This window comes from Polynucleobacter sp. UB-Siik-W21, from assembly GCF_018687415.1.
GTDB lineage: Bacteria > Pseudomonadota > Gammaproteobacteria > Burkholderiales > Burkholderiaceae > Polynucleobacter.
The window spans coordinates 1,552,286-1,609,514 of sequence record NZ_CP061289.1; the positions used below are offsets into that span (position 1 = coordinate 1,552,286).

The 57,229-nt window shown below is 45.8% G+C and carries 60 protein-coding genes, 1 other RNA gene and 1 pseudogene (1 of these 62 only partly in view); 24 read left to right on the plus strand and 38 right to left on the minus strand.

Features of this window, described 5'->3' with window-relative positions; genetic code table 11:
• Window positions 1-154, minus strand: partial view of an Rrf2 family transcriptional regulator gene (locus C2756_RS08080; protein WP_215295361.1) — the beginning only. Its footprint begins 380 nt before the window's first position; the window shows 154 of its 534 coding nt (coding positions 1-154); it begins with the start codon at window positions 152-154; its stop codon lies beyond the left edge, outside the window.
• Window positions 155-336: 182 nt separating this feature from the next.
• Between C2756_RS08080 and C2756_RS08085 the strand changes: the two genes are divergently transcribed.
• The 4 genes from C2756_RS08085 (at window position 337) to C2756_RS08100 (ending at window position 3,941) form a co-directional block, all read left to right on the plus strand.
• Window positions 337-945 (plus strand): hypothetical protein, encoded by a 609-nt coding sequence (locus C2756_RS08085; RefSeq protein ID WP_215318486.1) that lies wholly within the window; start codon window positions 337-339, stop codon window positions 943-945.
• A 10-nt stretch (window positions 946-955) separates the two neighbouring features.
• Window positions 956-2,047 (plus strand): two-component regulator propeller domain-containing protein, encoded by a 1,092-nt coding sequence (locus C2756_RS08090; RefSeq protein WP_215318488.1) that lies wholly within the window; start codon window positions 956-958, stop codon window positions 2,045-2,047.
• A gap of 77 nt (window positions 2,048-2,124) precedes the next feature.
• Window positions 2,125-2,826 (plus strand): substrate-binding domain-containing protein, encoded by a 702-nt coding sequence (locus tag C2756_RS08095; RefSeq protein ID WP_215318490.1) that lies wholly within the window; start codon window positions 2,125-2,127, stop codon window positions 2,824-2,826.
• A 23-nt stretch (window positions 2,827-2,849) separates the two neighbouring features.
• Entirely contained in the window at window positions 2,850-3,941 is a 1,092-nt protein-coding gene (locus C2756_RS08100; protein ID WP_215318492.1) for an amidohydrolase family protein, read from the plus strand.
• Here the strand turns inward: C2756_RS08100 and C2756_RS08105 are convergent.
• The gene (locus tag C2756_RS08105; RefSeq protein WP_215318494.1) at window positions 3,938-4,627 is read right to left on the minus strand and encodes a nitroreductase; all 690 of its coding nucleotides are present in this window, start codon (window positions 4,625-4,627) and stop codon (window positions 3,938-3,940) included. The two genes, C2756_RS08100 and C2756_RS08105, sit on opposite strands and share 4 nt — an antisense overlap.
• A 248-nt stretch (window positions 4,628-4,875) precedes the next feature.
• Here C2756_RS08105 and C2756_RS08110 point away from each other — a divergent pair, with 248 nt between their 5' ends.
• Window positions 4,876-5,094 carry a hypothetical protein gene (locus C2756_RS08110; RefSeq protein ID WP_215318496.1) on the plus strand — a complete coding sequence of 73 codons (219 nt, stop codon included), beginning with the start codon at window positions 4,876-4,878 and terminating at the stop codon, window positions 5,092-5,094.
• A gap of 5 nt (window positions 5,095-5,099) precedes the next feature.
• Here the strand turns inward: C2756_RS08110 and C2756_RS08115 are convergent, their stop codons facing one another.
• Both C2756_RS08115 and C2756_RS08120 read right to left on the minus strand, forming a co-directional pair.
• A complete protein-coding gene (locus tag C2756_RS08115) occupies window positions 5,100-5,477 on the minus strand; it encodes a hypothetical protein (protein WP_215295373.1) in 378 nt (125 codons plus the stop codon).
• Window positions 5,478-5,705 (minus strand): hypothetical protein, encoded by a 228-nt coding sequence (locus C2756_RS08120; protein ID WP_215318498.1) that lies wholly within the window; start codon window positions 5,703-5,705, stop codon window positions 5,478-5,480. It abuts the gene before it with no gap.
• 140 nt (window positions 5,706-5,845) lie between these two features.
• Between C2756_RS08120 and C2756_RS08125 the strand changes: the two genes are divergently transcribed.
• Entirely contained in the window at window positions 5,846-6,517 is a 672-nt protein-coding gene (locus C2756_RS08125) for an alpha/beta hydrolase (protein WP_215318499.1), read from the plus strand.
• Here the strand turns inward: C2756_RS08125 and C2756_RS08130 are convergent.
• From C2756_RS08130 to pmbA, 4 genes are all read right to left on the minus strand, one after another.
• On the minus strand, window positions 6,514-7,299 hold the full coding sequence (locus C2756_RS08130) for a sulfite exporter TauE/SafE family protein (RefSeq protein ID WP_215318506.1): 786 nt from the start codon (window positions 7,297-7,299) through the stop codon (window positions 6,514-6,516). The genes C2756_RS08125 and C2756_RS08130 overlap by 4 nt on opposite strands.
• A 28-nt stretch (window positions 7,300-7,327) precedes the next feature.
• A complete protein-coding gene (locus C2756_RS08135) occupies window positions 7,328-8,614 on the minus strand; it encodes an NRAMP family divalent metal transporter (protein ID WP_215318508.1) in 1,287 nt (428 codons plus the stop codon).
• Between the two features lie 102 nt (window positions 8,615-8,716).
• On the minus strand, window positions 8,717-9,799 hold the full coding sequence (locus C2756_RS08140) for a TRAP transporter substrate-binding protein (RefSeq protein WP_215295378.1): 1,083 nt from the start codon (window positions 9,797-9,799) through the stop codon (window positions 8,717-8,719).
• Between the two features lie 65 nt (window positions 9,800-9,864).
• Window positions 9,865-11,211 (minus strand): metalloprotease PmbA, encoded by a 1,347-nt coding sequence (gene pmbA / locus C2756_RS08145; protein ID WP_215318510.1) that lies wholly within the window; start codon window positions 11,209-11,211, stop codon window positions 9,865-9,867.
• Between the two features lie 26 nt (window positions 11,212-11,237).
• Between pmbA and mog the strand changes: the two genes are divergently transcribed.
• On the plus strand, window positions 11,238-11,861 hold the full coding sequence (mog, locus tag C2756_RS08150; protein WP_215318512.1) for a molybdopterin adenylyltransferase: 624 nt from the start codon (window positions 11,238-11,240) through the stop codon (window positions 11,859-11,861).
• A gap of 5 nt (window positions 11,862-11,866) precedes the next feature.
• Here the strand turns inward: mog and orn are convergent, their stop codons facing one another.
• Window positions 11,867-12,451 carry an oligoribonuclease gene (gene orn / locus C2756_RS08155; protein ID WP_215318514.1) on the minus strand — a complete coding sequence of 195 codons (585 nt, stop codon included), beginning with the start codon at window positions 12,449-12,451 and terminating at the stop codon, window positions 11,867-11,869.
• Window positions 12,452-12,466: 15 nt separating this feature from the next.
• Between orn and C2756_RS08160 the strand changes: the two genes are divergently transcribed.
• Both C2756_RS08160 and rsgA read left to right on the plus strand, forming a co-directional pair.
• Window positions 12,467-13,717 carry a M48 family metallopeptidase gene (locus C2756_RS08160; RefSeq protein WP_215318516.1) on the plus strand — a complete coding sequence of 417 codons (1,251 nt, stop codon included), beginning with the start codon at window positions 12,467-12,469 and terminating at the stop codon, window positions 13,715-13,717.
• A gap of 14 nt (window positions 13,718-13,731) precedes the next feature.
• Window positions 13,732-14,745, plus strand: a complete 1,014-nt coding sequence (rsgA, locus tag C2756_RS08165) for a ribosome small subunit-dependent GTPase A (protein WP_215318518.1) — start codon at window positions 13,732-13,734, stop codon at window positions 14,743-14,745.
• On the opposite strand, the gene C2756_RS08170 is transcribed toward rsgA, so the two are convergent.
• The 6 genes from C2756_RS08170 to rpsP form a co-directional block, all read right to left on the minus strand.
• Window positions 14,690-15,646 carry a CobD/CbiB family protein gene (locus C2756_RS08170; protein WP_215295435.1) on the minus strand — a complete coding sequence of 319 codons (957 nt, stop codon included), beginning with the start codon at window positions 15,644-15,646 and terminating at the stop codon, window positions 14,690-14,692. The two genes, rsgA and C2756_RS08170, sit on opposite strands and share 56 nt — an antisense overlap.
• Window positions 15,643-16,380 (minus strand): CoA pyrophosphatase, encoded by a 738-nt coding sequence (locus C2756_RS08175; protein WP_215318520.1) that lies wholly within the window; start codon window positions 16,378-16,380, stop codon window positions 15,643-15,645. The genes C2756_RS08170 and C2756_RS08175 overlap by 4 nt, the downstream gene beginning before the upstream one ends.
• A gap of 65 nt (window positions 16,381-16,445) precedes the next feature.
• A complete protein-coding gene (gene rplS, locus C2756_RS08180) occupies window positions 16,446-16,841 on the minus strand; it encodes a 50S ribosomal protein L19 (RefSeq protein WP_215318522.1) in 396 nt (131 codons plus the stop codon).
• 136 nt (window positions 16,842-16,977) lie between these two features.
• A complete protein-coding gene (gene trmD, locus C2756_RS08185) occupies window positions 16,978-17,724 on the minus strand; it encodes a tRNA (guanosine(37)-N1)-methyltransferase TrmD (RefSeq protein ID WP_215318524.1) in 747 nt (248 codons plus the stop codon).
• A 27-nt stretch (window positions 17,725-17,751) separates the two neighbouring features.
• Window positions 17,752-18,318, minus strand: coding sequence for a ribosome maturation factor RimM (gene rimM / locus C2756_RS08190; RefSeq protein WP_215318526.1), 567 nt, complete (start codon window positions 18,316-18,318; stop codon window positions 17,752-17,754).
• A gap of 91 nt (window positions 18,319-18,409) precedes the next feature.
• Window positions 18,410-18,655: a 30S ribosomal protein S16 gene (rpsP, locus tag C2756_RS08195; RefSeq protein WP_068948964.1), complete on the minus strand. Its 246-nt coding sequence runs from the start codon at window positions 18,653-18,655 to the stop codon at window positions 18,410-18,412.
• 311 nt (window positions 18,656-18,966) lie between these two features.
• Between rpsP and C2756_RS08200 the strand changes: the two genes are divergently transcribed.
• The gene (locus C2756_RS08200; RefSeq protein ID WP_251372027.1) at window positions 18,967-19,410 is read left to right on the plus strand and encodes an META domain-containing protein; all 444 of its coding nucleotides are present in this window, start codon (window positions 18,967-18,969) and stop codon (window positions 19,408-19,410) included.
• 5 nt (window positions 19,411-19,415) lie between these two features.
• On the plus strand, window positions 19,416-19,880 hold the full coding sequence (locus tag C2756_RS08205; RefSeq protein WP_251372028.1) for a hypothetical protein: 465 nt from the start codon (window positions 19,416-19,418) through the stop codon (window positions 19,878-19,880).
• Window positions 19,881-19,918: 38 nt separating this feature from the next.
• Here C2756_RS08205 and C2756_RS08210 read toward each other — a convergent pair whose 3' ends face one another.
• From C2756_RS08210 to C2756_RS08230, 5 genes are all read right to left on the minus strand, one after another.
• Entirely contained in the window at window positions 19,919-21,706 is a 1,788-nt protein-coding gene (locus tag C2756_RS08210; protein ID WP_215318529.1) for an acyl-CoA dehydrogenase, read from the minus strand.
• A 40-nt stretch (window positions 21,707-21,746) separates the two neighbouring features.
• Window positions 21,747-22,682, minus strand: coding sequence for an electron transfer flavoprotein subunit alpha/FixB family protein (locus C2756_RS08215; protein WP_215318531.1), 936 nt, complete (start codon window positions 22,680-22,682; stop codon window positions 21,747-21,749).
• Window positions 22,683-23,432, minus strand: coding sequence for an electron transfer flavoprotein subunit beta/FixA family protein (locus C2756_RS08220; RefSeq protein WP_215318533.1), 750 nt, complete (start codon window positions 23,430-23,432; stop codon window positions 22,683-22,685).
• Between the two features lie 86 nt (window positions 23,433-23,518).
• Window positions 23,519-25,171 (minus strand): acyl-CoA synthetase, encoded by a 1,653-nt coding sequence (locus C2756_RS08225; protein ID WP_215318534.1) that lies wholly within the window; start codon window positions 25,169-25,171, stop codon window positions 23,519-23,521.
• Between the two features lie 43 nt (window positions 25,172-25,214).
• Complete coding sequence (locus tag C2756_RS08230; RefSeq protein WP_215318537.1) at window positions 25,215-26,135, minus strand: histone deacetylase family protein; 921 nt, start codon at window positions 26,133-26,135, stop codon at window positions 25,215-25,217.
• A 47-nt stretch (window positions 26,136-26,182) separates the two neighbouring features.
• On the opposite strand from C2756_RS08230, the gene C2756_RS08235 reads away from it, so the two are divergent.
• Complete coding sequence (locus tag C2756_RS08235; protein ID WP_251372029.1) at window positions 26,183-27,493, plus strand: lytic transglycosylase domain-containing protein; 1,311 nt, start codon at window positions 26,183-26,185, stop codon at window positions 27,491-27,493.
• On the opposite strand, the gene cysM is transcribed toward C2756_RS08235, so the two are convergent.
• From cysM to gyrA, 15 genes and pseudogenes are all read right to left on the minus strand, one after another.
• Window positions 27,490-28,401: a cysteine synthase CysM gene (gene cysM, locus C2756_RS08240; protein WP_215318539.1), complete on the minus strand. Its 912-nt coding sequence runs from the start codon at window positions 28,399-28,401 to the stop codon at window positions 27,490-27,492. The genes C2756_RS08235 and cysM overlap by 4 nt on opposite strands.
• Before the next feature lie 41 nt (window positions 28,402-28,442).
• Complete coding sequence (locus C2756_RS08245; RefSeq protein ID WP_251372030.1) at window positions 28,443-28,868, minus strand: helix-hairpin-helix domain-containing protein; 426 nt, start codon at window positions 28,866-28,868, stop codon at window positions 28,443-28,445.
• An 87-nt stretch (window positions 28,869-28,955) separates the two neighbouring features.
• Entirely contained in the window at window positions 28,956-29,975 is a 1,020-nt protein-coding gene (gene rfaD, locus C2756_RS08250; protein ID WP_215318541.1) for an ADP-glyceromanno-heptose 6-epimerase, read from the minus strand.
• On the minus strand, window positions 29,972-30,901 hold the full coding sequence (gene rfaE1, locus C2756_RS08255) for a D-glycero-beta-D-manno-heptose-7-phosphate kinase (protein WP_305848906.1): 930 nt from the start codon (window positions 30,899-30,901) through the stop codon (window positions 29,972-29,974). The genes rfaD and rfaE1 overlap by 4 nt, the downstream gene beginning before the upstream one ends.
• 28 nt (window positions 30,902-30,929) lie before the next feature.
• Window positions 30,930-32,294 (minus strand): UDP-glucose/GDP-mannose dehydrogenase family protein, encoded by a 1,365-nt coding sequence (locus C2756_RS08260; protein ID WP_215318543.1) that lies wholly within the window; start codon window positions 32,292-32,294, stop codon window positions 30,930-30,932.
• Between the two features lie 74 nt (window positions 32,295-32,368).
• A complete protein-coding gene (gene lapB / locus C2756_RS08265; RefSeq protein ID WP_215318545.1) occupies window positions 32,369-33,580 on the minus strand; it encodes a lipopolysaccharide assembly protein LapB in 1,212 nt (403 codons plus the stop codon).
• A gap of 66 nt (window positions 33,581-33,646) precedes the next feature.
• Window positions 33,647-33,985, minus strand: a pseudogene (locus C2756_RS08270) (integration host factor subunit beta); the annotation flags it as partial.
• A gap of 52 nt (window positions 33,986-34,037) precedes the next feature.
• Window positions 34,038-35,711, minus strand: a complete 1,674-nt coding sequence (gene rpsA / locus C2756_RS08275; RefSeq protein ID WP_215295463.1) for a 30S ribosomal protein S1 — start codon at window positions 35,709-35,711, stop codon at window positions 34,038-34,040.
• Window positions 35,712-35,857: 146 nt separating this feature from the next.
• Window positions 35,858-36,520, minus strand: a complete 663-nt coding sequence (gene cmk / locus C2756_RS08280; protein WP_215318550.1) for a (d)CMP kinase — start codon at window positions 36,518-36,520, stop codon at window positions 35,858-35,860.
• A 15-nt stretch (window positions 36,521-36,535) separates the two neighbouring features.
• Entirely contained in the window at window positions 36,536-37,855 is a 1,320-nt protein-coding gene (gene aroA / locus C2756_RS08285) for a 3-phosphoshikimate 1-carboxyvinyltransferase (RefSeq protein WP_215320917.1), read from the minus strand.
• A gap of 5 nt (window positions 37,856-37,860) precedes the next feature.
• Window positions 37,861-38,745: a prephenate dehydrogenase/arogenate dehydrogenase family protein gene (locus C2756_RS08290; protein WP_215318552.1), complete on the minus strand. Its 885-nt coding sequence runs from the start codon at window positions 38,743-38,745 to the stop codon at window positions 37,861-37,863.
• 28 nt (window positions 38,746-38,773) lie between these two features.
• Window positions 38,774-39,892: a histidinol-phosphate transaminase gene (gene hisC, locus C2756_RS08295; protein ID WP_215318554.1), complete on the minus strand. Its 1,119-nt coding sequence runs from the start codon at window positions 39,890-39,892 to the stop codon at window positions 38,774-38,776.
• Window positions 39,893-39,941: 49 nt separating this feature from the next.
• Window positions 39,942-41,021: a prephenate dehydratase gene (pheA, locus tag C2756_RS08300; RefSeq protein ID WP_215318556.1), complete on the minus strand. Its 1,080-nt coding sequence runs from the start codon at window positions 41,019-41,021 to the stop codon at window positions 39,942-39,944.
• Window positions 41,021-42,118 (minus strand): 3-phosphoserine/phosphohydroxythreonine transaminase, encoded by a 1,098-nt coding sequence (gene serC, locus C2756_RS08305; RefSeq protein ID WP_215318558.1) that lies wholly within the window; start codon window positions 42,116-42,118, stop codon window positions 41,021-41,023. Before serC ends, pheA begins: the two co-directional genes overlap by 1 nt.
• Window positions 42,119-42,144: 26 nt before the next feature.
• Complete coding sequence (gyrA, locus tag C2756_RS08310) at window positions 42,145-44,853, minus strand: DNA gyrase subunit A (RefSeq protein WP_215318559.1); 2,709 nt, start codon at window positions 44,851-44,853, stop codon at window positions 42,145-42,147.
• Window positions 44,854-45,013: 160 nt separating this feature from the next.
• On the opposite strand from gyrA, the gene ompA reads away from it, so the two are divergent.
• From ompA to C2756_RS08370, 12 genes are all read left to right on the plus strand, one after another.
• Window positions 45,014-45,589 carry an outer membrane protein OmpA gene (ompA, locus tag C2756_RS08315; RefSeq protein WP_215318562.1) on the plus strand — a complete coding sequence of 192 codons (576 nt, stop codon included), beginning with the start codon at window positions 45,014-45,016 and terminating at the stop codon, window positions 45,587-45,589.
• Window positions 45,590-45,686: 97 nt separating this feature from the next.
• On the plus strand, window positions 45,687-46,376 hold the full coding sequence (gene ubiG, locus C2756_RS08320) for a bifunctional 2-polyprenyl-6-hydroxyphenol methylase/3-demethylubiquinol 3-O-methyltransferase UbiG (protein WP_215318564.1): 690 nt from the start codon (window positions 45,687-45,689) through the stop codon (window positions 46,374-46,376).
• A gap of 8 nt (window positions 46,377-46,384) precedes the next feature.
• A complete protein-coding gene (locus C2756_RS08325) occupies window positions 46,385-47,065 on the plus strand; it encodes an HAD family hydrolase (protein ID WP_215318565.1) in 681 nt (226 codons plus the stop codon).
• A 64-nt stretch (window positions 47,066-47,129) separates the two neighbouring features.
• Window positions 47,130-47,488, plus strand: a transfer-messenger RNA (tmRNA) gene (gene ssrA / locus C2756_RS08330).
• Window positions 47,489-47,687: 199 nt separating this feature from the next.
• Complete coding sequence (locus C2756_RS08335; RefSeq protein ID WP_215295483.1) at window positions 47,688-48,146, plus strand: mobile mystery protein A; 459 nt, start codon at window positions 47,688-47,690, stop codon at window positions 48,144-48,146.
• A complete protein-coding gene (locus tag C2756_RS08340) occupies window positions 48,143-48,730 on the plus strand; it encodes a mobile mystery protein B (RefSeq protein WP_251372031.1) in 588 nt (195 codons plus the stop codon). Before C2756_RS08335 ends, C2756_RS08340 begins: the two co-directional genes overlap by 4 nt.
• Before the next feature lie 58 nt (window positions 48,731-48,788).
• On the plus strand, window positions 48,789-49,574 hold the full coding sequence (locus C2756_RS08345) for an enoyl-CoA hydratase/isomerase family protein (protein WP_371817083.1): 786 nt from the start codon (window positions 48,789-48,791) through the stop codon (window positions 49,572-49,574).
• Complete coding sequence (locus tag C2756_RS08350; RefSeq protein WP_215318569.1) at window positions 49,571-50,497, plus strand: hydroxymethylglutaryl-CoA lyase; 927 nt, start codon at window positions 49,571-49,573, stop codon at window positions 50,495-50,497. Before C2756_RS08345 ends, C2756_RS08350 begins: the two co-directional genes overlap by 4 nt.
• 1 nt (window position 50,498) lies before the next feature.
• The gene (locus C2756_RS08355) at window positions 50,499-51,464 is read left to right on the plus strand and encodes a tripartite tricarboxylate transporter substrate binding protein (protein ID WP_251369968.1); all 966 of its coding nucleotides are present in this window, start codon (window positions 50,499-50,501) and stop codon (window positions 51,462-51,464) included.
• Window positions 51,465-51,484: 20 nt separating this feature from the next.
• Entirely contained in the window at window positions 51,485-52,678 is a 1,194-nt protein-coding gene (locus C2756_RS08360; RefSeq protein WP_215318571.1) for a CaiB/BaiF CoA-transferase family protein, read from the plus strand.
• Window positions 52,675-53,838, plus strand: coding sequence for an acyl-CoA dehydrogenase family protein (locus C2756_RS08365; protein WP_215318572.1), 1,164 nt, complete (start codon window positions 52,675-52,677; stop codon window positions 53,836-53,838). Before C2756_RS08360 ends, C2756_RS08365 begins: the two co-directional genes overlap by 4 nt.
• Before the next feature lie 22 nt (window positions 53,839-53,860).
• Window positions 53,861-54,253: a cupin domain-containing protein gene (locus C2756_RS08370; RefSeq protein ID WP_215318574.1), complete on the plus strand. Its 393-nt coding sequence runs from the start codon at window positions 53,861-53,863 to the stop codon at window positions 54,251-54,253.
• A 39-nt stretch (window positions 54,254-54,292) separates the two neighbouring features.
• On the opposite strand, the gene C2756_RS08375 is transcribed toward C2756_RS08370, so the two are convergent.
• The 3 genes from C2756_RS08375 to C2756_RS08385 form a co-directional block, all read right to left on the minus strand.
• The gene (locus C2756_RS08375; protein WP_215318576.1) at window positions 54,293-56,371 is read right to left on the minus strand and encodes a TonB-dependent receptor domain-containing protein; all 2,079 of its coding nucleotides are present in this window, start codon (window positions 56,369-56,371) and stop codon (window positions 54,293-54,295) included.
• Window positions 56,372-56,451: 80 nt separating this feature from the next.
• Window positions 56,452-56,628 (minus strand): hemin uptake protein HemP, encoded by a 177-nt coding sequence (locus C2756_RS08380; RefSeq protein WP_323481956.1) that lies wholly within the window; start codon window positions 56,626-56,628, stop codon window positions 56,452-56,454.
• 5 nt (window positions 56,629-56,633) lie between these two features.
• Window positions 56,634-57,095: an energy transducer TonB gene (locus C2756_RS08385; RefSeq protein WP_215318578.1), complete on the minus strand. Its 462-nt coding sequence runs from the start codon at window positions 57,093-57,095 to the stop codon at window positions 56,634-56,636.
• Window positions 57,096-57,229 lie beyond the last annotated feature (134 nt).

The following is a 57,229-nucleotide window of genomic DNA, read 5'->3' on the forward strand; positions in this document are numbered from 1 at the left end:
CTCTCAGCTGACCAAAGATGACTTCTAGATAGGAGTGAGAAAGCTGATGCCTGCGACAAACTAAAGGCACAGAAATGGCACGACCTTGGGCTGTGTGAGCCGCAATGTCTAATAAGATATTAAATGCGATTTTGCTCTTGCTGAAAATTCTCATAGCTTTAATGTACAGCCAAAGATTCCGAAATGAAAGTACCCGCCCCTTTTTACATTAAAAAGGCGTTTTTTGAGCGGAATTATTGGCTTTGGGTCTAGGGAATAACCCATAGAACAGGCTTTATCTCAAGCGATCAAGAGTAAGCTCTTCATGGCAATAAAAGCTAAAAATATGGAGACAAAATGAAATTCCTATACGTTGCTACCGCATTTTTTACTTGCACCTCACTGGCAGCACAGCCAAAAGTGAACCCTACAGATCCTCAGCCAACTTGCTACATGTGTCCGGGCACCTTTATTCCCGTGGATGAGCTGAATGCCTATACTAAAAAAGCCATCCAAGAACGTCACATTGATCAACAGGTGCGTGATATTGATATTGGTAAAGCAAGGGTGGGAATTGGCATGGTTTATCGCGGCAAGCTTGATGCCCCAAATCCAGACTCAGTAGCAGAGCATGATCAGATTAGCGAGGTCTATCACATCATCTCTGGCTCCGGAACATTAGTTCTTGGACCAGACATCACCAATCGTCAACGTAGGCCAGCCACCCAAAAAACAGTGGTTGAATTTAACGGCCCAGGAAATAATGGCAGCGAAATTCTGAATGGCATCTCACGCAACCTCCAGCCGGGAGATGTGGTGGTGATACCCGCAGGAACAGGGCATTGGTTTACAGAAATTCCAGACCATATCAATTACCTGATGATCCGATTCGATCCAGATAAGGTAACACCGCTAAAAAGCGAAGCTCAGTCACTCAATTACCTCTCAAAACCAGCAAGCCGTTAAGGAGATTACTATGAAAAAAATGATTCGTTGCGGACTTGTCATCGCGTTAGTAGCTGTAAGTTACAGCACATTGTCACAAGGCCAATCATCTGCGAAGGCCCCAGAATATAAAGTGGATGCATCCTGGCCAAAAACATTACCCAATAATTGGATATTGGGTCAAGTAGCTGGCGTAGCTACTGATAAAAATGATCATGTATGGATTATTCATCGCCCATTAACCATTACGGATGATGAAAAAGGTGCGACGCTCACTCCTAAAAGATCAAAATGTTGTATCCCAGCCCCACCCGTTCTTGAGTTTGATAAAAAAGGTAATTTATTACAAGCCTGGGGTGGTCCTGGCAATGGCTACAACTGGCCAAAAAATGAACATGGAATTTATATCGACCCAAATGGAAATGTTTGGGTTGGTGGCAATGATCAAGCTGACCATATGATCTTAAAATTCACCCAACAAGGGAAATTTCTTCTGCAGATTGGGTCACCTGGTGCAAGTCTTGGTAGTAACGACACAACTCAGCTTGGTCGTCCTGCACACATGAATGTAGATCCGATTGCAAATGAAGTCTATATTGCTGATGGCTACTTAAACAAACGAGTGATTGTGTTTGATTCCAATACTGGCAACTATAAGCGTCATTGGGGTGCTTATGGCAACATGCCCAGTGATGAAAAGATCCCAAACTTTAATCCGACATCAACGCAATTTGCTAATCCAGTTCATTGCGTTCGCCTCATGAAGGACAACACCCTATTTGTTTGTGATAGAGCAAATAATCGCATTCAAGTTTTTGAGAAAAGTGGAAAATTTATTCGAGAAATGGCGTTTGAGACTGACACTAAAGGATCTGGCTCTGTATGGGACCTCATCCCTGCAGATAGTAATCAAAAGTACATCTTAATTGCTGATGGCACCAACAATGAAATCACAGTGATTGAGCGCGAGACTGGCCGCAAGCTCAGTTCATTTGGAAGAAGCGGTAGAAATGCCGGTGAATTTCATTGGGTGCATAACATTGCCGTTGACTCCGAGGGTAGCGTCTATACCACTGAGGTAGATACTGGAAAACGTGCCCAAAAATTTATGAGAACTCAATAAATTTGAGACCTCGCTTGAGACCTTACTTGAAACTTCTCTTGGTATGCGCACTTTCTTTCCTACTGAGCACTCCCGCAATGGCCCAGCTTGAGGTTTTAATTTCGGGAGGCTTTCAAGGTCCTTACAGCCAAATGCTGCCCTCTTTTGAAAAGATGACTGGCATTACAGTCATCACTAAATCAGGCGCCTCACAAGGCTCCGGCCCAAAGACGATCAAAGCACAACTAGCCACTGGTGTTACCGCAGATGTGGTCATATTGTCACGCGAGGGTTTAGCCGAACTCATTGCAGAAAATAAAATCGTGCCAAATTCAGATGTTGATTTAGCACAAGCCCCGCTGGGCTTGGCTGTACCTACAGGCAATGCTAAGCCTGACATCTCTAGCACCAAAGCGTTTGCAGATGCCTTAGTCAAGGCTAAAAAAATTGTTGTTCCCGGAAGTACCAGTGGCATTTATTTAAGTAAGGAACTCTTTCCTAAGCTTGGCATTAGTGAGCAAATCTCAGTACAGATTACCGAGCGAGGTTCTCAGGCCACCGCCGCCTTAGCTGCGCGCGAAGCCAATATTGCCGTCCAGCCCAGCAGCGAACTCGTGAATATTTCGGGCATTGATTATGTTGGCCCCCTACCCAATAGCATTCAACTCATTCAAACCTTTGCTGCAGCAAGAGTGATGAACTCATCCAATTCTGAGGCTGCAAAAAAATTGATTGAATATCTAAGCTCACCAAACGCAGCTGAACCCATTAAAAATGGCGGCATGAATCTAGTTCGCTAGCAATACTCATTGGAATATTACCTATGAATAATCGTAGATCATTTTTAAAAACCTCTGGTAAAGCACTGGGTGGATTATTTTTTTGCGGCTGCGGTCTCGCACATGCTGCAGAGAATCAAACAAAACGGGTAACCCCTGTTTTGATTAACGGTAAACGTATCAAAACAATTGATGTGCATGCCCATTGCATGTTTCAAGATGCGATTGACTTAATGGGAGATGAAGCTAAGTCAGTTCCACCTCCAACTAAAGGAGCGCCAGAACATTTCATCAAAATTAATGAGCGCATTAAGGCAATGGAAGCTCAGGGCATTGACATGCAAGTTCTCAGCATCAACCCCTATTGGTATCGTAAAGATAAGGAAACCGCTGCAGAAATCTGCCGCCTGAATAACCTGCATTTAGCCGAGCTATGTGGGCTAAGACCAGATAAGTTTGCAGCCTTTGCTTCACTCAGTATGCAATTTCCAGAACTTGCCGTGGAGCAACTAGAATACGCCGTAAAGCATCAAGGTCTGCGTGGTGCCGCCATTGGTGGGAGTGTTATAGGACAAGATTTTTCAGATCCTAAATTTCACCCAGTATTAGCAAAGGCTCAGGAACTCAATGTCACACTCTTCATTCATCCTCAGAGCACCCCTCAACTCGCGCAACGCTTCAAAGGAAATGGCTGGATGTCCAATGTCATTGGCAATCCACTCGATACAACCATTGCACTCCAGCATCTCATCTATGAAGGGGTGTTAGATAAATACCCACAACTCAAGGTACTAGCAGCTCATGGTGGGGGCTTCTTGGGATCCTACGCACCCCGCATGGATCACAGTTGCTTTGTCTCTCCACAAAATTGTGATCCCAACATTGTGCTCAAGAAAAAACCTTCTGAATACTTAAAGCAGCTTTATTTTGATTCTCTTGTTTTCACGCCGGAAGCCCTAGGATATTTAGTCTCGCAGGTAGGCGCCAGTCAAGTGGTCATTGGAACCGATCATCCTATCCCGTGGGAGGAATTTCCGGTAGAACGAGTCATGCAGACTAAAGGATTGAGTAACGCTGATCGTGTTGGAATTTTGGGTGGGAATGCAGCGCGCCTACTCAATCTAAAACTGAGTTAAGCAAGCCAAGTTGTAAATTCTTCTGCAGCTACTCGGGGTGTCCGGAAGGTGTTAATAATCTCTTGTTTATCCGCATATCCGAGCGCCATGCCACATACCAACATCTCATGATCTTGAGCCCCAATCAAGGGCAAGATGATTTTGGTATAAGCATTCCAGGCAGCCTGTGGGCAGGTATCTAAACCCTCCCCCTTTGCTGCAACCATGAAATTCTGGAGGAACATCCCATAGTCCAGCATGGAGCCCCTACCCAGTTCTTTGTCGATGGTAAAAAAGATTCCCACAGGTGCACCAAAAAATTGAAAGTTTTTGCGATGCTGTGCATGCATCTTGTTTTTATCGCCTTTAGTGATACCAAGCAATCCATATAAGCTCCAGCCGTTCTCACGACGTCGATCAATGTAAGGGCTAAACCATTTGCTGGGGTAATAGTCATAACCTGGTTGGTATTCTTTTTCTAATTCAGGATTAGCTGCAATGCTGTCATAAGCATCACATACTTGTTTGCAGAGGCCTTCGAGTTTTGCACCCTCGAGTACGTAAGCTTTCCAAGGCTGAGTATTGGTTCCTGAGGGGGCTCTAGCTGAGAGATTGAGAATCTTCAAAATCTGATCTTTTGAAACCGGTTCTTTTGTAAATGCGCGCACTGACATTCTTGACTGAATAGCGTCTGCTACAGAATTCATATTCCCTCTTTTTATCTTTCAATACTATTGAGCCATGATATTTTGATGCAATAAGAAATTGTCTTTCCCATCCAACAATAATGCACTATCAAGGTGCGTGAAATACCCAATACCTATATAGGATTCCCCTAAAAATCAGCTTTCGAGGCACTCTGAGCGCTATTCCCAAAACACCCAAATGGTGCATCTGATTTTCTAAATTGTGCAGGGTGGTAATTACTACTAAATTTTGGAACCTATGATGAGGCATGCGTATCAAAATTACAAAAAGCTTGGTGCTCAATGCCCAAATTCATAATACGGAGACCGTTCCGGAAGCCTTATTTCCGGAGGGGGAGTATCTCGCCAACCTGACTCCAGATGGCAAGATTGAGGTCGTCAACACCAAATCTATTAAGGCGCTATTTTCCTTTTCTCAGTTCAGAGAAAAAGTATCACAGGGCGACTTTGTGGTCATGGAAGCTTAAGGCGTTTAGTGATCGAGATCTAAGCTCTGCACTAGACTCGCCAACTTCACAACCGATTCAAATGCATTAGAGTCACTAGCCTCTACATCTACATTCTCCCAATTAAATTCCAAGGAGAAATGTGCAGACTCAACAATCAACTCATAACTGGAAGAGGCCTTATTACTTGGATTGGCTTCCATCTCCTCAGTCACTGGAACCTTCAATATCTCAATGGCCTTTAGGAGCAGTTGTGTCTCTGCTGCCGAGAGCTCTCTAGTGTGCAGCACATCATCTGTCCTCTTCACCGAAATCTTAGAGACGCCATCAATAGTGACCTCATATTGATTGAGTCCCAAATCAAACCAGACGGTTAATTCAATTGCGATAGGATATGTTTTCATTTAATCGACCTCGTCAGCGTGGGGCTCATCAAAATGTTCGGTATGGGGCTTGAGCTTAGCTTCCAATTGAACCCATTTACTCTGCTGTGTACGGTATGTGCAATCCTCGGCATGATTTTCTAATAAACCAAAAATGACCGTGGTTGGAATTTTGCAATATGCACATCGATAGGCATGTTGGTGCTCTTCTATTTTTTCCTGTGGATAATCAATATAGAACGGCTTCACCATCAACTCCTTTGACTTTTAGGTCTTACTACTTCAATAAATATCTTACACCCCATCTATTTCAACTGAGGGTCAAATATCGCCAAAAAGGGCAGATGAGTTGATAATGGGATATTCCATTTAATAAAGTCTTGAATCTGATGTTGCCCTGCGTCGAACTCGAAACCTCCCCCAATCCAAGCGCTGCTGTTATTTGGCTCCATGGCCTAGGCGCTGATGGCAATGATTTTGTACCCATCATTCCAGAGTTACGCCTCGAGGGATGCCCTGGAATTCGGTTTATTTTTCCAAGTGCGCCCAGCATGCCGGTCACCGTTAACGGTGGCTATGTCATGCCAGCCTGGTACGACATCATTGGCAGAGACCTCATGGATCAAGAAGATGCCGCAGGCATCCATCGCTCAGCTGCAGCAATTAGTGAGCTGATTGAGCGTGAGGCGAGTCGCGGCATTGCTTACGAGAATATTGTTCTAGCGGGTTTCTCGCAAGGCTGCGCAATGGCTCTGCATATTGGTCTGCGCTTTCCGCATCGTTTAGCAGGCATCATCGCTCTTTCTGGATATTTGCCTTTAGCGATATCGCTCCATACTGAAAAACAAGCAGCTAACCAAAAGACACCCATCTTTATGGCGCATGGTTTATATGACGCAGTAGTGATTCCTGAAAGAGCCGAAGCATCCTATGCCATGTTAGAAAAAATGGGTCATCAAGTCAGCTGGCATGAATATCCAATGGAGCACTCAGTCAATCACGAAGAACTCATGGATATTTCGCGATTCTTACAAAGCATCTTAATTAAAACTAAGAGCTAGATGAGCCCATCAATCAATAATTTAACTCCAGCCACTAGCAAGAAAAATCGCACGATACGGTAGTACCACCGAACAGGAATATGTTTTGCCAGGTAAAAGCCAAAATACACACCAACAGGTACGCAGGGAAAAATTAAAACCGAAGTAGTCAAATAATCTAATTTGATTAAATCCAAATAGGCATATGGGCCTAACTTCGCAAAATTCATGCAAGCGAAAAAAATTCCCAAAGTAGATGTATAGACTATTGGCGACAGTTTCTCTCTCAACATATAAGCGGTAATGGGAGGCCCTCCGTTATGGGCAACAAAGGAAGTCACCCCTGAAAGTAAGCCCATTACCATCCCGACCCAAGGCGATAACTTCGCTTCTTTTGCATCTAAATAACTCATGACTAAATCTTGGAGCAAATAAAGCAAAATAAAAATACCAATACACAGTGTTAACACTTTAGGTTCAATCACTGTGAAAAAGACCATGCCAACCAGAATCCCACAGATAGCAGGTGGCAATACGAGGGTCAAAATTTTCCAATTGGCATTACGCAGAAAACGTCTTAACCCGACCAAATCAATTGCAATCAGCAGAGGCAACAAAATAGCTAATGCTTCCGCAACACTCACCTGACTCGCCAACAAGGGTAACGAGAGGGTTCCTAAGCCAGCACCAAAACCGCTCTTAGAGATGCCCACCAGCAATACACTAATAATGGCGACAATAAAAAACGTCAATGTATGCGCATGAAAAGCTTGAGTTAATGGGGCTAATAATGAATCAGACATCTATCCATCTTACCAAGATGACATTACCTTAAGCTACAAACATATAGACCGCAGCTATTGCCATAAACAGTGTTGCAAGCCAACCTAGTATTTTCAGAGGCCATGAAGCTACATGCGAGCCCATCACAGATGACCTACTTGAGAGAATCATGATCGCCACCATTAAGGGAACTGCAACTACACCATTGAGCACCGCACTCCAGAACAGCGCTTTCATTGGGCTAATGGGAGAATACTGAATTGCTAAGGCGCCAAGGACACTGAAAGTGATAATTAAATAAAACTTGCCAGCCTGCCGTGCACTATCTTCAAGACTAGAGCGCCAACCAAAGACTTCGGATAAGGCATATGCTGCCGAACCTGCTAAGACTGGAACGCCCATTAAGCCTACACCCAGAATACCTAAGGCGAACAAGAGAAAAGCAAATTCTCCTGCTAGCGGCCTTAAGGCAGATGCAGCCTCTGCAGCAGTATTGATATCGCGAATTCCAGAAGCATGCAAAGTTACTGCGGTAGCCAAAATAATGCAATACGCTGCTACATTGGAATACAACATACCGCTCCAGGTATCCCAAGAAATTCTACGTAACTCAGAGTGAATTTCCCGCTCTCCCGCTTCGCCAACATCTTTCAGCAAACTGAACTCATGACGCAAATTCATATCTTCCACTTCTTGAGAAGCTTGCCAGAAAAATAAATAAGGGCTGATCGTTGTACCAAAGACACCCACTACTACTGCTGCCGAATCTGCATTCAAAGTAACCTGGGGAAAGAAAGTACTCCAAACGACCTCTGTCCAAGGAACATGAACGGTGAATAAAACAGCCCCATAGGCCAGCAATGAGAGTGACAACCACTTTAAAAAAAATACGTAATGTCGATAAGGAATCAATATTTGCAATGCCAGGGTAAGCAGAACAAAAAAGCCCGTCATGATATGCCAATTAATTCCTGTAATCAGTTGTGCAACCTCGCCCATTGCTGCAATATCTGCAGCAATATTAAGAACGTTCGCAATCAATAAAATGCTGACTAATAGGATCAGCACCAGCGGAGGAAAAGCTAACTTCATATTGGCAGAGAGACCTCTACCTGTTACCCTACCAATACGCGCGCACAATACCTGCATGGTAGACATCAATGGATAAGCAAAAGGCATTGTCCACAACATATTGAAACCAAATTGCGCACCGGCCTGAGAGTAAGTCACGATCCCACTTGGATCATCATCTGCAACACCTGTAACTAAGCCAGGCCCCACTCTAGATAATGGATGCTGTTTAATACGCACCCAAATGGCAGAGAGACTGATCATATTTGCAAATAGCTCTTAATCATCACCTTAGTGTAGTCCGTATAGAGATGTAAAAAGAAAAAGGGCTCTGCTGAGCCCTTGATCGGAGAGCGCGGTGAATACTTACAGCTTTTTATTGAAGCTATATTGAGCAAAAGCCTGCTCTGCAACCCCAAACCACTGGGCTTCCATGTTTCTAAAAACGCGATAGTCATCAAAGATCTTTTTAAACTGAGGATTCTTAGTAGACTCTTCTGCATAAGTTTCCTGACTGGCTTTAAAGCAAGCATCCATGATGGAAGTGTTGAACTTGCGTAAAACAGCGCCATTTTGAATGAGACGCTGCAAAGCAGGTGGATTGAGTGCATCGTATTTTGCGCACATATCAGTATGAGCTTCATAACAAGCCGCTTCCCATGCGGCTTGATAAGAAGGTGGCAGTGCATCCCATTGTTTCTTATTGACTAAGAAGGAGAGTCCAGCAGCGCCCTCCCAAAATGCAGGGTAATAGTAGTTTTTGGCAACTTTTGCTAAGCCCAACTTTTCATCATCGTAGGGACCAACAAACTCAGCCGCATCGATCGTACCTTTTTCTAATGCAGAGTAAATTTCACCAGCAGGCAATTGTTGTGGCACTACGCCTAATTTGGCGAGTACTTGGCCAGCAAAGCCAGCAATACGGAATTTCAAACCCTTTAAATCTTCTGGTGATTTAATTTCTTTGCGGAACCAGCCGCCCATTTGCGTACCCGTTTGACCGCCAAGAAAGTTGACGATGTTGTAACTTGCATAAAGCTCACGCATTAACTTCATACCATTACCATGAAGCATCCATGCAGATTGCTGACGCGCAGTCATACCAAATGGTGCTGCAGTATCAAAGATGAAAGCGCTATTTTTCCCTAAGTAGTAATAGCTAGCGGTATGTCCACACTCAACCGTACCATTTTGAACAGCATCCAATACCTGCAATGCCGGAACCACTTCACCCGCAGCAAATACTTTGACGTTGAACTTACCATCAGTGGCTTTACGCAATGAATTTGCAAAAACTTCAGGGGTGCCAAAAAGCGTATCTAAAGATTTAGGAAAGCTAGAAACCAAGCGCCAGTTGAGCGTAGGTAAGTTTTGCGCAAGCGCTGGTGCACTCAGGGCAGCTACTCCAGCACCTACAGTTGCCTTCTTCAGAAATGAACGTCTTTGCATCACCATCTCCCTCTAGTGTTAATAGATATGTATACAGATTCTGTCATTGAATTCTATAGCGAGGTTTATTTTCCGCCAACCGTCATAGAACCGAGCAGAATCGAGCCAGTTTCTTTGGTACCCCGAATTAAGGAATCACTTCCAATCAACTCAATATCTAAGAGCATATCGCGTAAATTACCTGCAATCGTTACCTCTTCCACTGGATATTGAATCTCACCATTCTCAACCCAATAACCAAATGCGCCACGTGAGTAATCTCCCGTTACATAATTCACGCCCTGCCCCATCAACTCAGTTACCAATAAACCAGTACCCATTTCTTTTAATAAAGCAGGTAGACCGCCTTTAGGTGTTTTCTTGCTTTGCAGAGTCAAGTGGTGTGAGCCGCCTGCATTACCAGTAGTTTTCATTCCCAATTTACGCCCTGAATAGGTCGACAGAAAATAGCCCTGCAAAACACCTTTATCAACTACAGTACGCGCGTTGGTCTTTACGCCCTCTTCATCGAATGGTGCGCTACCGGACATGGCTTTGAGATGGGGATTCTCAAACAGGCTGACGTGCTTAGGCAATACCTGCTTACCTAAACTATCGAGCAAAAAACTAGAGCGACGATACAGAGCACCCCCAGATACTGCCTGCACCAAGCTGCCTAACAAACCCGCAGCCAAAGGAGCTTCAAAGATGACCGGGCAGCGCCGCGTAGTCAGTGACCTTGCCTTTAAACGCGATAAGGCGCGCTGGGCAGCGTACTGACCGATAGCTGCAGGATCAGCTAACTCTGTTGGTATACGCGCACTCGAATACCAATCGTCCCTTTGCATAGGAGATTTTTTCCCGCCCTCACTTGCAATCGGCGCACATGAAATATAGTGGCGTGAAAATGGATAACCCCCCATAAATCCAAGAGAGGTACCCATCATGAAATGTGCGTGATGTGCAGATACTGAGGCGCCATCACTATTTTGAATTTGCTTGCTCACTGAAAATGCCGCGCCCTCCGCAATCCGTGCAATTTCTACAGCGCGTCCTGCATCAAGATCCCAGGGATGAAATAAATCAAGATCTAATGGATTTTTTTCGAGCAACTCTGTTTCTGCTGGGCCAGCACAATTGTCTTCCGCAGTGTGTTGGGCAATGTGATAAGCAGCATCAACGGTCGCCTTCAAAGACTCTTTTGAAAAGTCACTCGTACTGGCATTGCCGCGATGGTGCCCCAAAAATACCGTCACCCCTACTTGCTTGTCCAAGCTTTGTTCAATGGTTTCGACTTCGCCCTTACGAACGGTTACCGAGAGGCCTTGACCCTCCGATACTTCGGCCACTGCATCCGAGGCGCCCCTTCTTTTGGCCTCTTTGAGCATGAAATTGATAATTTCTTGAAACTGGCTAGATGAATATGTAAACATGCCCTAATAATAGCTAGAATAGAAATATGAAGCATACCGAAACCTCGAAGCGTAATACCCCAAACGAAGTCAAAATTGGTCTAATCTCGATCTCAGATAGAGCCAGTAAGGGTGTTTACCAAGATGAAGGCATTCCAACCCTGCAAACCTGGCTGATGAAAGCCATGAGTAATCCCTGTGTTTTTCATGAACGTCTGATTGCCGATGAGTCTGAGATCATTACTGAAACCATTGTGGAGTTGGTTGATGAGATGGGCTGTGACCTAGTCCTCACCACGGGGGGCACCGGCCCTTCTCGTCGCGATGTCACCCCAGAGGCAACCCTAGAGGCGGGAACCCGAGAAATGCCTGGATTTGGTGAGCAAATGCGTCAAATAAGCCTCAAGTTTGTACCAACGGCTATTTTGTCTAGACAGACAGCGGTCCTGCGTGAAATCGAAGGACATGCGGCTCTCGTGATTAACTTACCAGGGCAACCTAAGGCGATTGCTGAAACCCTAGAGGGCCTCAAAGATGAGAACGGCAAATCAATCGTGCCCGGAATCTTTGCTGCGGTGCCTTACTGTATCGATCTGATTGGTGGACCGTATATCGAGACCAATGAAGAAGTCATTAAAGCCTTTAGACCCAAGAGCGCTATTAAAAAATAAATTTCTTAGGGCAGCGGTACGATAAATTTATCGCGGTAATACTTCAGCTCTTCAATCGATTCTTCAATATCCGCTAAGGCAGTATGAGCCTGTTGCTTGGTGAAGCCTTTCACCAACTCTGGATGCCAACGTTTACATAACTCTTTCAGAGTGGAGACGTCGACATTTCGATAATGAAAGTAGGCTTCTAACTTGGGCATGTACTTCGCCATAAAGCGACGATCTTGACCAATAGTATTTCCGCACATCGGAGCAATACCTGCTTTGATGTACTGCTTTAAAAAAGCAATGCATTCTGCCTCTACTGTCGCCTCATCCAGTGTCGAAGCCTTAACCTTATCAATCAGCCCCGAGCGCCCATGGGTACCTTTATTCCAAGCATCCATGGCATCTAAAAGTGCATCATCCTGATGCACCACCCAAACAGGTGCCGTAGCAATGGTATTGAGGTGGGCATCGGTCACAATAATGGCGATTTCTAGGATACGCTCAGTTTCTGGATCTAATCCAGACATCTCCATATCCACCCAGATCAGGTGCTCGCTGGCTGGTGCCGTCTTTGCTGCTGCAGTATTCGTTTGTTCGCTCATATCTATAATGATCTCATGACATTCACAATTATTTTCCTAATCGTTTTTATTGCCAGTTTTGGCCTGCGCCACTGGCTCTCCCAACGTCAAATTCGCTATGTTGCCCAGCATCGAGATGCGGTCCCGACAGAGTTTGCTGAAAAAGTCACTCTAGCCGAACACCAAAAAGCTGCTGACTACACGATCGCAAAATTGCGCTTAGCGATTTTAGAAAACGGGGTGAGCGCCGTCATTTTAATTGCCTTCACATTGTTGGGCGGATTAGAAATCCTCAATCTTGTTCTTCTACAATTACTTGGTGAAGGTATTGCACAACAAATTGCACTGCTAGTATCGATTGTCATCATCTCCGGAATACTGGATCTACCTTTCTCTTGGTACAAACAGTTTTATCTTGAAGAGCGCTTTGGCTTTAATCGCATGAATAAAAAATTGTTCTTTAGCGACATGATCAAAGGTTTTTCGGTAGGTGGCGCCATTGGCATTCCCTTGCTATGGGTCATCCTCACACTCATGCTCAAGGCTGGCGATCTTTGGTGGCTCTGGGCGTGGGCAGTGCTTTCGACATTTAGTCTGTTGATGCAATGGATCTTCCCAACCTTCATTGCACCCTTATTTAATAAGTTTCAAGCATTAGAAGAAGGTCCACTTAAAACCCAAATTGAGGCCTTACTAAGCCGTTGCGATTTTGCTAGTCAAGGCTTGTTTGTCATGGATGGTAGTAAGCGTAGCGCCCATGGCAATGCATTCTTTGCTGGCATGGGCAAAGCCAAGCGCATTGTGTTCTTTGACACTCTCATTGAAAAACTCAATCCAGGTGAAGTAGAGGCAGTGCTCGCCCATGAGTTAGGTCACTTCAAGTGCAAACATATTCGTAAGCGCCTCATCGTTTCCTTTGCCTTAAGCTTTGCTATGTTTGCATTACTCGGCTGGATCAGCACGCAGGTTTGGTTCTATACCGACCTGGGTGTAATGCCTAATCTGAATGGCTATAACGGCGGTCTGGCTTTAGCACTATTTATGCTGGTCTCGCCCGTATTTAGCTTCTTCTTCACCCCACTAGGAAGTCTTGCTTCGCGTAAACATGAATATGAGGCCGATGGCTTTGCTGCAGAAAAATCTTCAGCAAAAGATTTAATTTCTGCCCTAGTAAAGTTATATCAAGATAACGCTGCAACACTGACGCCAGATCCAATCTATACCGCCTTTTATAGCTCGCATCCACCTGCGCCACTGCGTATCGCAAACCTACAGCGCCTTAGCTGATTGCAATTATCGGCATGGAACAATTTCGCGCGCTACTGACTGCTTCCTACGGAAGACATTATTTAGCGCAGCGCCTAGTAGCAGATACCGCAGGGAAAGAATCCCCAAGCGGTCCTTTAATTCAAGTGAGCACTCCCGCTAAGCAGCATATTGGTGCTGTGGGTGATCGTATGTTGCTGGAGATGACATCTGCAGATCAAGCGCGCATTATTGAAATTGAGCCTCGTGAAAATATTCTCTACCGCTCTGACGCTTTTAAAAGCAAAATCATTGCTTCTAACGTCGATCAAATTCTGGTGGTACTAGCAACCCAACCCGCCTTCTCTCCCGACCTCCTGGGCAGAGCGGTCGTGGCGGCTGAGGCCAATCAAATTGGCTTGCATATCCTACTCAATAAATGTGATCTCCAAGATAACTTAGCGCAAGCGCGCAAAATCATTGAACCCTATGCGCGCATGGGCTATCCCGTCAGTGAGGTCTCCGCCAAATTTGACCCCGCTTCGATTGATGCACTTCGTCCTGCCTTAGCAGGTAAGGTATCCGTCTTTGTTGGTCAATCCGGCATGGGTAAATCTAGCCTGCTCAATGCTTGGGTACCCAATGCTGCTGCACTCACCCAGGAATACTCCGTGCGCTTAGATACCGGTAAACACACCACTACCGCCTGTCGTTATTTTGAATTACCGGAATCTTGGGGGCGAGATGCAGCCGGCAAATTGGGTGCATTAATTGATTCACCAGGTTTTCAGGAGTTTGGTTTAGCGCATATGTCTGTGAGCGAGTTACAGCATGCCTTTAGGGAATTTAAAGACTTGCACGGTAAATGTCGCTTTCATAACTGTGCTCATCAATCCGAACCTGATTGCGCGGTACGTGATGCAGTAGACAGAAATGAAATAGCGCCAGAAAGATTGGCGCTCTTTAGACAGCTGCGTTCAGATTCGAAAACAGCAGATACGCAAATTCAGGGAATTAGCCAAGCCAAAGAGCGATGGTCAGCATTAGCAACAAAGCCATCCAAGCGATAACCAAGCGCCATACCAAGCCAACCGCGGAGCGCATCGTGCGCTCAGTAGGCTCAAGACCCACTTCATAGATTAAAGGTTCACCGGCCTCAGCCATGCGCAGTGCCTCATCACTTTCAGGCTCGCTCAAGGGCTCACCGAGTCGTACGCCTAAGGCACCACTACCTGCAGCCAAGATCACAGCCGATAATGAATCAGACCATTTTTGGGTGAGGTAGCGCCAACCATATACTGCACCCTCAAAGTTTCCAACAATCGCAAAGCCCATTGCCGTGATACGCGCTGGAACCCAATCCAATACATAAAAAAAATGACGCGCTGCTTCACTTAAGTTGAAGTCACGCTCAGACCAACGCTGAGCAGCAATATCAGCCAAACGATAGAGCACCACACCTGCAGGACCCATTGGCATCATGAACCAAAACAGCACGCCAAACACATGGTGGTGTGAACCAATAATGGCTCGCTCTAGCGCTAATGAAATCACTTCTGTCTCAGAAAGATTGGCAGTATCTAACTCTGGGCCATACCATTCACCCAGTGCTGCCCGCGCAGCTGGTAGATCATGCGCTTCAATTGCTTCATGCACCAAAGTAAATGAGTGGCTAAATTGACGAAAGCCGAAAAATAAATACGCAATGACGACGTTCCATAAGAAACCAAGAATGGGATAAGTCAACATGCAGGTGACATACACCATAAATACCAAAAAGGTAGGTAGCACAAAAGCAACCAAGCAAGCCATGCGTGCGCCAATGGGACTTGCACCTTCTTCAGACTTGCCACCGAATTCACCAGCGACCCAATCTAACCAACGAGCGCTCATACGCGCAATCCAATGGCTAGAGGTTACTGGGCGATATTGCTCAGCAATGAGGGCGAAGAGAATAGAAAAGAAAGTCATACTTTTAATAAATGATATAGGTTCCGCAACATTCCCGCAGTAGCGCCCCAAATAAAGCGGTTCTCATAAGGAATCGAATAAAAACGACGACCACCCTGCTCGCTTTGCCACAGCCTGATCTGATGGTTGGCTGGATCTAGTAAAAAATGTAGCGGCACTTCAAAAACATCCGCCACCTCAAACTCATCAAGGACATATTCTTCTTGAGGTTGCACCAACCCCACTACTGGTGTGACGCTATAACCAGAAACAGTCAAATACTGCGGAAGATAGCCAATAATTTCTACCCGTTTAGGATCAAGGCCAATCTCTTCCTGACTCTCCCTCAATGCAGTGTCATCGGGACTAAGATCTTCTGGATCCATCCGTCCACCCGGAAAGCTAATCTGCCCTGCATGATCACGCAAATGATTCGTTCTTTGCGTCAGCAATACTGAGAGGCCATTCTCTTTTAACAACAAAGGGATCAATACCGCTGCTCGCGTTATCTTGCCAGCAGCTTGGCGCTTAGCGATGATATCGGTAGCAATCACATGACGATTCTCATCGGTAATCTCTGGTTGCCACTCCGGTGGATATTGAAGACGGGTCTTTAAGCCCTCTGGCTCGAGAAATTCAGGCGCTACTTTTTTGTCATTGACGCAAACCTCATGAATCGGAATGGCTTCGGCATTAAATCCTGGGGGCGCAGCGACATTGATTACGTCTTCTTCAGGCTGAGAGGTCTTGGGCATAGTCATATTTTAAGGCAATAAAAAAGGCGACCTAGGCCGCCTTTTTTATTGCATCAAAGCAGCAATTATTCAGCAGCTGGAGCAGCCACTGCCTTAGTGCGAGCCTGAAGCTTTTCTTTAATACGTGCAGACTTACCAGAACGATCACGCAAGTAGTACAACTTTGCACGACGGACATCACCACGACGCTTTACTTCAACGCTAGCGATCAATGGTGAGTATGTTTGGAAAGTACGCTCAACGCCCTCACCAGATGAAATCTTACGCACGATAAAGCTAGAATTTAGTCCGCGATTGCGTTTAGCAATCACAACGCCTTCAAAGGCCTGGGTACGCTTACGTGTACCTTCAACAACGTTTACACTAACAACCACTGTATCGCCAGGCGCAAAGCTTGGCAAAGTTTTGTTAGCACTCAAGCGAGCAATTTCTTCTTGCTCAATTTTTTCAATTAAATTCATTTTTAATCCTTAAACATCGTATTAGCGTTTAATCCCGAGACCTAAATCAACGGACCTAATAGAGGATGTAGTTAAAACAATTTCACTAAACCAAAAACCAAACCACTCATTCACAACTGCGCACCACTAAAAGTATTCACAGCGAGCGAAGAAATTGTTCATCTTCTCGGGTTAGCAACCCATTGGCTCTAGCCGATTCAATTAAATCCGGCCTTAACCTGAACGTCAGCTCTAAAGACTTCTGCCGACGCCAATCCGCTATTTTAGCGTGATGTCCGCCTAAAAGCACGTCCGGCACTGATAAATTTTCATAAATCTCAGGCCTGGTGTAGTGCGGATAGTCCAAAAGACCATTCATAAAGCTATCTTGGGTAGCAGATTCGCCATCTCCGAGAGCCCCAGGAATAAGCCTAATAACCGCATCCATGATGGCCATAGCAGGGATTTCGCCCCCGGATAGCACAAAATCGCCTATGGATATCTGTAAATCGACATTGCGATCCACAAAACGTTGGTCTATGGCCTCATATCGACCACAAACCAAGCTCAGATTACCGTCATTTAAGATATCTGAGGCCATTTTTTGGGAGAAGCGCTCTCCTTGGGGCGCCAACAAGCAAATAGGGCCCGATTGAGTTCCAGCAGCCTGATGAGCCGCCTTAATCCCTGCAATAGCATCTTCGAGGGGCTTGGCCATCATGACCATGCCTGGACCGCCACCATAAGCACGATCGTCTACTGTCTTACGCGCATCCAAACAAAAGTCTCGTGGATTCCATAAATGAACACTCGCTAATGATTGCTCACAAGCACGACCAGTGACACCCCACTGCGTGAGTGCAGTAAACATCTCGGGAAATAAGGTCACGACATCAAAGCGCATGGGTTGTTTCTTGAATATGGTTTAGTTTTATTGCCAGTCCAATTGCCAATCAAGCGTAATCACTTGATTTGGTAAGTCGACGTTTTGCACCACTTCTTTAACAAAGGGTACAAGATATTTGATTTCTTTAGAAACAGGATCACCAATAGCAATCACACCATGAGCACCATTTTCAGTGACATCGAGCACTTTACCTAGCGCCTCATGTTGCAAATTGATTGCCTGGCAACCAATCAGATCGACCCAGTAATAAGAATCACTATCCGCTTTTGGAAATGCATCACGGGCCACTAATATGCGCGCACCTTTTAATGCCAGGGCCTGATCACGATCAGTAACACCATCTAATGCAAGCACGACATTACCGCTATGCATCTTGGCGCTCTTCACTTTATATTGCGTCAACGAGGCTTGTTCTACAGATGCAGAAACGCCAGCATCCCGACGTGGGATCAAGGACAACCAAACTGTCTTAGAAGAGAGAAGCGCTACAGGGTCTGATGAGTGAGGTCTAACCTTCACTTGCCCCTGCAAACCTTGCGCCTCAGAAATGGCGCCAAGTTCAATCAAATCATTTAGGGAAGGTGTACTCATTTGCAAGTCACCTTATTTTCCCAAAATAAACCACCAACAATTTCGCCACTAAATGCATCATCTCAAAGATGAAGCATTTAGCAACAGAATATTAAGCAGCAGGATTGTTCTTAATTAAACGAACAACCGTTGGAGATACTTGCGCACCAACGCCAGTCCAATAAGTCAAACGATCTTGAGCAATGCGCATGGCTTGCTCAGATTCAGCTGCTTGTGGATTGAAGTAACCAATGCGCTCGATAAAGTTCGAGTCGCGACGGTTGCGCTTATCAGTAGCAACAATGCTGTAAAAAGGGCGCTTCTTAGAGCCGCCGCGTGCCAGTCGAATGACGACCATACTTATTCCTTAAAATCTAAAAATGAAAACAGGTTGATTACAACCCAATAAAATTTCTACAAAAATCTTGGGCTCCAGCTCACCAACTAAACGTACGGTAAAGCGGAAAACCACATATTCTAGACGAAAACCCCTACTTCTTCCACCTATTTAAGTACCCAAGACAGTAGAATAGAATCCAAATCAATATAAAAAATACATATAAATCAATTACTTATACCGATATGTCCAATAAAACAACACGATCCACCTACAATCGAGGCTCTTTAAATCGCCTCTGGATCGCACTTTCTTGCGTAGGACTAGGGCTTTTGAGCGCTTGCGCAAATGTGATTCCGCCTTGTGGCGCCAAAATTAGTCCTCCGAGCAGCGAACTGCGCAATACCCGGTGGGAACTCACTCGCTGGAACTTACCCCCCAATAGCAATGGTGAAGTTCGTGCACGCCAAATTCCACAGGGGGAAGCGAGCAACCCTATTCAAATGAACTTTGATGCGAATGGGCAAAGGGTTAGCGGATCTACTGGATGCAATCGCTTTACTGCGGAGCTGAATGAAGATGCACGAGGCTTTAGCTTGAGCAAAATTGCTAGCACCAAAATGGCCTGCACTCCGCAACGCATGGAATTAGAAAATGATTTCCTTTATGAACTCAATGACTATCGCAGCATCGTTCGCAATGGCGATCAATTACTCATGATCGGCACTGATCGTGAAGTGCTGAGCTTTACCCAACGGCCTGTTACCAATAAATAAAATAAATGAGTATTGATATCTTGATGAAAAAATCCAAACTTCTATTTTGCGCACTCGGATTATTTTTTCCGGGCACTGGCCTCAATTGTTTTTACTTGCAGGGACTGAAATCCTTCTGGGCTTGGACACAATTACTCGCATTGTTTGGAGGCTTTGTTGGCTGGGGTCTACTAAAAGATGCCCATTTTCATTCAGGACCTGGCTGGGTACTGCTGACCTTTGGTTTTATTGCGATTGAGGCTAGCTGGCTCACCACGATCACCTTTGGTTTACGCCCCGATGAAAAATGGGATGCGCAATTTAATCCTGGCATTGCAGAACTTGAGCGCAGTCAATCGGGTTGGCTAGTGATTCTTACTGTCATCTTTTCCTTAGTACTAGGTGCGGGTGTCATGATGACCTTTTTAGCTATAGCCTTTGAGCAATTCTTTATTTCTCAACTCCAAGAAGCCAGAAAGCTATCCCAGTAATAGCAGATAGCTTTCGTGATTTACGAATTGCCAATATTTTAGAACTGCTCAAGCTCTAGTGCATTGGTAGAGTAACCACCTTCAATAATCGAGGTGGCCAAGGCCTGTGCCTGTGGTAGTAAGTTTTCCGCAAAGAAGCGCGCCGTTGCAATCTTCGTCTTATAGAAAGTTGGATCGCTATCGCGCAAACGTTCGGCTGCTAATAAGCCCCGTGCCATTTGCCATCCTCCGAAGACCAAACCTGATAAACGTAAGTAAGCAAAGCTACCGGCGTATACCGCTTTAGTGTCCGTCTTTGCATGCGCCAAAATATAAGCAACCGCTTCATCGAACGCAGCACGCCCAACAGTCAATTGCTTGAGAACTGCTTTCGCATCAGCACTAGCACTAGCTGCTAACTCTTTTTCAGTTTCGGCAATTTTTTGTGACAGTACTTTTGTAATAGCACCGCCATCACGGACAGTTTTTCTACCGACCAAGTCATTTGCCTGAATGGCTGTCGTCCCTTCATAAATCGTCAGAATACGAGCATCACGATAGTGTTGTGCAGCACCAGTCTCTTCAATAAAGCCCATGCCGCCATGGACTTGTACACCTAGGCTCGCAACCTCAATCGACATCTCAGTAGAGAAGCCCTTCACAATCGGCACTAAGAATTCATAGATTGCTTGATTTGCTTTACGCACTACTTCATCTGGTGCAGCATGCTGTGCATCGTATGCAGCAGCAGCATAGTATGCCAAGGCACGAGAAGCCTCTACATAAGCGCGCATAGTCATCAACATTCGTTTCACATCAGGCTGATGAATAATCGCTACGGGGCCAGGAGAGCCAGCGAGATCACGACTTTGAACGCGATCTTTAGCATATTGCACGGCCTTTTGATAGGCGCGCTCTGCGACTGCAACGCCTTGCATCCCCACTGCAAAACGCGCAGCGTTCATCATCACAAACATATATTCCAGACCGCGATTCTCTTCACCAACTAAATAGCCGGTGGCGCCACCATGATCGCCAAACTCTAGTACCGCGGTTGGGCTCGCCTTAATTCCGAGCTTATGTTCAATCGATACACAATGCACATCATTACGCTCACCTAATGAGCCATCTGCATTGACTAAGAACTTCGGCACCACGAATAATGAAATCCCTTTAACACCCTCTGGTGCATCAGGCGTCCTAGCCAAAACCAAATGAATAATGTTCTTGGCCATATCATGCTCACCGTAGGTGATATAGATCTTGGTCCCAAAGATCTTATAGCTACCATCGCCCTCAGGTACAGCCTTAGAACGCACCATCGATAAATCAGAACCTGCTTGGGGCTCCGTCAAACACATCGAGCCTGTCCATTCCCCAGAAATCATGCTCGGGACAAATTGTTCTTGGAGTTCTGGGCTTGCTGCTGTGAGCAATGCCTCAATAGCACCATCAGTGAGCATCGGACATAAAGCAAAAGAGAGGCTGGCTGAGTGAACCATTTCAAAGCAGGCAGTAGCAATAAGTTTTGGCAAGCCTTGACCACCAAATTCTGCCGGATGAATGACGCCCTGCCAGCCAGCAGCAGCAAATTGTTCAAATGCTTCTTTGAAGCCAGGAGTCGTAGTCACTACGCCATCTTTGAATGAGCTTGGCTGTTGATCGCCAGGCCAATTGAGTGGGGCAACAACATCCTGATTAAATTTTGCAGACTCTTCCAGAATTGCTGGCGCAAGATCAACATCAGCACCTGCTTCTGCATAGGATGGGTAAGTCACTACATCTGATAGCCCCGCAAGCTCATTCATTACAAACAACATGTCTTTCACGGGGGCTACATATGGCATTACAACTCCTATGGATTCGAATCAGGTGGGCTATTCAAAATTACGAGAGTGCTTTCGTTAATTCTGGAACAGCAGTAAAGAGATCGGCAACCAAACCATAATCAGCAACTCCAAAAATCGGTGCTTCTGGATCTTTGTTAATGGCCACGATCACTTTAGAATCCTTCATGCCAGCCAAGTGCTGAATAGCGCCAGAGATACCTACGGCAACATATAACTGGGGAGCAACGATCTTGCCAGTTTGACCCACTTGATAGTCATTGGGTACATAGCCCGCATCTACGGCAGCACGTGAGGCGCCTAAGGCAGCACCTAACTTATCAGCCAAAGGCACTACTAACTCTTGATACTTTTCGCCAGAGCCTAAACCACGGCCGCCAGATACGATGATCTTGGCTGCAGTCAGTTCTGGACGATCTGATTTAGTCAACTCACGACCGACAAAAGCGGATTTACCTGCGCTATCAGTAGCAGCCACTTTTTCAATCACAGCAGACCCACCAGTAGCAGCAACAGGATCAAAGCCCGTCGTACGCACAGTAATCACCTTGACTGCATCACTCGACTGAACAGTAGCGATGGCATTACCCGCATAGATCGGGCGCTCAAAAGTATCTGCGCTCACGACCTTAGTTATGTCAGAAAGCTGCGCAACATCTAACTTTGCAGCAACGCGTGGCATGACATTCTTACCACTAGCAGTAGCAGGTGCCAATAAGTAGCTGTAGTTACCAGCTAGCGACAAAATCTGCGCAGCTAAAGGTTCTGCTAATTGATCCGCTAGATTTAAGGCATCAATCTGGATCACCTTGCGGACACCCGCTATCTGGGATGCGGCTGTAGCTACAACATCAGCACTGTTACCAGCAACTAGCACGTCTACTTCGGGAGAGCATTGCAAAGCAGCTGCAACTGCATTGAAGGTAGCCGCCTTTAATGATTGATTATCGTGTTCAGATATAACAAGAGCAGCCATTTAAATCACCTTCGCTTCATTTTTGAGTTTTTCAACAAGAGCAGTTACATCAGCAACCATCACACCAGCGCTGCGCTTAGGAGGCTCTTCTACTTTGAGAGTTTTGAGGCGAGGCGCAATATCAATACCTAAGTCTTCTGGCTTCACAATATCAATCGTCTTCTTCTTTGCCTTCATGATATTAGGCAAGGTCACATAGCGGGGTTCATTGAGACGAAGGTCAGTCGTGATGACTGCCGGCAATGACAGTGCAATCGTTTCTAAGCCACCATCTACTTCACGAGTCACAGTAGCTTTGCCATCCGCAATCACCACCTTAGAGGCAAAAGTTGCTTGCGGAATATCTAATAAGCCTGCCAACATCTGACCAGTCTGGTTGCTATCGTCATCAATCGCCTGCTTACCGAGAATAATAATTTGTGCTTGTTCTTTTTCTGAAAGCGCCTTGAGAATCTTGGCTACTGCCAAAGGTTGCAACTCAGTATCAGCCTCTACCAAAATAGCACGATCTGCACCAATAGCTAAGGCTGTACGCAAAGTTTCTTGGCATTGAGTTACGCCTGCAGTCACCACTACAACTTCAGTGGCAATACCAGCTTCTTTGAGTCTGACTGCTTCTTCTACTGCGATTTCGTCAAAGGGGTTCATACTCATCTTGACGTTCGCAATATCGACACCAGAATTATCTGACTTCACACGCACTTTGACGTTGTAATCAACAACGCGTTTCACTGCAACTAAGATCTTCATCTGACTTTCACAATCCTCAAACGCTTCAAAAACGATATTTATCTAAAAAATCGGGTAACCCTTATTTTACCGCCCTCTCTATTGAACTAGACATCAATAGCAGTGGCCGAGCCAGCCTGCTTGCGCAGCTCGAACTTCTGGATTTTTCCAGTTGAAGTCTTTGGCAGCTCTCCAAAAACAATCGCTTTGGGAACCTTAAAGCCTGCTAAGTGCTGTTTGCAATGGGCGATGATGTCAGCCGGGGTTACCTCGACACCAGGCTTGATTTCTAAGAAAGCGCAAGGGGTTTCGCCCCACTTTGGATCGGGTTTTGCTACCACTGCCGCAGCAATCACGGCTGGATGGCGATAGAGCACGTCTTCCACCTCAATCGAAGAAATATTCTCACCCCCAGAAATTATGATGTCTTTGCTACGGTCTTTGATCTTGACATAACCATCGGCACTCTTTACTGCTAAGTCACCTGAGTGAAACCAGCCACCCTCGAAGGCTTCTTGCGTAGCTTTCTCATTCTTCAGGTAGCCCTTCATTGCAATGTTGCCCTTAAACATAATCTCACCCATCGTCTCACCATCAGCGGGAACAGGCTCCATCGTTTCTGGATTGAGTACATCGATCGCTTGTTGCATGTGATAGCGCACACCTTGACGGGCATTCAAACGGGCACGCTCGCTGATATCCACATCATTCCATTCATCTTGTTTAACGCAAACAGCAGCAGGGCCATACACTTCTGTTAAACCATAGACATGGGTTAGATCAAAGCCTAACTTCTCCATACCTTCAATAATCGAAGCGGGTGGTGCAGCTCCAGCAATAAGACCTTTGACGCCCGCTGGCACTCCAGCCTTAAGCTCATCTGGGGCATTGACCAAGAGGTTATGCACAATCGGTGCTGCGCAGTAGTGGGTCACGCCATGCTCTTTGATAGCAGCAAAGATATGTTGCGCATCTACGCGACGCAAACAAACATTAATACCAGCACGAGCAGCAATCGTCCAAGGGAAACACCAACCATTGCAATGAAACATTGGCAAAGTCCACAAATAGATGGGATGCTTATTCATATCCCAATCAAGTACATTTGAAACAGCATTAATGGCTGCGCCACGATGGTGATAGACCACTCCCTTGGGATTACCTGTAGTGCCAGAGGTGTAGTTCAAACAAATCGCTTGCCACTCATCAGCAGGTACTTGCCACGCAAATTGAGGGTCTCCTTCTGCCAGTAATTGCTCATAAGTAAGCTTGCCTAGCCTCTCACCTGCAACGTCGTACTCTTTTTCTTCGACATCAATGACTAAGAATTCACGACCACTATCTTTCTTGGCAATCTCTAAAGCTTTCTTCATCACTCCTGAAAACTCTGGATCGACAATCACGACTTTTGCTTCACCATGGTTCAACATGAAGGTGATGGACTCTGGGTCTAAGCGGGTGTTTAAGGCATTTAATACTGCACCTGCCATCGGAATACCGAAGTGCGCCTCCACCATCGGCGGCGTATTCGGCAACATGACAGCAACAGTATCGCCAAGACCAATGCCATGCTTTTGTAAGGCGCTAGCCAAGCGGCGGCAACGCTCGTAGGTTTGCGCCCAAGTTTGACGTAACTTGCCATGGATAACGGCAACCTTCTTCGGATAGATCTCGGCAGATCTTTCTAAAAACAAGAGTGGAGTAATAGGGGTGTAATTTGCAGGATTACGATCTAAACCTTGCTCATAAATATTTGCCATCTTTTGCTTTCAATCTTTGAATAACCGTTTTTCTTGTAACGCTTTAAATATCAGCCAAGGCTTTGACATGAGCAACAACGCTACGCCCTAAGGCTGATAAGTTATAACCACCCTCTAAGCAACTGACAATGCGATTGTTAGCATATTCATGCGCAATCTCCTTCAAGCGCTTGGTGATCCAAACATAGTCATCCTCAACCAAACCCATTTGACCCAGATCATCTTCGCGATGCGCATCAAATCCAGCTGAAATGATGATGAGTTGCGGCTCAAAGTTGCGGAGCACTGGTAGCCATTGCTCTTCCACAATCGAGCGCACCACGTCGCCACGAGTCGCTGCCGGCAAAGGTACGTTCACCATATTGTCAGCACGATCAAGACCGCTATAGGGATAAAACGGATGCTGGAAAAAGCTGCACATCAAAACACTCGGGTCATTGAAAAATGCGGCTTCTGTGCCATTACCATGGTGCACATCAAAATCAACAATAGCCACGCGTTCAAGACCGTATGCTTCCATGGCATAACGGGCAGCAATAGCCACGTTATCAAATAAGCAAAATCCCATTGAGCGGGTAGGTTCGGCATGATGTCCTGGGGGTCTTACTGCACAAAAGACATTTTCAACCTCACCCTTCATGACAGCATCGACCCCGGCAATCGCTGCCCCAGCAGCACGCAGGGAAGCCTGCCATGTATGGGGATTCATAATGGTGTCGCCGTCAAGCATGGCATACCCACTTTGGGGAGCCTTCTCTTTGACAAAAGCAACATGATCAGGACTGTGCACCAGTTCTAGTTGATCTTCGCTAGCCAATGGTGCATCGAGGTGATGTAAGAAGCGATCTACCCCACTACGAATCATCTGGTCATTGATAGCTTGAATCCTTTCAGGGCACTCTGGGTGATGGCTACCCATCTCATGTTTCAGAAAGTCTGGGTGAGTTATGTATCCTGTTGTCATTAGCTGTAATCCTTAATAGCAAAACTGTATTTTTTATACTCTAATTAATGGTGCTCAATTCTCAACAATCCTTGCTCTGGGGCATGAACTTTCGGGTCTGCTACCTGCTGCTCGCACTGTTACTTGGGGCCTGCTCGAGCAGTCCTTCGCAACAAAGTAATACCCAACAACCCATCGTAAACCAAGCCGATGATGCGATCACCGAAGCACGTTACAGCCAAAACCTGAGTACCCTATTAAACCAAGTCTCACAAACCCAAGAAATACCGCTGCAGACCCTAGAAAACGGCTTTCTTGATGCTAAAACGATTCCCTCTATCCGCAAATTGGTATTACCCCCATCGGGCACTTTTAAGAAAAATTGGCTAGCGTATCGCAAACGCTTTATTGAGCCAGTGCGCCTCAAGGCTGGAAAGGCCTTTTGGGATGAAAACCGCGCCTTTTTAAGTCAGGTAGAGCAAGACTCAGGGGTGCCAGCAGAGATGATTGTCGCCATTATTGGAATTGAGACTATTTATGGGCGTCAGACTGGTAATTTTCGAGTCAAGGATGTGTTGTCAACACTCGCCTTCAGCTATCCCGATACCCCTAATAAGCCTGCCCGCGAGCAGCTTTTTAAGGATCAACTTCAAGAACTGATCCTGCTGTGCTGGACAGAAGCTGGCGGTAAGTTGCCAGCCAAAAATAGCATCCGAGGCGTAAATGTGACTCGCTTTAATACCTGCCTCAATCAAAACAGCTCCTATGCTGGAGCGATTGGCTTGCCACAATTTATGCCCAGCAGTATCCGCAGTTTTGCTGTTGATGGTGACGGCGATGGACGCATTGATCTTAAACAAAGTCCTAAAGATGCAATCGCGAGCGTAGCGAACTTTATGAAGCAACATGGTTGGCAAGCAGGCATGCCGATTTCTTTTCCTGTACAAGAAAACGCTATACCAGTTGCAAAGCAATGGGCTGATGGTGAACCACAACTGAAATACACCGTTGCAGAACTAATTGAACAGGGCATCCTATTGCCTCAACAAGGCGATCTTCAAAGTGGTGGGGTGGAACCCCAAAGTAAAGCCTTGATTGTGGATCTGCCCTACCCCGACAAAGACGGACTCGATCAAGCACAGTATTTTGTGGGATTAAATAATTTCTTAACCATTGTTCAGTACAACCGCAGTTATTTCTACGCTCAGAGTGTGGCAGAGTTTGCAGAAGCACTAGGTTATAAGAACCAAAGCGTAGTACCAGCTACCTTATCAAATGAAGCACTAGCGAAAGCAGCAGATCAAAAAAGCTTTGCAGATAAATCAAAGGTTAAGAATTCAAAGAAATCTAACACCAAGAAAAAAACTAAACCAAATTAAGCAGGGAATACGCCTGTCGATAAATAGCGATCACCGCGATCGCAAACTATGAAAACGATAGTGGCATTTTCCACTTGGCGTGCAATGCGCAAAGCTACCACTAGCGCTCCACCTGCCGAGATGCCGCAGAAGATTCCTTCTTCCACTGCCAAGCGTCTTGCCATATCTTCAGCATCTGCCTGCGTGACATACTCAATACGATCAACCCGATCACCTTGGTAAATCTTTGGTAAATACTCTGGCGCCCACTTCCGAATACCAGGAATCTGTGAGCCCTCTTCAGGCTGGGCGCCAATAATCTGAATGGCAGGATTCATTGACTTGAGATAAGTCGATACACCAGTAATTGTGCCGGTGGTGCCCATCGCAGAGACAAAGTGAGTGACTTGCCCATCGGTATCGCGCCAAATCTCTGGGCCCGTAGTTTCAATATGGGCTCTGGGATTATCCGAGTTGGCAAATTGATCTAACAATCTGCCACGCCCCTCACGCTGAAGTTGTAGCGCGTAATCTCTTGCAAACTCCATGCCACCAGATGCAGCAGTCAAAATAAGTTCTGCACCATAGGCCGCCATACTTTGACGTCGTTCAATACTTTGGTTTTCAGGCATTACCAAGACCATCTTGTAACCCAGCATGGCTGCAGTCATTGCTAAGGCTATACCAGTATTGCCACTGGTTGCCTCAATCAAGGTATCACCAGGTTTAATTTCGCCACGCTCTTGTGCGCGCATAATCATCGACAGCGCAGGTCGGTCTTTTACCGACCCGGCTGGATTGTTGCCTTCTAGCTTACCTAAAATGACATTGTTACGATTCTCGTTTTCTAAACCGGGAATACGCTGCAAGCGCACTAATGGGGTGTTGCCCACAGTTTGTGAAATCGTTAGGTAAGAAGGTTTGCTCATGAGCCCATTTTAGCCATAAGCAAGCCTACACTCTGAAGGGCTTAATTTCGGCGATGTGGCGTCGTACGCTCCGGCTGATTGCGGCTACTAGCTTGATGACGCGAATTGCGTCGGCCAGAGGCTCCGCCATCCTTCTTGGTGCGACCATTAGGCTCCCGAAAGGAACCAGGGGCTTCAATAGTTAAACCGTTATCCACCATTTTTTCAACAGATTTTATGCCAATGCCGCGGACTCGCTTCTGTAAATCATTGGCATCTTGAAAATGACCGCCATCGGTACGCTCGCTAATAATCGTTCTTGCTTTAGATGGACCAATTCCTTTAATACTTTCTAATTCAGATTGGGTTGCTGTATTGACATTAATGGGTGAAGCGTTAGCAAGCCCTAGGGAAGTCATTGCTAAAACTGCAGAAACCAAGGCAGATCTCATCAAACCAGCACTTCTCATATGAAAACTATTCGTCATATATTCTCCGTAGTAAACAAAAAATCCACGGACACAAAGTGCACGTGGATCGCTTATAACGAAGAAAAAAGTATTGGGTTGACTAGCCTACAGTGGGTTGGCTAAGAAACCAGAATTGGCTTCCAACCACTCGATATAACGACTGACGCCTTGCTCAACATTTAGGAAGGGTTCTTTGTAGCCAGCAGCGCGCAGTTTTGTTAAATCGGCTTGAGTAAAACACTGATACTTACCTTTGAGCGCATCCGGAAACGGAATGTACTCAATTGCTTTTTCCTTGACCAACTCTTGTAGGCTGGCAGGTTTTGCCTTATCCAGCTTGCGCATTGAATTTGCAACTGCATGTGCCACATCATTAAACGGCTGGGCACGACCACTACCCAAATTGAAGATGCCACTGATTTCTGGATGATCTAAGAAAAATAAATTCACTTTGACAACGTCCTCAACAGAAACAAAGTCACGACTTTGTTCGCCTGGACCATAACCACCGTATTCGCCAAAGAGCTTTACATGGCCGTTAGCTTTGTATTGGTGGTATTGATGAAAAGCTACTGAAGCCATGCGGCCTTTATGTGATTCACGGGGACCGTAGACGTTGAAGTAACGGAAACCGACTACTTGTGAGGTATTAGCATTTTCAGCAAAGCGCTTACGCATCACTTGATCGAATAAGAATTTAGAGTAGCCATAGATATTGAGTGGCTTCTCATGTTCACGACTCTCAACAAATATATCGGAACCACCATAGGTAGCTGCTGAAGAGGCGTAGAGTAGTTGTACTTTTTGCGCTGTACAGATGTCCAACAAATTCATGGTGTAGCGATAGTTATTCGCCATCATAAAAATGCCATCAGTCTCCATAGTGTCCGAGCAGGCACCTTCATGAAAGACTGCCTTTACTTTTCCGAACCGACCACTTCTAAAAGCTTCTAGAAATTCATCTTTATCAAGGTAATCAATAATGTCTAGATCGGCAAGGTTGCGATACTTATCAGCAGGACGCAAATCATCTACAGCGATGATGTTTTTCTCGCCACGGGCATTAAGCGCTTGAACAATATTGGCCCCAATAAAACCAGCAGCGCCAGTTACGATAATAGTCACTGTAATTCCTCTGAAGTAACGGTAGCAGTACCGAGCTTACCAACCACAATACCACCAGCACGGTTGGCTAAGGCCATCGCCTTTTCTAAAGGCCACTTCGCAGCCAAAGCAACCGCTAGAGTTGCAATCACAGTATCTCCAGCACCCGATACATCAAATACTTCACGTGCTTGAGCCTTAACATGACTAACACCTGCTTCGGTATATAAACTCATCCCCTCTTCAGAACGCGTCAAGAGAAGTGCCTGTAAATTAAGTGATCTTCTGAGATCTTGCGCTCTGCGGGTGAGGTCTTCCTCACTCGTCCACTGACCAACCACTTGGCGCAACTCGCTGCGATTCGGAGTTAAGACCGTGGCACCACGATATTTTTCATAATCTTCGCCCTTAGGATCAACCAAGATCACTTTATTTTGCGCTCTAGCTTGCTCAATCATATGCGCTACTTGACCTAAGGCGCCTTTGCCGTAATCAGAGAGGATAACGACGTCAGCAGAGCCAACCAACTTCTCAAAACGCTCTAATTTATGCGCTAAAGCTTTTTCACTCGGCGTTTCTTCAAAATCTAAACGAATTAACTGCTGCTGTCGCGCAATGACACGCAACTTCACAATCGTTGGCGCTTTAGGGTCAATCTCTAATTGACTATCAACGCCACCAGACTTGAGTAAATCAATGACTCGGTGACCTGGCTCGTCTTGACCAACAATACCGAGAATAGTGGTTTGTGCACCTAAAGCAGCGACGTTACGAGCGACGTTTGCAGCACCACCCAAACGTTCATCAATCTTACCCACCTGCACCACTGGGACAGGCGCCTCAGGAGAAATGCGATTCGTATCACCAAACCAATAACGATCTAGCATCACGTCACCGACTACTAGCAGGCGTGCTTTAGAAAACTGTTCGCGATTGGCTTTTTCCATTTGAAGACTTGATATTTTTTGATTTAGCTCAATTATGTCGCCCAATGCCATGGTATTCAATACCTAACTCATCCATGGCTTGTGGTTCATAGAGATTACGTCCATCAAATATGATTGGGTGAACTAATTTTTGCAGAACGGCATCAAAATCTGGACTGCGGAATGCCTTCCACTCGGTAACGATCACGAGTGCATCACAACCATCTAAAGCAGCCATTGGATCGGCAACCATTGATACTTTCTTTAGACCTTCTGGATTTCCCTTGAAATCCACCTCTAAGCAATGCTTTGCTTCTGGCATCGCTACTGGGTCATGGGCAACCACAGTTGCACCACGCTTCACCAACTCTTGAATGATCACGCGACTTGGTGCTTCGCGCATGTCATCAGTATTGGGCTTAAATGCAAGGCCCCATAAAGCAAATTTCATCTTAGAAAGATCTTTACCGAAGCGCTTTTCAATCTTCTCAACCAAAACATACTTTTGAATCTCATTGACTGCCTCAACCGCATCCAAAATCTTGAGATCACGTCCGCGCTCTTTGGCAGTCTTAGATAAAGCTGAGACATCTTTTGGGAAACAAGAGCCACCATAACCAGTACCTGGATATAAGAAACCAAAGCCAATGCGTGAGTCAGAACCAATACCTTGACGAACTGCTTCAATATCCGCACCAACCAAATCAGCCAAGTTAGCCAATTCATTCATAAAAGAAATGCGAGTTGCTAGCATGGCGTTAGCAGCATACTTTGTTAATTCTGCACTTTTGACGTCCATGTAATAGGTACGCTCATGATGGCGGTTAAAGGGCGCATAGAGTTTGCGCATTTGCTCTTTGGCACGCAAACCTGCTGGGGTATTTTCAGTGCCAATCACAATACGATCAGGGCGCATAAAGTCTTCTACGGCGGCACCTTCTTTTAAGAACTCTGGATTCGAAACAACCGAGCAGAGTTCAGCAGACAAACCTCTTTTCTCTAACTCTTCTGTAATCGCTGCCGATACTTTATCCGCCGTACCGACCGGTACCGTAGATTTATCAACAATCACCTTAGCACTGCTCATATGAAGACCAATATTGCGCGCGGCCGCAACAACATACTGTAGGTCAGCAGAGCCATCCTCATCCGGCGGAGTGCCTACTGCAATAAATTGAACATCTCCATGAGCTACAGAAGCAGCGACATCCGTAGAAAACTGCAGGCGGCCAGCAGCGCGATTGCGCTCAATCATTTCCTTTAAGCCCGGCTCGTAAATGGGTACACCACCAGAATTGAGGATCTCAATCTTCTTCGGATCCAAGTCTAGGCAAAAAATATTGTTACCTTGCTCTGCAAGACAAGCGCCAGTAACCAAACCTACGTAACCACTGCCTATGATCGTAACTTTCAAAATAGCTCCAACTTTTCTTATGTTTATTGAACAATCATCATTGAACTATAACTTGATGACGATTCCATTAATCTTTACATGGAAGGACCGCTAGGTGCGACACCTTCAGAACGTCTTGGGGAATAAGCCTCCCAATGATTACAGCCAGGACACTGCCAATAAAATCTCCGGGCACGGAAACCACAATTGCCGCAGGTATAGCGTGCCAAACTCGTCGTGCGTTGACGCAAGAGATTGAGGATGGATTGCAACTCGGAAAGTCTTTCTGGTTTGGCGCTACCCTCCTCCAAGGCTAAACGGGTCTCAGCCAACTTAGATAAAGCACTCAAACTAGGTGAATACTGCATCACTTCAGACAACATCGCATCAGCAGCTTGCGGGCCTCGTATTTTCATGACCTGCTTGTGAACAATATCCAAGAGCTCACCAGAAGCTTGCGTCTTTAGCAATTCACAGAGGCGCTCAAGCCCCTCGTTTTCTTTACCTAGAGCAGCATGTGCCACCATCCAACGATCTGCCAATAAATGCATGTAGGCAGGATGAGATGCAGCAACCAAACTCCACGCTTCAATAGCTTGCGCTAGACGCTCTAAGGCCATTAAGTAATCGCCCTGCAATATCAAAGCACGAGCGTGATTAGGCACAGCTTGTAGAGCGCGCTCAATCGACTGCTTACTATCAGTGAGGTCTTTACGACGCAAGGCGTCTTGCCCCAGTTCGCAATGGAACTGAGCAATCTCAGTTTGATGCGATTTACCTTGCAAGCCCTCAAGCTCAGTAGCGGCGATGATAGCTTTTTTCCAATCACGCTCTACTTGATACATCTCTAAAAGACTTTCCTTGGCAGGGACCGCAAACTTACCATCACCAACACGATTGAGTGATGCCTCAGCGCGATCCAGTAAGCCTGCACGCAAGAAGTCGCGCCCCAACTCATAGGCAGCGTGATCACGATCGCGGGGCTTTAAATCATCCCGATTGGCTAAATGTTGATGAACTTTGATGGCTCGCTCAGTTTCACCGCGCCGACGAAATAAATTGCCCAGTGAAAAATGCAATTCCACCGTTTCAGGATCTAATTGCGCAATCTTCACCAATGTTTCAATCGCTTGATCGGGCTGCTCATTCAGTAGGAGACTTAAACCCTTAAAGGTAGAACGCTGCTGCAGCATCCGCTCACGCTCATCCATGCGATTCTCAAGGCGCAAATCCCAACGCGATGCTAACCAGCCAATGCCAAACATCACAGGCAGAAGCAATAACCAAGATGTCGCCATCTGAATCATGGCGTACAGAATCTAAATAAAAAAATGGTCCGTATGGACCACTGAGGATGAGCCAGAATACTAGGCACCAGAACCCTCTTTGGGGCCCGCCTGTTTTAATGGCTTGTAATCTACTCGCTCACGCAACTCTTTGCCAGGCTTAAAGTGCGGAACGCGTTTTTCTGGAATCAATACCTTCTCGCCAGACTTTGGATTACGACCAGTACGTGCTGGGCGATGATGAAGTACAAAACTTCCCACACCGCGTAACTCAATACGCTTACCCTCAGCCAAGGCTTGAGTCATTGTGTCCAACAATGTTTTTACTGCCAACTCCACATCCCTAGGCAGAAGCTGCGGGAACTGTTCCGCAAGGCTTTCCACGAGTTCGGAGCGGGTAATTGCTTGTTGCTCTTGATCTGTCATGATCTATCAATAAAAAACCGCCGCCCTCCTCATGGAAAGCGGCGATATTGATTTAGCCTTGATTGTCCATTTTTGCTTTCAACAAAGCACCCAAATTGGTTGTGCCAGACTGCGCATCACCTTGGAGCTTGTTCATTGCATCTTGTTGATCAGAGCTGTCTTTTGCCTTGATTGAAAGATTGATGGCACGTGACTTACGATCAATATTAATGATCATTGCAGTAACGCTATCGCCTTCTTTCAAGACATTGCGTGCATCCTCAACACGATCTGTTGAGATCTCAGAAGCGCGCAAATAAGCTTCCACTTCATCAGCTAAGTGAATGGTTGCACCTTTAGCATCCACGGCCTTGACAGTGCCAGTGACTAAAGCGCCTTTGTCATTCACAGAGGTGTAGTTGTTAAATGGGTCACCAGACAATTGCTTGATACCGAGAGAGATACGCTCTTTCTCAACATCAATTGCCAATACGGTGGCTTCAACTTCATCACCTTTTTTGTATTTCTTAACAGCTTCTTCGCCTGGCTCATTCCATGAGAGGTCTGAGAGGTGAACTAAACCGTCGATACCGCCAGGCAAGCCAATGAACACGCCAAAGTCGGTAATAGACTTGATTGCGCCAGAAAGCTTGTCGCCTTTTTGTTGTGAACGTGCAAACTCTTCCCATGGATTTGCTTTGCACTGCTTGATGCCCAAGCTAATACGACGCTTGTCTTCATCGATATCGAGAACCATGACTTCAACTTCGGTACCCAATGCAGTTGCTTTGCTTGGAGCAACGTTCTTGTTGGTCCAATCCATTTCAGAAACGTGTACCAAACCTTCGATACCAGATTCGATTTCTACGAATGCGCCGTAATCAGTCAAGTTAGTAACTTTGCCAAATAAACGGGTATTTGGTGGGTAACGACGCGCTATACCAACCCATGGATCATCACCAAGCTGCTTCACGCCAAGTGAAACACGGTTCTTCTCTTGATCGAACTTCAAGATCTTTGCGGTAACTTCTTGACCAACGGTCAACATCTCGCTTGGGTGACGCACGCGACGCCATGCCAAATCGGTAATGTGCAAGAGGCCATCGATGCCACCGAGGTCAACGAATGCGCCGTAATCCGTAATGTTCTTCACGAGGCCAGTAACTACTGAACCTTCTTTTAAGTTAGACATCAACTTAGCACGCTCTTCACCTTGGCTCGCTTCAACCACCGCACGACGTGATAACACAACGTTGTTACGCTTACGGTCAAGCTTGATAACTTTGAACTCCATGGTCTTGCCCTCGTAAGGGCTAGTGTCTTTAATTGGACGTGTATCAACGAGTGATCCAGGCAAGAATGCGCGGATACCGTTCACCATCACAGTCAAGCCACCCTTAACCTTACCAGTAACAGTACCGGTAACGATCTCAGCTTGCTCAAGCGCTTTTTCTAAGTTCAACCATGATGCAAGACGCTTAGCCTTGTCACGAGAGAGGATGGTGTCGCCATAGCCGTTTTCGAGTGCGTCAATAGCAACAGAAACGAAATCGCCAGGAGCTACTTCAATCTCGCCAGCGTCGTTATGGAATTCTTCAACAGGAATAAACGCTTCAGACTTTAAGCCAGCGTTAACAACGACGAAGTTATGGTCGATGCGAAGAACTTCAGCCGAAATAACTTGGCCGGTCTTCATATTCGAGCGGGTTAATGATTCTTCAAATAATTCTGCAAATGATTCAGACATGTGTATTCACTTTGTGCCGTCAGAAGGCCCGACGGGTTAGGTTAAAAAAGCCTTAAAGAAACACGCTAATGAAATAATCGCGTTGTGGAGTTTCTCAAGACGCCAAAACTACTACTTACTTCTCACTACTTTTACTGCTTACAAAGCTAAGCAATCGCAGATTGATACCAATCTAAAACCGTCTTAACCGCTTGATCTATCGATAAATCTGACGTTTCAAGCACTTTTGCACCATCTGCAACTAGCAAGGGTGCGGTACCTCGACTACTATCCCGGGCATCGCGCTCCTGCAAATCCTGCAGTAAGTCAGAAAGTTTAGCAGAAATTCCCTTAGCTATCAATTGCTTATAGCGACGTTCCGCTCTGGCAGCGGCAGTAGCAGTCAAAAAAACCTTCAAAACTGCATCCGGGAATATGACGCTGGCCATATCTCTACCATCCGCCACTAGACCAGGAGCCTGGCGAAAACTGCGCTGCAGACCCACCAAAGCTGATCTGACCTCAGGATGAATAGCCACAGCGGAAGCCCTCAAACCGATACTTTCGGTACGAATGGCGTCCGTCACACCCTCACCATTCAAGAAAATTTGCCCATTTTTAAATGAAATCAATAACTTAGGGACTAAAAGGCCTAATTCAGGGCCATTTTTAACGTCTATCCCCTGTTGTTCACTCGCCAAGGCAACTAGGCGATACAAGGCCCCGCTATCCAAATAATGAAAGCCTAACGTTTCTGCCACCAAAGCAGCAACCGTGCCCTTACCTGAGGCAGTAGGCCCATCGATCGCGATGACTGGGTAATTGCTCATAAAATCAATCTTGAATTAACTGACTACTTTCGCAAATTCAGCGAAGTAAGTAGGAAAAGTTTTGGCTACACAATTAGGGTCATTAATCTTGAGCGCGTTTGGACCAAACGCCGCAAGCGAGAAACACATCGCCATCCGATGGTCATCGTAGGTATCAACACCTTCGGTGGGTGACTTCCAATCATTTGATGATGCTGGCGCCTGAACAACAATGTAGTCAGCGCCTTCTTCAACAATTGCACCAAGCTTTTTTAATTCTTTTGCCATCGCGGCGATGCGATCGGTTTCTTTGACACGCCAACTGGCAATGCTATTTAAACGAGTGGGGCCTGCTGCAAATAATGCAGCTACCGCCAAAGTCATTGCAGCATCTGGAATCTCAGTGCAATCCATCGTGATGCCATTGAGCTTGCCGTTTGCATTTTTAACGCCAGCGACCTCAATCCAATCTTCACCAGCGGTAATATTGGCACCCATCAAAGCCAGCGCATCCGCAAAAGCAACATCCCCTTGAATACTCTCTTTACCCACGCCCAGTACTCGCACAGGTCCGCCACCAATGGCACCAAGGGCCAGGAAGTAAGAAGCAGAGGAAGCATCCCCTTCAACAGATAATTGACCTGGACTTTGATACACCGCATCAGACGTTTTTGCGGGAATGACAAATGATTGTGGATTTGGACAAGCAACAATCACACCGAAGCGCGCCATGAGTTTTAAGGTGATATCAATATATGGACGGGAGATCAGTTCGCCAACGACTTCAATTCGGACAGGCTGGCTCGCTACCAAAGGTAAAGCCATCAATAATGCCGTCAAGAACTGACTTGAAACATCACCGCGCACCTTCACAACATCTTTAATCTGAATATCCGCCGCCAAGATTTTGATTGGGGGATAGCCTTCTTGTAATTCGTATTCAATCTTCGCGCCCATTTGACGCAAACCATCTACTAAATCTCGAATGGGTCTTTCATGCATCCGTGCAACACCAGATAAGCGATAGTTACCACCTTGCATCGCTAGCGCCGCTGTTAAAGGGCGTATTGCTGTACCAGCATTACCCATAAAGAGGTCGGCATCGCGCACTGGAAATTTGCCACCACAGCCTTCCACCACGCAAACCTTATCAGCCTGATCAGTGACAGACAGGCCAAGCTGACGCAAGGCATTACGCATCACTTGCGTATCGTCCGCATCCAACAAATTCTTGAGCGTAGTTGTGCCGGTAGAAAGCGCTGCCAACAATAAGGCGCGATTTGAAATACTCTTAGAGCCTGGCAACACAATCGAACCTTGTGCTTGCTTGAATGGGCCAATATTAATATCAGGCAAACCACTCATTCAATAGCATCCAAATCTTGACGGGCTTTGCTCGCCTTATTAAATAATTTTTCTAGACCAGCACCATCATTTTCAGAAATCAACTTGCGCATATGATTGACGATCAATAAATACTGATCCAACTCTTTCAAAATAGCAGTGCGATTACCCAAGCAAATATCTCGCCACATCTCTGGGCTAGAAGCTGCAATGCGCGTGAAGTCTTTAAAGCCTGCGCCAACATGACCCAATTTTTGATCTGCATCCTCAGAATTCAATACGCTTGCCATCAAGGCATAAGACAAGAGGTGTGGCAAGTGAGAAACAGCTGCATAAATGGCATCGTGCTGTACAACACCAATCTTTTTCACTTCGGAACCAACGGACTCCCAAAAGCCGGTGATCAAGGCAGTATCTTCGGGAGAGTTTTCTTGTAGAGGGCAAATGATGGTTTGCCTGCCTTTGAATAAATCTGCCTTGGCAGCGCTAGCACCATGCTGAGCACCACCTGCAATGGGATGGGCTGGTACAAACTGACACGCCTTTTTCCCTAATACTTCTTTAGCAGCCAGAATCACATCGCCTTTAGTGCTGCCGGCATCGGTAACCATCGTGCGGGGCTCAAGATGAGGCTCCATCAATTCAAACGCTGCGCGCATTTGCGCTACTGGAACACAAAGCACAATCACATCAGACTGCTTGGCTGCTTCAACTAAATCCACCACGCTGTCGATCGCACCCATCTTCAGCGCTTGATCTATATTTTCTTTACTGCGACCGACACCTAAGACTCTGGTAACCACACCAGCTTTTTTTAGCGCCAATCCTAATGAAGCACCTATCAAGCCAACTCCAACAATGGTGACGGTGCCGTAATTACTTGCAGGATTGATGATGGTCATTAGTATTTTTAAATTCTGATTTTTGCTATCACTTCAGGATCGCTTTTAAGGCATTAATAAATGCCGCATTTTCTTCTGGCAATCCGATGGAGATACGCAGCCATTGTGGCAAACCATAGTTACCTACTGGGCGAACAATGATGCCTCGCTTGAGTAATTCCAAATTGATGCGAGCGCCAGCTTGATCGTCATCACCCACTTTCACTAAGACAAAGTTGCCAGCAGAAGGCAAATACTGAAGACCCAGTTGATCGAATGCTTTAGTCAGTTGTTCGTAACCGGCGCAATTGAGCTCAAAACCTTCTTGCAGAAATGCTTTGTCTTGAAACGCGGCAATCGCTGCAGCCTGCGCCAAACTATTGACATTAAACGGTTGACGAATGCGGTTAAGCAAGTCGGTTAAATGGGGTTGGGCAACGCCATAACCAATCCGTAGGCCTGCAAGGCCATATGCCTTGGAGAAACTGCGAGACAAAATCATATTGGGGAAACGCTTCACCCAAGCAATAGCGTCATACCGCTGCTCAGGTGTTAAATACTCGTTATAGGCCTCATCCAATACTACGACTACATGTGATGGCACAGCCATCAAGAAGTCTTCAATGTCTTTTGCACTGAGATAACTACCTGTAGGATTATTTGGATTAGCCACAAACACTAGCTTCGCTTTATCACCAGCTGCTTTCACTGCAGCTAACATCGCTGGCAGATCGTGCCCATAAGTAGTAGTTGCCGACACCTCTACCGCCTTGGCACCAACAGCTTGCGTAGCTAGGGGATAAACCGCAAATGCATGTTTAGAGAAGATCACCTCATCACCAGTTTGCGCAACTGCGCGGGCAGCCAACTCTAAAATGTCGTTACTACCATTACCTAGAGTAATCCAATCGCTTGGCACACCCAAGGAGGCAGCAAGAACATTTTTTAACTCAAAGCCATTGGAATCTGGGTAACGACCTAAATCGCTTGCTGCCTTAAGCATTGCATCTTGCGCAGACTTGGGCATACCCAATGGATTTTCATTGGAAGCCAACTTCACAATCTTGTTTTCATCTAAGCCATATTCACGTGCAACCTCGCTGATGGGACGCCCGCCAACGTAAGGTGCAATGGCATGAATGTGTTTTAGACCAATCTTAGAAGTCATTTGGATTTAATAATGTGTTTACTAAATTTGCGCTGAATCTTTAACTCGATTAAGCAGAATGTGGGTAAGAGCCGAGGTTCTTGTAAAAAGCCGCAACACCCTTGAGCTCATCCAAAGCTTTGATTACCTTTGCATCATCGGCATGGCCAGCGATATCAATATAGAAGTGATATTCCCAAGTGCCCTTGCGTGCCGGGCGAGATTCAAAACGATTCATGGATACACCATGTTTTGCTAAAGGCGCCAATAAGCGATGTACAGCACCCGGTTGATTATCCACAGAGAGCACTAAAGACGTTTGGTCTTTACCAGTTGGCTGACACGCATAGTTACCCACCACTACAAAACGGGTACGGTTATGCGGATCGTCCTGAATTTGTGCAGCAACTGCCTGCAGACCATAAGCCTCCTGAGCTGGATCGCCAGCAATAGCGGCCACGCTTGGATCAGCGGCGGCCAAGCGAGCAGCTTCTGCATTGCTGCTCACGGCTTGTCGTTTGAGTTTTGGAGCATGCACACTCAACCATTGCTGGCACTGTGCCAATGCTTGTGCATGAGCACAAACGGTTGTGACGCCATCTAAATTACCACTCTTGGTTAGTAAATGATGACGAATGGGCAATACCACTTCGCCACTAATACGCATCGATGAATCCAATAGTAAATCTAGTGTGCGAGAGATCGCACCTTCGCTCGAGTTCTCGACTGGAACAACGCCAAATTGCGCTGCGCCCTTCTCAACCACTTTAAAAACTTCATCCAAACTTGCGCAAGGCAAAGCAGCAATCGAATGACCGAAGTAGGTCTGCGCTGCTTGCTCTGAAAAAGTTCCGACTGGTCCAAGGTAAGCAATCGTTTGGCGTGCCTCTAGCGCTCTGCAGGCAGACATCACTTCACGCCAGATGGCAGCAATACCATCTGCAAGCAAAGGACCCTGATTGATCTCCTGTAAACGAGCAACCACCTGACGCTCACGCTCAGGACGAAAGACTGGAGAGGAGAAGCCACCTTTGACATGACCAACCTCTTGTGCAGCTTTAGCACGCTGAGTCAGTAAATCTAAAATCTGCGCATCGAGCGAATCAATTTTTTCCCGCAAGGGAGCTAAGCGCTGTTCTTCAGTACTCATTAAGCCCGCCTTTCAAAATCGCGCATAAATTCAATCAAGGCTTTTACACCTTCAATGGGCATTGCATTGTAAATACTAGCGCGCATACCACCAGCGGCTTTGTGGCCTCGCAAAGCAACCAAACCAGCAGCATTAGACTGCGCCAAAAACTCTGCGTTCAGGTTCTCATCTTTTAAGAAGAAAGTCACGTTCATCCGTGAACGGTATTCTTTGGTGACGCGGTTTTCATACAGACTGCTTTGATCTAAGAAGTTGTAGAGCAATTCAGCCTTTTCTTGATTACGCTTCTCAATTACCTTCACGCCACCTTGCTTTAACAACCACTTAAAGCCTAAACCAGCCATGTAAATCGAGAATGTCGGCGGAGTATTAATCATAGATTGGGTATTAGCTTGAATAGCCCAATCCCAGATCGTTGGAGTAATACTCATGCTGTGTCCGATTAAGTCTTTACGGATGATCACGATGGTGACCCCGGAAGGACCGATATTCTTTTGGGCTCCAGCAAACCATACAGCACACCGATTGATATCCATCTCTTTAGAGAGAATGTTGCTAGAAATATCGGCAACGAGAGGAGTGCTACCAACATCCGGCACATCTGAAAACTCAACACCACCAATGGTTTCGTTAGCACAGTAAAGAACATAAGCAGCATCATTCGATAGATTCCAAGTACTTCTTAAAGGAATCGTATTGAACTTTTCTGCAGCAGATGTTGCAGCCAGATTGGCTATGCCGTACTTCTGGGCTTCTTTATAGGATTTTTCTGACCATATGCCAGTAACGATGTAATCCGCCTTTGGACCATTCTTGGCCAGAGGCATGAGGTTCATTGGGATGGCTGCGTTTTGGCCGAGTCCACCACCTTGTAATAACAAGATTTCGTAAGCATCTGGAATATTCATCAAGGTACGCAAATCTCGCAACACCTCTTCATACACTTCCATGAACTCTTTACTGCGATGGCTGATTTCCATCACACTGGTGCCCAGTCCACGCCAATTGAGCATTTCATCAGCCGCTTGCTTTAACACCTCTTCGGGTAAAGTAGCGGGCCCCGCAGCGAAATTGAAAATGCGGCGGTCAAAAGTCATAGTGTTACTAGTCTTGTGATGACGCCTTAAGCGTCACCTGCCGCATCAGAATTGGCATCAGTTGCTGGATCTACAGATACATCAACTTCTGCTGCATCATCAACATCATCGTCCGAATCGCTCTCAGCAATGCGTTGCAAACCAGATAAACGAGTACCTTCATCCACATTGATCAAAGTCACGCCTTGCGTAGCGCGACCCATCTCCCGAATTTCAGATACCCGAGTACGAACCAAGACGCCCCCAGTGGTGATCAACATAATTTGATCTTCCGGTGATACCAATGCCGCTGCAACAACCTTACCGTTACGTTCGGTTGTCTGAATCGCAATCATGCCCTTGGTACCGCGACCATGACGAGTGTATTCAGCGATTGGAGTTCGCTTGCCATAACCATTCTCAGTAGCAGTTAAGACGCTACTTGGAATCGCCATGTCATTCGTATCAACAACTACCGCTTCAGTACCCTCAGCAGCCTCTGCTGGAGCAACCAGCATAGCAATAACCTGATGATCTTCACCTAAGTTCATACCACGCACACCACGTGCAGTACGGCCCATTGGACGCACATCATTCTCATCAAAGCGTACCGCCTTGCCAGCGTCAGAGAACAACATCACATCATGCTGACCATCAGTAATCGCTGCGCCAACTAAGAAGTCGTTCTCATTGAGATCGACCGCAATAATGCCGGCCTTACGTGGATTAGAGAAGTCAGACAAACGGGTCTTCTTCACGGTACCCAAACTAGTAGCCATGAAGACGTATTGATCATCTTGATAGCCTTTGATTGGAAGAATCACGGTGATCTTCTCACCTTCAATCAATGGGAACATGTTGACGATAGGCTTACCACGAGAGGTGCGACTTCCTTGCGGAACTTCCCACACCTTGAGCCAGTACATGCGACCACGATCCGAGAAGCACAGAATCGTATCGTGTGTATTCGCTACGAATAAAGTATCAATCCAATCTTCATCTTTAGTAGCTGCAGCTTGCTTGCCACGACCGCCACGTTTTTGTGCGCGGTATTCGCTGAGAGGTTGACTCTTCATATAACCAGTATGCGAAAGCGTGACCACCATATCTTGTGGAGTAATTAAATCTTCTGTGAAGAGTTCGGTTGCATTCATTTCAATAAATGAACGACGACCACTATCACCGCCAGCTTTGCCAAACTCTGCTTGGACTTCTTTTAATTCAGTCTCAATTACAGAAGTAACGCGCTCTGGTTTGGCCAACAAATCGAGCAAGTCAGAAATCTCTGCCATGACTTCTTTGTATTCATTCACAATCTTGTCTTGCTCAAGACCAGTCAAGCGTTGCAAACGCATCTGCAAAATTTCTTGCGCTTGGCTATCTGACAGGCGATACAAGCCAGTCGTTTGCATACCGTACTCGGGCAACAAACCTTCTGGGCGATAAGCGTTACGACCGCCCGGTGTATCCGTCTCAGCGCGCGCTAACATCTCACGCACCATCGATGAATCCCAAGCCTTACCCATCAACTCTTGCTTCGCAATCACAGGATTTGCAGCAGCTTTAATAATCGCAATGAATTCGTCGATATTTGCTAATGCAACCGCGAGACCTTCTAAGACGTGGCCACGCTCGCGTGCTTTGCGCAATTCAAAAATGGTGCGACGTGTCACCACTTCGCGACGGTGTTGTAAGAAGTACTCCAGCATTTGCTTCAAGTTCAACAAGCGTGGTTGGTTATCTACCAATGCCACCATGTTCATACCGAAGTTATCTTGCAGTTGTGTGCTCTTGTACAAATTATTGAGAACGACTTCAGGCACTTCACCGCGCTTGAGTTCAATCACAACACGCATACCGGATTTATCCGACTCGTCACGCAAATCAGAGATACCTTCTACTTTTTTCTCATTCACCAACTCAGCAATACGCTCGAGTAAGTTCTTTTTATTCACCTGATATGGCAACTCATCAACGATGATGGCTTGGCGTGCACCTTTATCTAGGTCTTCGAAGTGAGTCTTCGCTCTCATCACTACACGTCCACGGCCGGTGCGATAACCCTCACGAACGCCCTGAACCCCGTAAATGATGCCGGCGGTTGGAAAATCAGGAGCTGGAATGATCTCAATCAGCTCATCAATTGAGCATTCAGGGTTGTGAAGAACGTGTAGACAGGCTGAAATCACCTCATCCAGGTTGTGAGGGGGGATATTAGTTGCCATGCCCACCGCAATGCCTGAACTGCCGTTAATCAATAAATTAGGCACTTTTGCAGGAAGAATCAGGGGTTCTTTCTCGCTACCATCGTAATTTGGCCCAAAATCGACGGTTTCCTTGTCCAAATCTGCCAAAAGCTCATGAGCTATCTTGCGCAGACGGATCTCCGTATACCGCATTGCAGCAGCGTTATCGCCGTCTACGGAGCCAAAGTTACCCTGGCCGTCAACCAGCATATAGCGCAAAGAGAAATCCTGGGCCATCCGAACGATGGTGTCATACACCGCAGAATCACCGTGCGGATGGTATTTACCGATCACATCGCCAACTATACGGGCAGATTTTTTGTAAGCCCGGTTCCAATCGTTGTTTAATTCATACATTGCGAATAAGACCCGGCGGTGAACCGGTTTGAGGCCATCACGCACGTCTGGCAAGGCTCTGCCGACAATGACGCTCATTGCGTAGTCCAAATAGGACCGCCGCATTTCGTCTTCTAGGGATATTGGTAGTGTTTCTTTAGCGGCTTGTTCCATCTAGAAATAATATCATTTTGATGACAGAGGGGCGCCATGCTAAGATTCTGTCAGTTTGTACGAAATTGAGATGTGTCGCTTTGCGGTTTTTTGCTTCAAAGTAGGGCGAATTACATTTAAGTTTGACTTTAATTAAAAAAGAGATTTTTGAGGACTAAAAATGAACAAAACCCTAAGAGTGTTGCTGGCTTCTGTTGTTACCGTGTCTGCTTCTGCAGCTATGGCTTCTGATAACTGGGAAAACGGCTCTGGCTTGAACTGGAAAAACGGCGACGGCGCATTGTGCTGGCGTGACAACAGCTGGACTCCTGCAACTGCTGCTAAAGGTTGCGACGGTGCTTTGACTGCTGCTCGTGCTGCTGCTGCTTCTGGCGTTAGCCAAAGCAAGATTACTTTGCAAGCTGACACACTGTATAACTTCAACAAGTCTGATTTGAAGCCAGAAGGCAAAGCAACTTTGGACAAGATCGCTAGAGATTTGGGCAAGATCAAGTTAGAAGTAATTATCGCTGTTGGTAACACTGATAGCGTTGGTTCAGATGCATACAACATGGCCCTCGGTCAGCGTCGTGCGCAATCCGTTAAAGCATACTTGGTAAGCAAGGGTGTTGACGGTAGCCGTATCTACACAGAATCAAAAGGTAAGAGCAATCCAGTTGCAAGCAATGCAACTGAAGAAGGTCGCGCCAAGAACCGCCGTACTGACATCGAAGTTGTTGGTACAGCTGCTAAGTAATTCTTTTTACTTGTAAAAAAGCCCGCTTCTAGCGGGCTTTTTTATTTCCACTATATTCATAAATTTCACAAACAGTCTCACACTTAACGAACCCAATATGAACGTCGATCAATCTGAAATCGCTAAATTTAGCGCCCTAGCCCATCGTTGGTGGGATCCCAATAGCGAATTCAAACCCTTGCACGCAATCAATCCATTACGCCTCAATTGGATTCAATCCATCGTGAATCTTGAGGGTAAGAAGGTAGTCGATATTGGTTGTGGTGGTGGCATTTTGGCGGAATCAATTGCACAATCAGGCGCCGATACTACTGGTATCGATTTATCTGAAAAGGCATTAAAGGTTGCGGAGCTACACGCATTAGAAGTGGGCGCTAAGCTCACCTATCGCTCTATCTCAGCAGAAGCCTTGGCTGAAGAGCATCCTGAGCAATACGATGTTGTTACTTGTATGGAAATGCTCGAACACGTTCCAGACCCAGCTTCCGTAGTACGTGCTTGTGCCAAACTCTGTAAACCTGGTGGCACATTATTTTTCAGTACTCTCAATCGCAATCCGAAGTCCTACTTATTTGCCATTATTGGCGCAGAGTACATCCTCAAACTACTGCCTAAAGGTACTCACGAATACGCTAAATTTATTAAGCCATCTGAGTTGGTCGCTTTTACACGACAGGCAGGCTTGGAGATGCTTGGCATGAAGGGTATGACTTACAACCCGCTCACACAAGTCTATAGCTTGAATGATGATGTAGATGTGAACTATATGATTGCAGTGCGAAAGTGATTCAGAGCGTGAATCACTTATCGAGTCCTTACGAGGGAGTCTTCTTTGATCTAGACGGCACTCTCGCAGATACTGCGCCCGACTTGGTGGCTGCAGTGAATCAACTCGTCCTAACGCGCAAGGCATCGCTAAAACCATATGAACTGCTTCGCCCTTATGCCTCTGCTGGTGCCCGCGGGCTAATTGAAGGTGCATTCGGAATGAGCCCTGATCACCCCGATTACCTCTCTTTGCGAGATGAATTTTTAAGTAATTACGAAAATGCGCTGATGGTGAATAGCACTTTATTTGATGGGATCAGTCAGGTGTTAGATCAACTCGAAGCCGCCAGCATTCCTTGGGGAATTGTTACCAACAAACATGAACGATTTACTGGGCCCATTACTGAACAAATGGGTCTACGTCAAAGGGCCATATCGACAGTCTCGGGTGACACTACAGCGCATGCAAAACCGCACCCTGAGCCGATATTGCATGCTGCAAGAATCGCCAGTATTGACCCTGCAAAATCTATTTATATTGGCGATGATATTCGGGATGTGATTGCAGGCAAAGCAGCGGGCATGCAAACCGTTGCGGCTGCCTATGGCTATTGTGGCTGCAAAGAGCCTCCTGAGGCCTGGGGCGCAGACTTCATCATCAATACCCCACTCGAACTATTAAAAATCATCTTCCCCAATCAGGGTTAAGTCAAAGATATTCAACAATTTAAGGCCAGCGGCTTTAAAATAGAACCTCCTATGCATGAACTCTGGGGTCGACATGGTTTCGACGTGGATTACAAAGCATCAAGGGCATACCGAGGACCCGTTATCTCGTAAATCAATGGGAATGTAATAACTGCTAACGACGAACGTTACGCACTAGCCGCTTAATTGCGGTTGCCCCTGAACTGATTCTCTCTTGGGTCAGGTAGCGCAAGCTACATCAGGGTCATATACAAGAGATAAGACTATTTTGCGTCACGAAGAATAGTACGAAAACCTAGTGAATCGTCAGCGAGGAACGTGTCAATCCGTGCCTAACTGATTAAATCAAACGATATGACTAAGTATGTAGAACTTGTTGTGGAGGATTTGCGGACGCGGGTTCGATTCCCGCCGACTCCACCATTTTGAAGTCTGTAACAGACTAACGCCACCCTACTAGGGTGGCGTTTTTCTTTGCACTCAAGGCAGGTTTATAAGTCTATTGTAGTAAAAAAACCTTTGTTCTTATAAATATTTGGTACCTATGGGTATTAAATTAGTTTTATTATTGATACCTATAAGTTACAATTATGATTATTAATTAATACCCATAGGTATCAATATGAATAAGAAATTCGCTAACCTACAGCTCCATCAAATGGAATCTACCCTTACTAAGTTAAGGGAAACTCACCTTCCAAACCGCCCAGGTAATGGGTGGGCTAAAGCCATTCGAGAATCCTTAGGCATGTCAGCATCTGCATTGGCTCGTAAGCTGGGTGTTACACCCCATAGCATCGCCAAGCTAGAAAAGGCTGAGGTAGATGAAAAAATCACCTTGGCTAGTCTCAGAAAACTGGCTAACGCTTTAGATTGTGAATTGCAATACACCCTGGTGCCACGCAAGTCATTAGAGGAAATCCTGGAAGATCGTGCTATTTCGGTTGCGCGGGAGCGCTTGCGCCCCATTTCTCACTCAATGAGTCTTGAAGATCAGGCGGTGGACAAGTCTGCCAGTGAAAAGCAACTGCAACTACTGGCGAAAGAGATTTTGGATGGTCCTAGAAGGAATCTGTGGTGATTCGTTTTGAATATCCGCTAGGGGCTACTCCGATTGATCCAGATGAAGCCCTTGGTCTCATTCCAAAACACATTAGTACGCAAGCTGATTTAAATGCTTGGGAAGAATTGAATATTGTCGAAGGCGCAAATTGGATCGCGCGTCAAAAGATTATTCAAGGCTTGAATGAAGGGCTCGTACGTGAGCTACATCGCCGTATGTTTAACCAAACATGGCTCTGGGCTGGCACGTTCAGAAAGAGCGCCAAGAATATCGGTATTGACTGGACCCAGATTGCTGTTGCCCTTAAGAATCTCTTAGATAACACTAGCTATCAGATTACAAATAAGGTGATGTCCATTGATGAAATCGCAGTACGCTTTCATCATCAACTTGTGCTAATCCATGCGTTTCCGAACGGTAATGGTCGACATGCTCGCCTGATAGCAGACGCACTCATTGTCAATCTTGGTGGCAAGAGATTTTCTTGGGGTAGTAATACTGCAATCACCAACCTAGATGTTGTCCGCCAAAACTACTTATCAGCACTGCGCACTGCGGATAAGGGCGATATCGCGCCATTAATGGATTTTGCTAGGCAATAAAACGAAATTCCTGGGTTTCCAGTAAATTAAAGAAAAATCAAGAAACTGGAGACTGAAGTTGGCCAACAATCAATTGCCTACCTACCAATACCTCACCGTTGAGGGTGCGGACTTGGTACGAGTTACTTTAAACCGACCTGAAGTACACAATGCTTTTAACGCGGGTTTGATTGGCGAGTTGCATGATGTCTTTACAGAGTTAGGGGCTGATGATCACTGTCGTGTGATTGTGCTTCAAGCTATGGGTAAAAGTTTTTGTGCGGGTGCTGATCTCAATTGGATGAAGAGCATGGCCAACTTCACCAATGAAGAAAATATTGCTGACTCTAGAAAGATGGCGCTGATGCTCAATGCTATTTATTCCTGCCCAAAACCAGTAATTGCCAAAGTGCAAGGCGATGCCTATGCTGGTGGCGTCGGATTAGCTGCAGTATGCGACATCGTAGTTGCCTCCTCACAAGTTCGCTTCTGCATATCGGAAGCTAAATTAGGTTTGTTACCAGCAACAATCGCCCCTTATGTCATTAGAGCGCTAGGTGAACAAGCATCACGTAGATATTTTGTTACTGCAGAAGTCTTTACTGCTGCTCATGCAAAGGATCTAGGTTTTGTCCATGAGCTAGTTGACCCAGAAGCACTTGACAGTAAAGTCAATGAGATCTGTCAAAGCATTATTAGTAATGGTCAGATGGCGGTGATGGCGTGCAAAAAAATTGTGCAGGATATTTCACATCAAGCTATTACAAATCCTTTAATTGAGGAGACCGTAAAACGGATCGCCAATATTCGCACTAGTGATGAAGCGCAAGCTCGTATGAAAGCCTTCCTCGAGAAAAGCAAATGAAGTCATCACCAAATCTTCCTAAAAAGGTCAAGATCGTTGAAGTAGGTCCTAGAGATGGCTTGCAAAATGAAAAAGAGTTTGTGCCCATTGAGATCAAAGTTGAGCTCATCAATCAACTTTCCAATGCAGGCTTCCCCAATATCGAAGCAGCCTCCTTTGTATCGCCTAAGTGGATTCCACAAATGGCAGGCAGCGCTGAAGTGATGGCTACGATTGCCAGGAAATCAGGCATCATCTATTCGGCCCTCACCCCCAATATGAAAGGATATGAGGACGCATTAGCAGCAAAAACAGATGAGATCGTCATCTTTTCTGCTGCCTCCGAAGTCTTTGCTCAAAAAAATATCAATTGCAGTATCGCTGAATCGGTTGAGCGTTTTATTCCTGTAGTCAATGCCGCCAAACGTGATGGTATTCGGGTTCGCGGCAGCATCTCATGTTCATTTGGTTGCCCCTATCAAGGTTTAGTAGAGCCTAGGCAAGTTGCTGAGGTAGTTAAAAGAATGATGGATTTAGGTTGCGATGAAATCGATATTGCAGATACGATTGGAGTGGGCACTCCCGGACAGGTTGCTGCAGTATTTGAAGAAATACTGGCATTTGCTCCTAAAGAATTATTCTCTGGGCACTTTCATGACACCTATGGGCAATCGCTTGCCAATATTTATGCTGCCATGGAAATGGGTATCAGTATTTTTCACTCCTCTATCGCTGGATTAGGTGGCTGCCCTTATGCCAAAGGTGCAACTGGCAATGTCGCTACCGAAGATGTCTTATATATGCTCAAAGGGTTGAGCATTGAAACAGGTATCGACTTTGACGCCGCAATTAACGCTGGCGAATACATCACCAAAAAAATTGGTAGGCCCAACGCTTCTCGTGCTGGACGCGCCATTACTGCTAAAAAATCAACCGGAGATTAATATGAATAGATTACGTACACTCTTTGCACTCGCGCTTACCGCAGGCTCATTACACTGTGCCGCGCAAAGCTATCCATCCTCGAATATCACGATGGTTGTGCCTTTTGCAGCTGGTAGCGGGACAGATGGAGTCGCTCGTGTGATGGCGACCAAGATGAGCAGTATCTTAGGACAGCCCGTCATCATTGATAACAAACCTGGTGCGAGCGCACAGATTGGCGCTCAACTAGTAGCCTCAGCCAAGCCTGATGGCTATACCCTGTTGATGACTACCAATACTTCGCACTCAGCCAACCCTTGGTTATTTCAAAATCTAAAGTACGACCCCATTAAAGACTTCACACCGATTGCACGCGTTGGTGAACTACCATTCGTGCTTTGTGTGAACAACGACCTCCCCGTGAAAACCGTCCAAGAACTGATTGATTACGCCAAAGCCAATCCTGGCAAACTATCTTATGGCACACCAAACAGTACTTCACTAGTGACAACCGAAACGATCATGCATTTGACCAAAATTAGCATGACACAAATTCCCTATAAATCCAGCCCACAAGCGCTGACGGATCTTATTGGAAATCAAATTCAGGTGTATGTGGCAGATACAGGTTCAGGGATGGCGATGATTAAAGCCGGTAAAGTACGCGCCATTGGTTTAACTGGTAACAGACCTTATGCACAATTACCGAATGTTCCACCTATTGCGAAAACCATCGCAGGCTTTGATCTTGTGTCATGGAATGGAGTTTTTGGTCCAGCCAATCTTCCTAAGCCCATCATAGACAAAATCAATGCTGCGATTCAAGAGGCTACTAAAGATAAAGAAGTGCAAGCCAAATTAGCACAACTTGGCTTTGTCATTTGGCCATCCAAGAATCCACAAGACTTTGCTCAATACGTTAGTGATCAAATGGCCTACTGGGGTAAGTTGATTATTCAATCAGGCATTAAGTCTGAACTTAACTAATTCGTAGATTCTCAAGGAATATGATGGGCCCATTAGCTGGCGTTCGCATTTTAGATTTGACCTCAGTCATATTGGGACCTTTTGCGACTCAAATATTGGCATCCATGGGCGCAGAAATTATTAAGATTGAAACCCCTGAGGGTGACAATATGCGCGATGTTGGCCCCATGAGAAATCCAAAGATGGGTCACATCTTTTTACAAGCCAATCGCGGTAAAAAGAGTATCGTTTTGGATCTCAAAAATTCCGAATCCAAGCAAGCCACATTAGATCTTGCAAAAACAGTAGATGTCTTTATTTCTAATATCAGACCTCAAGCGCTCGATCGTCTTGGTTTAGGTTATGCAGATGTAAAAAAGGTAAATGAGAAGATTATTTATGTTTCATGCTCAGGATTTGGCCTGAATGGACCATATGCAGATAAACCTGCTTATGATGACTTGATCCAAGGCGCCACAGGTGTACCCTGGTTAATGCAAGAACACGGGGTACACGAACCTCGCTATGCCCCGACTACTTTGGGCGACAGGGTCACGGGTCTTCATTCAGTATATGCAGTGACTTCAGCCTTATACGCCAGAGAAAAAACAGGTAAGGGGCAACACGTTGTAGTTCCCATGTTTGAATCGATTGCCCAGTTTATTTTGGGAGACCACTTAGGTGGAGAATCCTTCATCCCCCCGATTGGTAAATCGGGATATGCCCGACTTCTATCCCACTACCGCAAACCATATGCCACACAAGATGGCTATATCTCCATCCTGATCTATAACGATAAACATTGGAAAAGTTTTTTTGAGGCCATTGGCCAAGCAGAGCGACTACAGGAAGAAATTTTTTGCACGCACACGAATCGCGCCAACAATATCGACCGTGTTTATAGCGAGGTTGAGAAAATCATTCAAACCAGAACTACTTCGCAGTGGCGTCAACTTCTGGATCAGTACGACCTACCAAATCAGCCTATGAATTCGATTAGCGATTTGATTCAGGATGAGCACCTCAATCAGACTGCCTTCATTCATACTGAAAATCACCCGAGTGAAGGACAAATTCGGGTCATGAATAGCCCCGTATCTTGGTCTGAAACGCCTGCAGAAGAAAACCTCAGTCCCGCCCCCACACTCGGTCAACACACTGCCGAGATTTTGCGGGAACTGGGTTACGCAGAAGATGCTATTGCATCCTTAATCCGCTCAGGAATGAAAAAATGAATTTTCAGTTCACGCCAGAGCAGCTGCAAATTCAAGATGCTATTGAAAAACTGTGTAAACCATTCGATGCAGACTATTGGCTTAAAAAAGACCAGTTGGGCGACTTTCCCTTTGATTTCCATCAAACACTAGCCGATGCTGGCTGGTTGGGAATAGCAATGCCCCAAGAATACGGTGGTGCAGGTCTAGGCATTACAGAAGCCGCCTTAATGATGCGCACTATCTCAGGAAGTGGCGCAGGCTTATCCGGGGCCTCTGCAGTGCACATGAATATTTTTGGTTTGCACCCAGTAGTCGTATTTGGTTCAGATGAACAAAAGCAACGCTGGTTACCGCCATTGATTGCAGGCAAAGATCGCGCCTGTTTTGGGGTGACAGAACCTAATGCTGGCCTCAATACCCTAAAGCTTTCGACTAAAGCTGAGAAACAGGGAGATCACTACCTTGTAAGCGGACAAAAGATTTGGATTTCGACCGCTCAGGTTGCTACAAAAATTTTACTGCTAGCACGTACTACGCCTGTTGAAGACGCGAGGGGCACTGAAGGTCTATCTCTGTTTTATACCGACCTCGATCGCTCCTGTATTGATGTGCGTGAAATTGAAAAAATGGGGCGTAAATGTGTCGACTCTAACGAAGTGTTTATTGATCAGCTAAAGATTCCAGTACAAGATTTAATTGGAGAAGAGGGTAAAGGCTTCTCTTATATTCTGCATGGCTTAAATCCCGAAAGAATTTTGATTGCGGCTGAAGCCATTGGTCTTGGTCAAGTAGCCTTAGCTCGTGGAGCTCTGTATGCAAAAGAACGGATTGTGTTTGATCGACCTATTGGTCAAAACCAAGGCATTCAACACCCACTAGCTAAATCTTGGATGGAATTAGAAGCTGCTGACCTCATGGTATTTAAGGCTGCGAGTTTGTATGATGCAAAACTGTCTTGCGCCGCAGAAGCAAATGCTGCTAAGTACCTAGCAGCAGAAGCCTGTTTTCATGCCTGCGAGAATGCCATCATGACTCATGGTGGCATGGGTTATGCCAAGGAATATCATGTAGAGCGCTATCTTCGAGAGTCATGGATTCCACGTTTAGCCCCTGTTAGTCCACAACTCATTCTTTGCTTTATTGCCGAAAAGGTCTTAGGCCTACCAAAATCTTATTGATATTTATTTAGAAAGCACATCGATGAGCAATACTAAATCCCGTTACTTCGTTAAAGCTGGAGAAGTTGAAGGCTATCACCCAGCAAACCATCATGGGACCGTCAATCGTCGACTCATCGGTAGTGAGACTGTCGGCGCAAAACAGTTAGAAGTGCTTCATGGCACCATTGAAAAAGGTAAGGGCGCTCTACCCCATGGTCATCCTGGAATAGAACAGGTCTGCTATATGCTCGAAGGACGCGCCAGAGCTGAAGTGAATGGCGAAGTCTGTGAAATGGGCCCAGGTGATGCCTGTTTTTTCCCTGCAGATGCTATGCATGTATTTACCGTCATCAGCGAAGAACCAGTGAAGGTCTTGGTCATCTACGCTCCACCTTATGAAGAGAACCCCAAAAGAGTTATCAGACCAACCTGAGGCAAATGCCACTCACAAGAGTGGCATTTTTCTACCTAGTTAATTGAACTGATAACTCATGCCCGCTTGGAAATTAAGGGGCGCCCCTGGAAAGATTCCATCTGGGCTACGGCTAGCGATATAACGCTTATCGAATAGATTATTCACCACGCCAAATACTTTCCACTCTTTGTTGATAGCGTAGTTTGCACTCCAATTAACCGTTGCGAAGGCAGGAATCTCACCCAGCGTTCCAATTGCATTTTGTGTAACTGTATTTGCTGCATCAGCGTATTGAGCAGAAATATAATTGACTGAGACTAGAGTATTGAAGCCATTTTTTTGATAATTGATACCTAAGTTAGAAGTGAGCTCGGGCGTGTAAGGAATTCGTTTGCCATCCCTTCCCATTGAGCTCGTACCAACAAACTTAGCAACCGGTATATAGGTTGCATTAGTACTGAGACTCCAGCCTCCGCCCAGCTCATAGCCTAAAGCCAATTCAAGACCTTGATGCAGACTCTTTCCGCCATTTGCTTTTGATATTCCTGAGGCAAGACTCTGATTGACGATCTGATTACTGAAATCCATACTGAAAACAGCAGAGTCATAAGAAAGAGCTCCCGAGCGACCCCTCAGCCCAAGCTCCATATTCGTGGAACGCTCTGGAGCAAGCTGTTGATCTACTCCTTTATCATCAATTGCTGTAGCTAATTGAGCTGGAGCAAAGCCCTTATAAATGCTGCTATAAATCTGTGCCTCTGGAATGAGTTGCCAAGTGGCGCCAAGCTGGGGAACAGTTTCAATATTCTTGGCATTACCACTTTTACCTGAAATCACATTAGAACGATTTTGGTTATAGCTTTCAATTCGGACTCCAGGAATCAGGGCAAAGTTTTGAGTAATTGAGAATCGGTTTTGAGCGTACATTGCAACTGAGTTAGCCTTATTTTCCTCATGCAATGAAAGCCGTCCAGAATGTGCAAAGGTTTGTGAAGTCACAACTTGATTAGACTGTGACTCTGTATGCAGGCGAACACCAAACTCAGCCTCATTAGAGATACCTAGAGCTTCATAGGCATGTGAAACACGGGAATCTATCCCTAGCATTTGAAACTCTCGATTGCGACCTGCCAAACAATCTGCCCCAACATTACAGGGCTTAAAAACTGTTGCATCCTGGGTGCGATCTGCAATAGACTGCCTCCAGTAATCTCGCCCCAGCCTACTCCAATACACCAATGTATTGACCTTGGTATCAGAGTCAATCTCCAAGGAATGGTTAATGTCTACTGCATTTCTTTGCGTAATAAAGCGATCGTTAGGGGCTGGATTAATGCCCGAGTTCGCTACAAACTGATTTGGGCGTAGACCAACATAAGAGGTATTGATGTTGTTGTCGTAGTGGCTATATTTCAGACTTAACCACTGATTCTGAGCAACTTGCATACCTCCTTTGAGCAAGATGTCATACATCTTGAATCCATTATTTTGATAACCATTCGACTCAGCTTGGATGACATTAATCCCTCCAATCATCCCATTGGAATCAGATTTTCCGCCAGCCTCTATTTCTGCCAAATGGTATCCATAATTACCAAGCTTGCCGGTTAATTTAAAACCCGAAGCGGGAGTTTTACTCAGGTAATTGACCACACCACCGATGTTGGATGGGCCGTACTGAAGTCCAGAAGCACCCTTTAAGATCTCAATACTACTAATGCGTTCGACTGGAGGATTATAGTACGAAGCATTGGAAATAAATAAGCTGGGTTGAATGGGTGCCCCATCCTCTAAAAGCAGGACTTTAGCACTGCGACTGGGGTTCAGTCCGCGAATACCAATATTGGGAATAGATCCAAGACCGCCCTCGTCTCCGCGAACGTTTACACCTGGGACTGTTTTTAATACATCTTGAAGAGAAAGTGGCTGAAGTAATTCAATTTGCTTTTCAGTCACAACGTCAACCGTTCCGGGAATCTGACGAGAAGCGCCCTCCTCTTTTGCCACAATATCGATTCTAGGTAATTCAATATCCTTGGCTTTTGCTAAATTTGAAAGTGCACTTCCAAACACTAACGCGATAGATGAAAACCAAACAATCTTATTGCAGGCGCTTCCAATGACGTGATACTTCATATACAACCTCCAGTGATAACAACAAAAAATCGCTGGCTATTTGCATATGAAAATGCTCTTGCTGGCTGCTAATTAACTTTTTATTTTGTGAGAATGAGCTTCCTCAATTTGGTGATACGTAATTGATATCGATGCCCATCATGCTCAATGAATATCAGTTCTTTTGGACCCAGTAAAGTTTTGCTGGAAATAATTTGAGGTAGATCTCGACAAGATGCGTTGGGCTTTAGCTCAGAATTAGCCATACTGTTATCCATTGAGATTAAGCCTCTAAGGTAAATTGCACTGGCAAACGGAAACAGTCAACTGCATTGCTATCAAATGAATCCGCAGAAGATGCAAACTTCCATTTTGCTAATGCATTCAATGCCGAATTATCTAAACTTGGATATCCAGAGCTCCTAAGAACATCGACTTTTTCTACCGTACCCCTTGGGTTAACGCAGAGTTTCACTAGAACGACGCCCTCCTGCTTAAGACGCCTACTAATTAAAGGGTAAGTAGGTTTTGAACCATCAATTTTTTGTCGACTGATGGCGCCAGGTATTAGGGCATCTTGGGTAAGAGGAAGAGAGGCTTGCTTGCCAGGAGAACCTGATTGAATACTGGTAGATGATGTATTTGATGTGCTGGCTTGTAGTGTTATCGCGGATTTTCGCTGCAGCGATGAACCCTGATCTAAATCTCGTAAATCCATAATCATCAGTTCAGAGGGTGATTTCAAACCTCTCGAAGAATAAGAAATAAATGAGCCAACCAACAGAAGGGCATGAGCAATCAGGACAAATAAAATAAGATAAAAATTTCTGATTTGCAAGCCGCAATACACATTTCTTCCTTAAAAACCAATGAGCAGAA

What these genes read in the sequence shown, in the direction of transcription:
- C2756_RS08085 (WP_215318486.1), top strand. Translation starts at nt 337, where the DNA reads ATGAAATTCCTATACGTTGCTACCGCATTTTTTACTTGCACCTCACTG.
- C2756_RS08090 (WP_215318488.1), top strand. Translation starts at nt 956, where the DNA reads ATGAAAAAAATGATTCGTTGCGGACTTGTCATCGCGTTAGTAGCTGTA.
- C2756_RS08095 (WP_215318490.1), top strand. Translation starts at nt 2,125, where the DNA reads ATGGCCCAGCTTGAGGTTTTAATTTCGGGAGGCTTTCAAGGTCCTTAC.
- C2756_RS08100 (WP_215318492.1), top strand. Translation starts at nt 2,850, where the DNA reads ATGAATAATCGTAGATCATTTTTAAAAACCTCTGGTAAAGCACTGGGT.
- C2756_RS08105 (WP_215318494.1), bottom strand. Translation starts at nt 4,627, where the DNA reads ATGAATTCTGTAGCAGACGCTATTCAGTCAAGAATGTCAGTGCGCGCA.
- C2756_RS08110 (WP_215318496.1), top strand. Translation starts at nt 4,876, where the DNA reads ATGCGTATCAAAATTACAAAAAGCTTGGTGCTCAATGCCCAAATTCAT.
- C2756_RS08115 (WP_215295373.1), bottom strand. Translation starts at nt 5,477, where the DNA reads ATGAAAACATATCCTATCGCAATTGAATTAACCGTCTGGTTTGATTTG.
- C2756_RS08125 (WP_215318499.1), top strand. Translation starts at nt 5,846, where the DNA reads ATGTTGCCCTGCGTCGAACTCGAAACCTCCCCCAATCCAAGCGCTGCT.
- C2756_RS08130 (WP_215318506.1), bottom strand. Translation starts at nt 7,299, where the DNA reads ATGTCTGATTCATTATTAGCCCCATTAACTCAAGCTTTTCATGCGCAT.
- C2756_RS08135 (WP_215318508.1), bottom strand. Translation starts at nt 8,614, where the DNA reads ATGATCAGTCTCTCTGCCATTTGGGTGCGTATTAAACAGCATCCATTA.
- C2756_RS08140 (WP_215295378.1), bottom strand. Translation starts at nt 9,799, where the DNA reads ATGCAAAGACGTTCATTTCTGAAGAAGGCAACTGTAGGTGCTGGAGTA.
- pmbA (WP_215318510.1), bottom strand. Translation starts at nt 11,211, where the DNA reads ATGTTTACATATTCATCTAGCCAGTTTCAAGAAATTATCAATTTCATG.
- mog (WP_215318512.1), top strand. Translation starts at nt 11,238, where the DNA reads ATGAAGCATACCGAAACCTCGAAGCGTAATACCCCAAACGAAGTCAAA.
- orn (WP_215318514.1), bottom strand. Translation starts at nt 12,451, where the DNA reads ATGAGCGAACAAACGAATACTGCAGCAGCAAAGACGGCACCAGCCAGC.
- C2756_RS08160 (WP_215318516.1), top strand. Translation starts at nt 12,467, where the DNA reads ATGACATTCACAATTATTTTCCTAATCGTTTTTATTGCCAGTTTTGGC.
- rsgA (WP_215318518.1), top strand. Translation starts at nt 13,732, where the DNA reads ATGGAACAATTTCGCGCGCTACTGACTGCTTCCTACGGAAGACATTAT.
- C2756_RS08170 (WP_215295435.1), bottom strand. Translation starts at nt 15,646, where the DNA reads ATGACTTTCTTTTCTATTCTCTTCGCCCTCATTGCTGAGCAATATCGC.
- C2756_RS08175 (WP_215318520.1), bottom strand. Translation starts at nt 16,380, where the DNA reads ATGCCCAAGACCTCTCAGCCTGAAGAAGACGTAATCAATGTCGCTGCG.
- rplS (WP_215318522.1), bottom strand. Translation starts at nt 16,841, where the DNA reads ATGAATTTAATTGAAAAAATTGAGCAAGAAGAAATTGCTCGCTTGAGT.
- trmD (WP_215318524.1), bottom strand. Translation starts at nt 17,724, where the DNA reads ATGCGCTTTGATGTCGTGACCTTATTTCCCGAGATGTTTACTGCACTC.
- rimM (WP_215318526.1), bottom strand. Translation starts at nt 18,318, where the DNA reads ATGAGTACACCTTCCCTAAATGATTTGATTGAACTTGGCGCCATTTCT.
- rpsP (WP_068948964.1), bottom strand. Translation starts at nt 18,655, where the DNA reads ATGGTCGTCATTCGACTGGCACGCGGCGGCTCTAAGAAGCGCCCTTTT.
- C2756_RS08205 (WP_251372028.1), top strand. Translation starts at nt 19,416, where the DNA reads ATGAGTATTGATATCTTGATGAAAAAATCCAAACTTCTATTTTGCGCA.
- C2756_RS08210 (WP_215318529.1), bottom strand. Translation starts at nt 21,706, where the DNA reads ATGCCATATGTAGCCCCCGTGAAAGACATGTTGTTTGTAATGAATGAG.
- C2756_RS08215 (WP_215318531.1), bottom strand. Translation starts at nt 22,682, where the DNA reads ATGGCTGCTCTTGTTATATCTGAACACGATAATCAATCATTAAAGGCG.
- C2756_RS08220 (WP_215318533.1), bottom strand. Translation starts at nt 23,432, where the DNA reads ATGAAGATCTTAGTTGCAGTGAAACGCGTTGTTGATTACAACGTCAAA.
- C2756_RS08225 (WP_215318534.1), bottom strand. Translation starts at nt 25,171, where the DNA reads ATGGCAAATATTTATGAGCAAGGTTTAGATCGTAATCCTGCAAATTAC.
- C2756_RS08230 (WP_215318537.1), bottom strand. Translation starts at nt 26,135, where the DNA reads ATGACAACAGGATACATAACTCACCCAGACTTTCTGAAACATGAGATG.
- C2756_RS08235 (WP_251372029.1), top strand. Translation starts at nt 26,183, where the DNA reads ATGGTGCTCAATTCTCAACAATCCTTGCTCTGGGGCATGAACTTTCGG.
- cysM (WP_215318539.1), bottom strand. Translation starts at nt 28,401, where the DNA reads ATGAGCAAACCTTCTTACCTAACGATTTCACAAACTGTGGGCAACACC.
- C2756_RS08245 (WP_251372030.1), bottom strand. Translation starts at nt 28,868, where the DNA reads ATGACGAATAGTTTTCATATGAGAAGTGCTGGTTTGATGAGATCTGCC.
- rfaE1 (WP_305848906.1), bottom strand. Translation starts at nt 30,901, where the DNA reads ATGGAAAAAGCCAATCGCGAACAGTTTTCTAAAGCACGCCTGCTAGTA.
- lapB (WP_215318545.1), bottom strand. Translation starts at nt 33,580, where the DNA reads ATGATTCAGATGGCGACATCTTGGTTATTGCTTCTGCCTGTGATGTTT.
- rpsA (WP_215295463.1), bottom strand. Translation starts at nt 35,711, where the DNA reads ATGTCTGAATCATTTGCAGAATTATTTGAAGAATCATTAACCCGCTCG.
- cmk (WP_215318550.1), bottom strand. Translation starts at nt 36,520, where the DNA reads ATGAGCAATTACCCAGTCATCGCGATCGATGGGCCTACTGCCTCAGGT.
- C2756_RS08290 (WP_215318552.1), bottom strand. Translation starts at nt 38,745, where the DNA reads ATGACCATCATCAATCCTGCAAGTAATTACGGCACCGTCACCATTGTT.
- hisC (WP_215318554.1), bottom strand. Translation starts at nt 39,892, where the DNA reads ATGACTTCTAAGATTGGTCTAAAACACATTCATGCCATTGCACCTTAC.
- pheA (WP_215318556.1), bottom strand. Translation starts at nt 41,021, where the DNA reads ATGAGTACTGAAGAACAGCGCTTAGCTCCCTTGCGGGAAAAAATTGAT.
- serC (WP_215318558.1), bottom strand. Translation starts at nt 42,118, where the DNA reads ATGACTTTTGACCGCCGCATTTTCAATTTCGCTGCGGGGCCCGCTACT.
- gyrA (WP_215318559.1), bottom strand. Translation starts at nt 44,853, where the DNA reads ATGGAACAAGCCGCTAAAGAAACACTACCAATATCCCTAGAAGACGAA.
- ompA (WP_215318562.1), top strand. Translation starts at nt 45,014, where the DNA reads ATGAACAAAACCCTAAGAGTGTTGCTGGCTTCTGTTGTTACCGTGTCT.
- ubiG (WP_215318564.1), top strand. Translation starts at nt 45,687, where the DNA reads ATGAACGTCGATCAATCTGAAATCGCTAAATTTAGCGCCCTAGCCCAT.
- C2756_RS08335 (WP_215295483.1), top strand. Translation starts at nt 47,688, where the DNA reads ATGAATAAGAAATTCGCTAACCTACAGCTCCATCAAATGGAATCTACC.
- C2756_RS08350 (WP_215318569.1), top strand. Translation starts at nt 49,571, where the DNA reads ATGAAGTCATCACCAAATCTTCCTAAAAAGGTCAAGATCGTTGAAGTA.
- C2756_RS08355 (WP_251369968.1), top strand. Translation starts at nt 50,499, where the DNA reads ATGAATAGATTACGTACACTCTTTGCACTCGCGCTTACCGCAGGCTCA.
- C2756_RS08360 (WP_215318571.1), top strand. Translation starts at nt 51,485, where the DNA reads ATGATGGGCCCATTAGCTGGCGTTCGCATTTTAGATTTGACCTCAGTC.
- C2756_RS08365 (WP_215318572.1), top strand. Translation starts at nt 52,675, where the DNA reads ATGAATTTTCAGTTCACGCCAGAGCAGCTGCAAATTCAAGATGCTATT.
- C2756_RS08370 (WP_215318574.1), top strand. Translation starts at nt 53,861, where the DNA reads ATGAGCAATACTAAATCCCGTTACTTCGTTAAAGCTGGAGAAGTTGAA.
- C2756_RS08375 (WP_215318576.1), bottom strand. Translation starts at nt 56,371, where the DNA reads ATGAAGTATCACGTCATTGGAAGCGCCTGCAATAAGATTGTTTGGTTT.
- C2756_RS08380 (WP_323481956.1), bottom strand. Translation starts at nt 56,628, where the DNA reads ATGGATAACAGTATGGCTAATTCTGAGCTAAAGCCCAACGCATCTTGT.